Source organism: Acinetobacter lwoffii, assembly GCF_024129735.1.
GTDB lineage: Bacteria > Pseudomonadota > Gammaproteobacteria > Pseudomonadales > Moraxellaceae > Acinetobacter > Acinetobacter lwoffii_H.
Genome location: NZ_JAMXXK010000031.1, coordinates 1 through 43407 on the forward strand (window position 1 = coordinate 1; position 43407 = coordinate 43407).

General features: G+C 41.3%; 27 protein-coding genes and 7 pseudogenes. 20 read left to right on the plus strand and 14 right to left on the minus strand.

The window, feature by feature from the left end; translation table 11 throughout:
* Window positions 1-204: transposase (locus tag NI469_RS09920; protein WP_253175035.1), on the plus strand; the 204-nt coding region annotated here is incomplete at its 5' end.
* A gap of 93 nt (window positions 205-297) precedes the next feature.
* On the opposite strand, the gene NI469_RS09925 is transcribed toward NI469_RS09920, so the two are convergent.
* The 7 genes and pseudogenes from NI469_RS09925 to NI469_RS09955 all read right to left on the minus strand — a co-directional run.
* Complete coding sequence (locus tag NI469_RS09925) at window positions 298-570, minus strand: hypothetical protein (protein ID WP_180039001.1); 273 nt, start codon at window positions 568-570, stop codon at window positions 298-300.
* Complete coding sequence (locus NI469_RS09930; protein WP_180039002.1) at window positions 567-2126, minus strand: PepSY-associated TM helix domain-containing protein; 1560 nt, start codon at window positions 2124-2126, stop codon at window positions 567-569. The genes NI469_RS09925 and NI469_RS09930 overlap by 4 nt, the downstream gene beginning before the upstream one ends.
* A gap of 3 nt (window positions 2127-2129) precedes the next feature.
* On the minus strand, window positions 2130-2411 hold the full coding sequence (locus tag NI469_RS09935; RefSeq protein WP_004647796.1) for a hypothetical protein: 282 nt from the start codon (window positions 2409-2411) through the stop codon (window positions 2130-2132).
* A 42-nt stretch (window positions 2412-2453) separates the two neighbouring features.
* Window positions 2454-3065: a DUF4198 domain-containing protein gene (locus NI469_RS09940; protein ID WP_004647798.1), complete on the minus strand. Its 612-nt coding sequence runs from the start codon at window positions 3063-3065 to the stop codon at window positions 2454-2456.
* 71 nt (window positions 3066-3136) lie between these two features.
* Window positions 3137-5293, minus strand: a complete 2157-nt coding sequence (locus NI469_RS09945) for a TonB-dependent siderophore receptor (protein ID WP_180039003.1) — start codon at window positions 5291-5293, stop codon at window positions 3137-3139.
* Between the two features lie 306 nt (window positions 5294-5599).
* Window positions 5600-6010 (minus strand): annotated as a pseudogene (locus NI469_RS09950) (transposase); the annotation flags it as partial.
* Window positions 6000-6530 (minus strand): annotated as a pseudogene (locus NI469_RS09955) (TolC family protein); the annotation flags it as partial. The pseudogenes NI469_RS09950 and NI469_RS09955, both read right to left, overlap by 11 nt.
* Here NI469_RS09955 and NI469_RS09960 point away from each other — a divergent pair.
* From NI469_RS09960 to bioD, 7 genes and pseudogenes are all read left to right on the plus strand, one after another.
* Window positions 6519-7127: pseudogene (locus NI469_RS09960) on the plus strand (IS982 family transposase); the annotation flags it as partial. The pseudogenes NI469_RS09955 and NI469_RS09960 sit on opposite strands and share 12 nt — an antisense overlap.
* A gap of 148 nt (window positions 7128-7275) precedes the next feature.
* Window positions 7276-8265 carry a biotin synthase BioB gene (bioB, locus tag NI469_RS09965; RefSeq protein ID WP_180039004.1) on the plus strand — a complete coding sequence of 330 codons (990 nt, stop codon included), beginning with the start codon at window positions 7276-7278 and terminating at the stop codon, window positions 8263-8265.
* Window positions 8266-8331: 66 nt separating this feature from the next.
* The gene (locus NI469_RS09970; protein WP_180039005.1) at window positions 8332-9042 is read left to right on the plus strand and encodes an alpha/beta hydrolase family protein; all 711 of its coding nucleotides are present in this window, start codon (window positions 8332-8334) and stop codon (window positions 9040-9042) included.
* Between the two features lie 88 nt (window positions 9043-9130).
* Window positions 9131-10411: an adenosylmethionine--8-amino-7-oxononanoate transaminase gene (bioA, locus tag NI469_RS09975; protein WP_180039006.1), complete on the plus strand. Its 1281-nt coding sequence runs from the start codon at window positions 9131-9133 to the stop codon at window positions 10409-10411.
* Window positions 10408-11577 (plus strand): 8-amino-7-oxononanoate synthase, encoded by a 1170-nt coding sequence (locus NI469_RS09980; protein WP_180039007.1) that lies wholly within the window; start codon window positions 10408-10410, stop codon window positions 11575-11577. Before bioA ends, NI469_RS09980 begins: the two co-directional genes overlap by 4 nt.
* Window positions 11544-12329: a malonyl-ACP O-methyltransferase BioC gene (bioC, locus tag NI469_RS09985; protein WP_180039008.1), complete on the plus strand. Its 786-nt coding sequence runs from the start codon at window positions 11544-11546 to the stop codon at window positions 12327-12329. Before NI469_RS09980 ends, bioC begins: the two co-directional genes overlap by 34 nt.
* The gene (gene bioD / locus NI469_RS09990; protein WP_180039009.1) at window positions 12326-12991 is read left to right on the plus strand and encodes a dethiobiotin synthase; all 666 of its coding nucleotides are present in this window, start codon (window positions 12326-12328) and stop codon (window positions 12989-12991) included. Before bioC ends, bioD begins: the two co-directional genes overlap by 4 nt.
* Before the next feature lie 421 nt (window positions 12992-13412).
* On the opposite strand, the gene NI469_RS09995 is transcribed toward bioD, so the two are convergent.
* On the minus strand, window positions 13413-13754 hold the full coding sequence (locus tag NI469_RS09995) for a histidine kinase dimerization/phospho-acceptor domain-containing protein (protein WP_180039010.1): 342 nt from the start codon (window positions 13752-13754) through the stop codon (window positions 13413-13415).
* 45 nt (window positions 13755-13799) lie between these two features.
* A complete protein-coding gene (locus NI469_RS10000; RefSeq protein ID WP_228305215.1) occupies window positions 13800-14177 on the minus strand; it encodes a hypothetical protein in 378 nt (125 codons plus the stop codon).
* Window positions 14178-14498: 321 nt separating this feature from the next.
* On the opposite strand from NI469_RS10000, the pseudogene NI469_RS10010 reads away from it, so the two are divergent.
* From NI469_RS10010 to lldD, 4 genes and pseudogenes are all read left to right on the plus strand, one after another.
* Window positions 14499-14618: pseudogene (locus NI469_RS10010) on the plus strand (IS5/IS1182 family transposase); the annotation flags it as partial.
* Window positions 14619-14842: 224 nt separating this feature from the next.
* Window positions 14843-16507 (plus strand): L-lactate permease, encoded by a 1665-nt coding sequence (gene lldP / locus NI469_RS10015; protein WP_044112454.1) that lies wholly within the window; start codon window positions 14843-14845, stop codon window positions 16505-16507.
* Between the two features lie 17 nt (window positions 16508-16524).
* The gene (gene lldR, locus NI469_RS10020) at window positions 16525-17268 is read left to right on the plus strand and encodes a transcriptional regulator LldR (protein ID WP_180039011.1); all 744 of its coding nucleotides are present in this window, start codon (window positions 16525-16527) and stop codon (window positions 17266-17268) included.
* Window positions 17269-17271: 3 nt separating this feature from the next.
* Window positions 17272-18417, plus strand: coding sequence for an FMN-dependent L-lactate dehydrogenase LldD (gene lldD / locus NI469_RS10025; protein WP_114541435.1), 1146 nt, complete (start codon window positions 17272-17274; stop codon window positions 18415-18417).
* 359 nt (window positions 18418-18776) lie between these two features.
* Here the strand turns inward: lldD and NI469_RS10030 are convergent.
* The 3 genes and pseudogenes from NI469_RS10030 to NI469_RS10040 all read right to left on the minus strand — a co-directional run.
* Window positions 18777-18963, minus strand: a pseudogene (locus tag NI469_RS10030) (VF530 family DNA-binding protein); the annotation flags it as partial.
* A 179-nt stretch (window positions 18964-19142) separates the two neighbouring features.
* Window positions 19143-19871: an alpha-ketoglutarate-dependent dioxygenase AlkB family protein gene (locus tag NI469_RS10035; RefSeq protein WP_180039012.1), complete on the minus strand. Its 729-nt coding sequence runs from the start codon at window positions 19869-19871 to the stop codon at window positions 19143-19145.
* A gap of 15 nt (window positions 19872-19886) precedes the next feature.
* A complete protein-coding gene (locus NI469_RS10040; protein WP_180039013.1) occupies window positions 19887-20732 on the minus strand; it encodes a class I SAM-dependent methyltransferase in 846 nt (281 codons plus the stop codon).
* Between the two features lie 672 nt (window positions 20733-21404).
* Here NI469_RS10040 and NI469_RS10045 point away from each other — a divergent pair.
* From NI469_RS10045 to NI469_RS10080, 8 genes are all read left to right on the plus strand, one after another.
* The gene (locus tag NI469_RS10045) at window positions 21405-22169 is read left to right on the plus strand and encodes an IS5 family transposase (protein WP_253175041.1); all 765 of its coding nucleotides are present in this window, start codon (window positions 21405-21407) and stop codon (window positions 22167-22169) included.
* Window positions 22170-22514: 345 nt separating this feature from the next.
* Window positions 22515-25193: a hypothetical protein gene (locus NI469_RS10050; protein ID WP_253175047.1), complete on the plus strand. Its 2679-nt coding sequence runs from the start codon at window positions 22515-22517 to the stop codon at window positions 25191-25193.
* Between the two features lie 19 nt (window positions 25194-25212).
* Window positions 25213-27858, plus strand: coding sequence for an isopeptide-forming domain-containing fimbrial protein (locus NI469_RS10055; RefSeq protein ID WP_032070398.1), 2646 nt, complete (start codon window positions 25213-25215; stop codon window positions 27856-27858).
* Window positions 27845-31828, plus strand: coding sequence for a prealbumin-like fold domain-containing protein (locus NI469_RS10060; RefSeq protein WP_253175042.1), 3984 nt, complete (start codon window positions 27845-27847; stop codon window positions 31826-31828). The genes NI469_RS10055 and NI469_RS10060 overlap by 14 nt, the downstream gene beginning before the upstream one ends.
* A gap of 228 nt (window positions 31829-32056) precedes the next feature.
* Window positions 32057-32554 (plus strand): hypothetical protein, encoded by a 498-nt coding sequence (locus NI469_RS10065; RefSeq protein ID WP_151820571.1) that lies wholly within the window; start codon window positions 32057-32059, stop codon window positions 32552-32554.
* A 29-nt stretch (window positions 32555-32583) separates the two neighbouring features.
* On the plus strand, window positions 32584-35265 hold the full coding sequence (locus NI469_RS10070) for a beta strand repeat-containing protein (protein WP_253175044.1): 2682 nt from the start codon (window positions 32584-32586) through the stop codon (window positions 35263-35265).
* 111 nt (window positions 35266-35376) lie between these two features.
* Window positions 35377-41469 carry an SdrD B-like domain-containing protein gene (locus NI469_RS10075; RefSeq protein ID WP_180087461.1) on the plus strand — a complete coding sequence of 2031 codons (6093 nt, stop codon included), beginning with the start codon at window positions 35377-35379 and terminating at the stop codon, window positions 41467-41469.
* Window positions 41470-41471: 2 nt separating this feature from the next.
* Window positions 41472-42272 (plus strand): OmpA family protein, encoded by an 801-nt coding sequence (locus NI469_RS10080; protein WP_180087460.1) that lies wholly within the window; start codon window positions 41472-41474, stop codon window positions 42270-42272.
* Between the two features lie 208 nt (window positions 42273-42480).
* Here NI469_RS10080 and NI469_RS10085 read toward each other — a convergent pair.
* Window positions 42481-42630, minus strand: a pseudogene (locus NI469_RS10085) (VF530 family DNA-binding protein); the annotation flags it as partial.
* A gap of 41 nt (window positions 42631-42671) precedes the next feature.
* Window positions 42672-43407: pseudogene (locus tag NI469_RS10090) on the minus strand (IS3-like element ISAba19 family transposase); the annotation flags it as partial.

A 43407-nucleotide genomic window follows, 5' to 3' on the forward strand; every position in this document is an offset into this window, starting at 1 on the left:
GCCAAAAGACACTGTAAATTGGATCCTGAATTGAAAATCTATAATCAAGAAATCAATAAAAGAAGAATCGGAATTGAGCATGTATTTGGCAGCCTGAAAACCTTCAAAATCCTTGCTGAGCGTTATCGAAATAGAGGTAAAAGGCTTGGTTTGAGATTCAATTTAATCGCTGGAATCTACAACTTGGAACTGAGCAAAAAATGATTTATGAAAGAGGTCTACTGGGTAGATTGGTTTAATAAAGGGCGTGTGAATAGCACACTAGGCTGTTTGCTAATTTCTGATTTTAAATAAATACTAAAATGCTTTATTCATTTTTAAGATAAAGATAAACAGTACAGGGCTTAGAAATACCCATAGAGACACAAAGCTAATACTGGAGCTAAACTGGGTACGTAATAAAAACATCGCGACGAATAAGAAAATACCTGCAGCGAATTTAGTGTACGTAGGAAAATCCGCTAAAAAAGCGTAATTAGATTTTCGGGTTTTTAGGATCTGCTTTTCACTTACCACATAAAAACCAAAACAGCTCAGCCAAAGCAGACCGATCACTGCAATCCATATCATATTGATGATTCCTGTTGAGTGATTTTTAATTTAGCCTGAATTTTATTGACCGCTTTTTGCTGAATGGGCGTAATTTTTTGGTGTAAAAATAGGGCAAAAAGGGCCAAGGTCCATAACATTAGCTCAATACGCAAAAAAGGCCAATAAGTCGCAAAAGAAGCAATATATTGCTGGGAAACTAAATAATAAATATCAATCAGGGGAAGTATAAAGGCAGCACAAATCAGAAGTTTAAGCTGCATTCTCCATATATGCTGCTGTGGGGTTACACATGCCAGGATAAAACTGCCAAGCCAGATAGAGAAAAAACTATAAATTTCATAATTTGGTGCACCTACAGGAATACTGATAAAACGATTCGCATAGAGATATCCCAGCATGGCAAGCGGCAAGCCAATAATTATGGTGATATTCAAGCGGTTCACTAAATAGTGTCCGAGATGAAACCGCACTGATTTTTTCTGCATTTGGCGTTTCAGGCTCCACAGCAGCAATCCGGATGCAATCATTGCGCAGCCTAATATGCCGGAGAAAAATAACCCTAAACGTAAAACAGGTTCAGCAAAACGTGCCATATGTAAACCATACATGCTGGCATTTAGTGTGGCAATTGCACTTTCATTTCGTGTATTTTCAAGCAATTTTCCGGTAGCAGCATTTAAAATAAGCTGTGCCTGATTTCGTGTAATGGAATGATCTTTGAGCTGAGTTAAGGTTATGTGTGCCAGCTGGGTATTGGGCTGCTTGACCGTGATATTGTCAAATTCCGCATATCCCCAGTGTTGCTGTGCCGTGGTGATAAAATGTTGAATTGGCAGCATCTGGGTTTTCACAGGAACTGAGTGGGTGGCTGATGTATTGATTGTGCGAATTTCTTCAAAATATTGAAAGGGATTGTCTGGATAAAGTTTTTTCATACCGGAAGGCAGCACGATATAAAAGAAAATCGCCAACCCGGTAAATGTCATGGTCAAAAAGAACGGCAGGGCAATCACTGAACTGACATTATGAAAATCCAGATAAGAGCGCTGTCCTTTAAAGGCTCTTAGGGTAAAAAAGTCTGTCAGTATTTTTTTATGGGTAATAATTCCTGAAATCAGAGTCAGTAACATGATAAAGGCAGCGACCGTCACAATGAGGCGACCGATGGTGTAGGGCATACCATAGAGCTGAAAATGAAAATTATAGAAAAAATCTCCCCCTTGTGTGGCTGAAAGCTGTAATTCTTTTCCTGTCGAAGCATTCAGGGTTTTGACTTCATAGCCACCATCCGCTTTTTGCCAGTAGACTTTATTCACCGGTGAATCTTGATTGGCGACTCCGATATACCAGTTTTGGGCGTCCGGTGCATGCTGCTGTAAATAGCTGTAAGCAGATTTTAAGGCAGTTTCCTGATTGACTTGTATTGAGGCAAATTCAGGCTGCATCCATATACTGATTTCATGCCGGTAATAGGTGACCGCGCCTGTTAAAAAGATCGCGAAGAGCAGCCAGCCAAAACTTAAACCTAACCATGAATGTAGCCATGCCATGGATTGACGGACAGATTTATGCATGGTTTAACCTATGAAGCGGGAGATGGTAAATAAGCTAAGGAAAGGAAGCAGGCTATAGACCGAAAGCTTTTTTAAACTCTGGATACAGAAGATGCCAATCACAAAACAGACATAAAAAATCAGGGCAATAACGGCGGCCAAATAGACGGATTCTGCTTTGGGCAGAAAAGCCTGTAGAAAGTAAGCCAGATCGAGTGCGATCAAATAACTGCACAAGTAGCCCATCCCAAAGCTCATGCCTAAGCGATAGAAAATGGCGAGTGGCTGCACTACAACAGACATCATATTTGGCCTTGAATAGATCTATACTGATGAAAATCTAAAAACTTAATAAACAAAACTTAAAGTCGTTACCAGATACTGTTTTTTATAGGCCTGCTGATTCAATTTTCCGGCCTTGTCTGCTTCTTTGCCAACTTCAATGACATATTGACCTTTCCATGGCGTGGCGATCGTAATCTGGCCTTGGCCGTTGGTGGTGTATTTTTTTAGCCAAAATTGCGGGGAAAAGACTGTGACTTCAACATCCGCAGCAGCTTTACCCTGATACAGTACCGTAAATGTATTGCTGTTGATCTGGGTCGGGACAATATCCAGTTCGGACTCTGCTTTCAAGTTTTGTCTGCCGGATTTGGCATGATAGCTCAGCAATGATTCTCCATAGATCAATTCATGAGTGAGCTGGACATCGGTCTGGCCTTGGGTTGCATAGAGCAAATGATCCTGTTGCATTTGAGGACTAAATGTTTTTTTGGCCTGAACGGCCTTTGCCTGATTGAAAGACTTGAGGGCACCTTGCTGCGTTTCTTTGAGCTGTTCACTATATTCACCAAAGAACGCATGAGTCTGCTGATTTGTGCCACGTTCTAGCCAAAGCATATGCGCCTGAGCTGAAAGTGTCATAGACAGTCCAAGGGTCAAAGCGATCATTTTTTTCATTTGTTTTACCTATTTTTGTGTATGTAGTGATGATTTAGCCCTGAACATGTCGTCAAGGCTCAGCTTAAAAATTAATATTTAAATTTCACAGCAACGCTGTAATTCGCTGGTGCACCATAAAAACCTTGCTGATTGGGGAAATTGAATAGGTATTTTTCATTGGTCAGGTTATTACCATTGGCTTGAAAGGTCATATGCTTATTCAACTCATAGCTGGCCATTAAGTTCACGAGCGCATAGGCATCCTGTTCAATGACTCCAGCTTTCTGGGTAATCACTCCATTGGTGGTTGCTTCAGGCACATCCAGATAGGTTTGATCCTGCCACTGCACACCAAGGCCCAGTTTCAGTTTTGGAAGTTGTGGCACCTGATAGGTGGTTAAAAGATTAAAAGACTGGGTTGGATTGAAGGTACGCGCATCACCGCCATTGATCAGATCTTTCAGGCTAAACTGGGTATAACCAAAGCTTAAGTTAAAATGGTCGGTCAGTTGTCCCGCCAAGCCAAACTCGTAGCCTTGGGAACGCAGGTCACTGACCTGAGTTGTGCGTAAAGTCGGGATACCATCAGAATCACGAAGCGGATAATTACTTTGCTCCGTTCTGAACACAGCCATGGTGGCGGTAAGCTTGTCATCTAGCCAAGAACCTTTGACTCCGACTTCATAGCTTTCACCTTCGATCGGTTTGTTAATGCTGCCATCATCTGCTTTGGTGGTTTGCGGACGGAAAATCGAGGTATAACTCAGGTAACCTGTATATTCAGGGCTAAAGTTATAGGTCAGACCGGCATAGGGTAAAACTTTATCTTCATCATAAATGGTGTCGGTCCCATAACTGCTACCACTGCTTTCAGCCTGAACGTAGTTCGCACCTAAAAGCAGTTTCAGATCATCATTCAGATGCAGTCGGGTCGCAGCATAAAGGCTCTGGTTCTTCTGCCGGATATGCATTTCACCACTGGTTTTCGACATATCCCAGCTTGGTTCTTCGGGTGTAAAGCTGGCTAAATCTGTGGTCAGCGGATTGACAAAGCTGCCAGCATAACCCAATTCATCCAGACGATTTTTGGCCCAGACATAGCCCAATGAGGCTTCATGGCGTTGTCCCCAAAGCGGATAGGTGCCGCTAAAACTCAGGCTGGCTTGTTGTTCTTTATTGTCATCAATATACATGCCTGGGTAGAGGAAGATGCCTGAAGTGCCATTTGCGCCAGGTTTGCCGGACAGAAACAAGAGCTTTGAATCGCGTTGTGTACGTTTTTCATCATAGGTCAGTTTGGCTGTCCAGTCGCCACCCAGTTTTTGTTCAAGCTCGGCAAAGTAACTTTTAATATTGCTATCCCAGTGGGCCCAGCTTGGACTGTAATTATAATTCCGTGAGTAACTGAGCTGCTCGCCTTCAGTATTGATCAGTGGATTAGAACCCCAATTGACACCATTCGGCTTGTGATTGGTTTCGGTATAGCCAGCAGTCAATAGAGTTGTGTCAGTAATATCTGCCTCCACAACAGCACCTATGCCGTTTTTTTCCAGTTCATAACGATCCAGATAACTGTCGCCTGTTTGTTGATAGCCAAATACACGACCTCTGACTTTTCCATCTTGGGTGAGAGGAGAGGATACATCTACTTCATAGCGCTGCGTATTCCATGAGCCATAACTGGCATTAAAGGCTGTTTGAAGGTCGGATGTCGGGCGTTTGCGAATCATATTAATAGTTGCGCCGGGATCGCCAATTCCATTATTTAAGGCATTCGCGCCTTTCACCACTTCGATACGGTCAAACAAAAAACTGTCTGGATTATCATTATTATAATTATAGCCTTCGAGTGGAATACCAACGCCATCGACTAAAACATTTGAAATCTCGAAACCTCGGGCAAGGTAGGAGCTCCGTTCCGTTTCCTGATTGCTGACGATAATGCCAGGGGTATTGCGCAGTACGTCCCGGGTATTATCCAAGGCAAAGTCATCCAGTTGCTGGCGAGTGATGACATTGACTGTTTGCGGCGTTTCCTTGAGTGGAATATTCAGTTTTGAGGCGGTTGACGAATTTTGGATGATATAAGCCTTACTCTGTTCGGAGCTGAGCTCACTCTGTTCTGATTCCGCTGTAAATGTAATCGTCGGTAATTGCTGAGTATCATCGGCAAAACTTTGCTGGGACACTAAAATTGCAAGACTAAGAAGAGAAAGCTTAAATGATGGAGGAACGGTATAAAACATTTTAGTTAATGTAAATGATAATAATTATCAGTAATATTATTGTTTAATATCTCTTAAAGCAATCTCAATATAATAGGAAATCCAAATGAAAAATGAGTTAATGATAGGTAAATCTACAAATAAAAGTTTAATGTAAGGAGTAGGGAACAATAAAATATCACTGTTAAAAAAAGATGTTATTACCTTACTTTTGTGCTCCTGAACCAATTTGTTTATATACTGCACGATAAATTTTCAAATCCTCAATCTGGAGTGACTTTGTTGCATAAAGGCTTCAGAGATAGATCTTTTCTAAGTTACTCGAATTCAAGTGACAACTTGGGTATGAGGTCGACCTAATTCCGTTAATTTATCGCCTAATAATTTAATGCAATACATTTTGGTTTTGACCAAACTTCGCCGATGATAGCCTGACCATTTCTTCCATAGTGTCCTGCCTAAACATTTAACGGTTCGAAGTAATTCATTTCGCTCTTGCGAATGAACTTTTGTAATTTTCTAAGGCTTTGCATTTTTTCTGGAGGGAACTACCGCATATGCTTACCGGTCTGCAATGACTTGACGGCATTGCTTGGTGTTATAAGCCTCGTCTGTATAAACTGAATCAATCTGTTCATCCAACGGAATTTGATCAAGTAACTCCCCAAGGATTCGTGAATCACTCACATTATTCGTTGTGAGCTGAACTGCTCGTATTTGAAGAGTTTTAGCATCTATAGTGGGTATTGGTATGTTGAATGTAGTTCGGAAATTCTGTAATCGAGCCATGGCTTTGTAATAGGGTGGCCAGTGACATCACATATTTGTAGGCATTCAAGGCAGTTTCAGCTCGTAGTCCGCTCAGCATATTTTGTGCATCGATGACCTGTGTGGCGGTGCCCATATCTTCTTTAAAAGACAATTCTTGGATGCGTAAATTTTCCTGTGCGGCTTTCAAGTTTTGTGCCAGAAGTGCATCACTTTGCTGTACACTGAATGCTTTGCTATAAGATTTATAAATCAGATTTTCAATTTCTTGCTGGGTGCGTGCAGTGAGTAATTCTGTAGCAGAGCGTTTGAGTTCGGCAGCCTGAATATTCTTGTTTTTATCGATCCCGGAAAACAGGTTATAGCGTGCGGCAACTCCGACAATCCAGTTTTCATTTTGATCCAGACTATATTCGCCAAAAGCAAAAACATTCGGTTTTTTTGCCGCTTGCTGGGCTTTCACATTGGCTTGAGCCAATTGGGTATGCATGAATTAGCTCTACATGCTTTACATGTGGCACTGATGAAAGGCCAAGGTACACAATATTTATGGATTGATTCAACAACTCTGCCAATTTGTAAAAATCAACGTATTTAGCGTCATAAATCATTAATCCAAATTGCATCACATGGTAGAAGCTCAATAGGCTGGTTTTATGGCTGTAAATTACGTATTGCGATGAATCAATTTGGTGAAATTGCCTGTTCTGCTTTATCGAATGGACATGTTGCTAATATAAAAATGGTTGAGCAATTGGTTGCTGGTATAGAAGCAAAACTTTACGGGGATCGAGGTTACATCAGCCAAGAATTAAAAATTAGATTGAAAGATCAAGGTATTGATTTAATTACTTATCATCGGAAGAATATGCAGGCTATTCAACTCTGTGCATCAGATAAATATCACTTAAGACAACGCAATAAAATAGAAATATTATTCGGCTTATTGAAGGGGCAATACAATTTATTGACGAGTAAAGCACGTAGTCTTCATGGATTTCTGCGTGGAATTTACGCCTCACTATGTGGATATCAATTAACCCATCGAAATAAGCCAACAATTCAAATTAAGGACTCATCGGCTTAAGCAGGATTCGGGTTAAATAAGCTTTCAAAAATAGCTTGACACACTAAAGCTATTTTAAGCAGGCAATGAATATGAAAGAAAACGCTAAAGAAAAATAAAAAAAACAGCGTATGATTTACTCAATGGAATTTTAGATGATGCAGACAAGATGATCCGTAATGATTGGTCACGTGCCGAAATACAAGAAATTTATGACTTGCCTTTAATGGATTTACTGTTTCAGGCACAGCAAATTCATCGCCAAAACTTTGAACCGAATACTGTTCAGGTCAGTACTCTGCTTTCAATTAAAACGGGCCGTTGTCCGGAAGATTGTAAATACTGTTCGCAATCTGCACATTACGATACTGATCTGGAAATTGAAAAACGCGTAGAAGTACAAAAGGCGATTGCTGAAGCCAAACAGGCCAAAGCTTCCGGTTCGACCCGTTTCTGCATGGGCGCAGCATGGCGTAATCCGCATGAACGCGATATGCCGTATGTGCTGGAACTGGTGCAGGAAGTCAAGAAACTGGGCATGGAAACCTGTATGACTCTAGGAATGCTGAATGCCTCACAAGCGGAACGTCTGAAAGATGCAGGGCTAGATTATTATAACCACAACCTTGATACCTCACGTGAATATTATGCCAATGTCATCAGTACACGTAGCTTTGATGACCGCTTAAATACGCTTGATCATATACGTGATGCCGGAATTAATGTCTGTAGTGGCGGTATTGTCGGCTTGGGCGAAGGCGTACAAGACCGAGTCGGTTTGTTGTTTGAACTAGCGACTATGCCGATTCACCCGGGTTCGGTGCCCATAAATATGTTGGTTCCTATTGAAGGCACACCACTGGCCGATGTTGAAAAACTGGATGTGATTGACTGGATTCGTACTATTGCGGTAGCACGGATTATTATGCCGAAGAGTTATATCCGCTTGTCGGCAGGTCGTGAATCTCTCTCTGACTCTGATCAGGCACTGGCATTTATGGCTGGAGCTAACTCATTATTTTCAGGTGATAAATTGCTTACTGCCCCGAACAGTGGTGAAGGTAAAGACAAAGCCTTGTTTGCTAAATTAGGCTTAAAAGCTGAAGCTGCCAAGAAAACAGCTAAAGAATTGGCTGTAGATGCGATGCAACCTGCTTAATTAATCGTGTAACAAACAGGGATCATTTCAACTTGAATTGGTCCCTTTTTTATTGGAACAGACAAAATGAAGATACTGATGATTACGGGTTGGGGGCTAGGAACAGCGGTCTTAACCCCGTTTGTAGAACAGTTGCGGCAGCAGCATCAAGTTAAAGTATGGGATATTTTCGATCCTAACGTAGAAAGTCTTTTGGCCGAAAAAGTCAGGCAGGCGAGTTCGTTTGATGTCTTGATGGGGTGGTCTTTGGGTGGACAGTTGGCACTTTTGCTGGCTAATGAAATCCAGCAACAACTGAAAATTGCCAAGCCAGTGATTTGCTGTATGTCAAATCCCTGTTTCGTGGCCAATGAAGCATGGCCACAGGCGATGCCAGTTGAACAATATACACAATTTAAATCTTCCATACTGGCTGATCCAAAACGCGGGATGCAGCGCTTCTGTACCTTGGTCACTTTAGCTGGTGCAGCAGCGCGTGAACGTGCAAAATTATTGCACCAACAGTTAAATAGTATTGATTTAAACTATCAGATTAAGCATCTTTATCTCTTGCATCAATTAAATCTGGTAGATATCCTAAAAAATCATTCAGTCAAGATGCTATTTATATTTTCCGAGAACGACATGTTGGTTCCTTGCAAAGTTAGTCAAGAATCCGTGTTTTTAACAACCCAAAATCTGAATTTGGTAAAAATACAGGGCACGCACGATGCCATCCTTTTTGATACCAAGTTACTCGTTGAGCCAATTTTAAAATTTTTAGCCGATCTGGCTTAAGCAAAAAGAGATTGGTAGCTCTTGACGTTTCATTTTCAGATTTAACGCGCTAAGATCAGTTTTAGTTTTAATAATTGGGGTAAATTCTGTGCAGGACGCTTTTGATCAACAGCATATTTGGCATCCTTATACCTCCATGACACAACCCTTGCCATGTTACAAAGTTAAAGCTGCACATGGTGCAGTCATTGAACTTGAAGATGGTACCGAGCTGATTGATGGCATGTCGTCCTGGTGGTGCACAATTCACGGTTATAATCATTCTGAACTCAATCAGGCCGTAACAAAACAATTAGAGTCGATGTCACATATCATGTTCGGTGGTTTGACTCATCAGCCTGCGATTGATCTGGGTAAACTGCTGCTTGAGATCACAGCGCCTGAACTGGATAAAATCTTCTTTGCCGATTCCGGCTCGGTCGCGGTTGAAGTGGCGCTGAAAATGGCCGTGCAGTATTGGCATGCACGTCAGCAACCGCAAAAAACCAACTTTGTTACCACACGCTCTGGCTATCATGGCGATACCTGGAATGCCATGTCGGTTTGTGACCCTGTAACCGGTATGCATCAGATTTTTGGTTCCAGTTTACCGAACCGTTTATTTGTTCCGGCACCTCAAAGTCGTTTTGATGGGGCATGGCAACCCGAAGATATACAGCCACTTGAGCACATGCTGGCACAGCAGCATCAGCAGATTGCTGCCATGATCATCGAGCCGATTGTGCAAGGTGCAGGCGGGATGCGTCTCTATCATCCGGAATATTTAAAACAAGCCAAGTTGTTGTGTGAAAAATACGATGTACTGCTGATTTTGGATGAGATTGCCACCGGTTTCGGCCGCACCGGAAAACTGTTTGCCTATGAACATGCTGAGATCACACCAGACATTATGTGTATCGGTAAGGCATTAACTGGTGGTTATATGACCTTGTCAGCGACCTTAACCACTCGCCATGTAGCAGAAACGATTTCAAGTGGTGAAGCGGGTGTGTTCATGCATGGCCCAACTTTTATGGCTAATCCGTTGGCCTGTGCGGTCGCATTAAAAAGTACCCAGCTGTTACTGGCTCAAGACTGGCAGACGCGTATTCAACAGATTGAAAGTACACTAGAACAATATTTACTGGATTTAAAATCCTTGGCACAAGTCAAAGATGTGCGTGTCCTCGGCGCAATTGGCGTGGTTGAGCTACATCAAACTATTGATTTGGCGCGTTTTCAGGCTGAATGTGTATGCCGTGGCGTCTGGATTCGTCCTTTTGGCCGTCTGGTCTATGTCATGCCGCCATATGTAATTTCAACACAGCAACTTGAAACTTTATTAAAGCATATGCGGGAGATGATTCAGCAGATAGAGGCAGTAGCATGAACCATCTTGAGCATTTCCAGCAGCAGCTAGATGACTTGAAACAGCAAGGGCAATATCGCCAGTTTAAGTCCAATATTTCTAGCCAGCCACGATTGCAACTCAATGGCCAAGAGATGCTGAATCTGGCATCCAATGACTATTTAGGTCTGGCATCCAACTTAACGCTACGTGAGGAATTTTTTGACCTCACGCCGATGTCTGAGCGATATATGAGTTCAAGCTCTTCACGTTTACTGACAGGAAACTTTCCCAATTTTGAACAACTTGAAGCACAGATGTCACAGGCTTTTGGACGTTCAGTACTGCTGTTTAATAGTGGTTATCACATGAATATCGGGATTCTTCCTGCGCTCAGTAATGCTAAAACCATGATCATTGCTGACAAACTGGTACATGCCAGTATTATCGACGGGATTCGTTTATCTAAAGCTGGCTATGTGCGTTACCGCCATAATGACCTGCAGCATTTGACTCAGTTTTTAGAAAAATATCAGTCAGATGAATCTATCCAGCGCATCATTGTGGTAACTGAATCAATTTTCAGTATGGATGGGGATGAAACAGATTTAACTGCTTTGGTGGCATTAAAACAGCAGTTTGCAAAAGTCATGCTCTATGTCGATGAGGCACATGCAATTGGTGTGCGCGGTGAACGTGGATTGGGCTGCGCAGAACAGTATCAAGTATTGGATCAGATTGACTTCCTGGTCGGTACCTTTGGCAAGGCTTTGGCTTCAGTTGGTGGTTATCTGGTCTGTGCGCCAGTGATTCGTGACTATCTGATTAATAGCATGCGACCTTTAATTTTTAGTACCGCCCAGCCGCCACTATGTATGGCCTGGACTAGATTTATTTTTCAGAAGGTACAGCAGCTTCAGGCGGGACGAATACATTTGGCAGCATTGGCTGTACGCTGTCAGCAGGGCATTCAAGACTTGGGATATCACTGTCCGTCAACCTCGCAAATTGTGCCGGTACTGATTGGTGAGGCAAAACGCACCATTCAGGCGGCTGAAATTATGCAAAAGCAGGGATTTTATGTGCTACCAGTACGTCCGCCAACGGTTCCTGCCAACACCTCCAGACTCAGAATCTGCCTGAATCAGAACATTTCTGCGGATGAGCTGGACGCATGTCTGCAGGTGCTGAGGAATTTGCCGCGATGAACAGCAAACAGATTGCCCAGCGTTTTGCTCAGGCAAATCTCAGTTATGAGCAGCATGCGCTGGTACAAAGTGCCGTAGCGGCAGAGTTGATGCAGTTCATGCAGCAGCATGTAGCACAACCACATTTGCAACGGGTATTGGAAATTGGCTGCGGTTCAGGGTTTTTTACCCGGCTTTTTATGCAGTATTACAGCTTTGATCATTTATTTTTAAATGATCTATATGCCGAAGTGAAGCAGCATTTCCCGGAAGCTGATCGGCTTTTGTGGGGGATTGGTAATATTGAAACCTTGCCACTGCCGCAGTCTCTGGACATGGTGCTGTCGTGTTCTGCATTGCAATGGATCTCGGATTTAAAAGCATTGTTGCTCAACATTGCGCAGGCCTTAAATCCCTCTGGGCATCTGTGTTTTGCCAGTTATACGGACAATAATTTAAAGGAAATTAAGGCACTGACCGGACAAGGCTTGGATTATCTGCCTTTAGCGGAGGTTTGTGAACTGCTTGAATCCTTAGGCTTTGACATTCTGCTGCAGACAGAAGAACAGATGACCTTGCATTTTGAGCATCCGAAACAGGTGTTACAGCATATCAAAGCCACTGGTGTACAGGCGACGGCACAGGGGTTTCGGTGGACAAAATCGTCCTTACAGGATTTTTATACCGGCTATCAACAATTCCAAGACCCTGAAAGCAAACAGTATGCACTGACCTATCATCCGGTTTATGTCATTGCACGGAAGACAGTATGAGCGCACAGATTTATTTTGTCAGCGGCATTGATACCGCAATTGGTAAAACCTTTACTACTGGTTTTCTGGCCAAAAATTGGAATGAGCAGGGCATTCGTACCATAACCCAAAAGCTGATCCAGACCGGAAATGTCGATATATCAGAAGATATCGAACAGCATCGTGCAATTATGGGTTGTGGATTGTTACCGGAAGACCAGCAAAAACTGACCATGCCGGAAATTTTTACGTATCCGGCTTCACCGCATCTTGCTGCGCGGCTGGATGGGCGAGCCATTAACTTTGAACAGATTCATCAGGCTACCGAACAGCTGGCTGTGGCCTACGACTGTATTTTGCTGGAAGGTGCCGGTGGTCTGATGGTGCCCTTAACCGAAGAGTTCCTGACTATTGATTATATTCAGACACATAATTATCCGGTGATTCTCGTCACTTCAGGGCGTTTAGGCAGTATTAATCATACCTTGCTGAGTCTTGAGTTGTTAAAACTCCGCGGGGTTCAATTATATGCCATTGCTTTTAATCATGCAGATAACTCCAAAGATCCCTTGATCGCTGAAGATACCATTGCTTATTTAAAACAGTATTTGCAGCGTGATTTTGCTGATACGACATGGGTTGATATTCCAGCTTTAAATTTAGCCCCGTCTATCCATGAGTAAGTGATCAGCTTACAGGGGGGCTGATGTGAATGCTTAAATATTGAGGTTGCGCCACTGTAAATTGAATCTGATAGCCATATTTGTTTAACACCATTTTCATCAAATATAAGTCTAGCCCATGCCCATTTTGCTAGGGAGATTTATGCCAGAAACGCTGTCCCAAGTATGCATATCTTCAACCTTTGATTATCATTATGAATGATCAGCACACATGCAGCATAGCAATTGAAATGGTATTTGCCTATGCCTGCAATAGAGCATTGTTAAGTAGGTTTTTAAAGACGGTATCTAGTTCAAAATCGGGTAGGGCAACTCGGGTCAGGCTCGGTCAGTCAATTGTTAAACTGGGTTCAATTTCCGGATAAAGCGACTGTAAATCGGCAATCACCTGAGTCAGGAGCCGTGCAATTTCAATACTGTACTAGATATCGCTCAGTACTTGATCGGTAGAGGAAAGTGCTAGAAGCTGTTCCAGTAGCTGGGTACATCGGCGGATACCAATGTGTACCTGCTGCAAGCTTTGTTGCAATTTGGGCGAGCTTGCCTGTTGTTCTGCCATCAGTTGTGCAAGCTGGATATGAGTTTTGATCGCGGTTAAAGGACTACGCAATTCATGGGCGGCGTATGAACTAAATACTTTTTCATTTTCCGGATTTTGATGCAGTTTATGTATTAAGTGCTTAGAGTTTTGGGCAAAGGACTGTACCTTGGAAGGCATTACTTTGGCATCTAAGGTTTTTAAATAGTGAGTAGCATCATTCACTGATAAATTTGGCTGACTTAAAAGGTTGAAACTTCATCTAAGGCTTTAAGCTCTCGACGAATAATCAAAACGATTAAGCCTATACATAGCAATAAAAACAAAATTATTGGTATTAATACCGATTATAAAATCTTTTTGAGCAATTATCCACGTAGGAACATCCGCTCTGCTTCCACCACTTGAATATCCCCACGACGTAACACATAACTGAGCCTCACCTTGTTGCTTTGTACTAAAGCCAACTACTTGGTGGCTTAAATCTTTCGGTGCACCTCGGGTTTTTGCTACCACATGCTGAACGACACTGACGTCAGAGCCAAATAAAGACACTTTATAGGCAATCAACTGCTCTTGATTGGTGGAATGAAGTTGTTGGGCTAGTACATTTTCATCCAAGTTTTGCATCGGCAGTTGTTGAGTCAATCGAGCGACCATTGGATGGCTGAATCAAACCAAATTGATATATTTCCTTGACTGAGTAAGGCTTTATTGTAGGTAGATCAACTGGTTGTACGATAGATCTTGGGTGCAGACCTCTTCATTTAGAAATTATATTCCCCAAGAAGCTTTCAGTGGTAGGTTTGTGCAACAAAGCCTCTTGCAAATAAAGGCTATCAAGGGATTTATACATTGTATCCAAATAGTTTATGGCCATTAAAAGCAAAAAAGCACTAAAAACCAGATCTCGAGCTAAAATTTTATAACCAAGAAATCAATAAAAGAAGAATTGGAATTGAACAGTTATTTGGAACTTTGAAAACCTTCAAAATCCTTGCCGAGCGATATCGCAACCCTGGCAAAAGACTAGGATTAAGATTTAATTTAATTGTGGGAATCTATAATTTTGAGCTGAGTAAAAAGTGAATTATGAAAGAAATCTAATATATAAAATTTTAAGAGATTATGAAAATTGGTCATACCAAAAAATAAATTAAATCTTTTATATTGTGTTTTTGGGCTAATATTACTAATATCGCCAATACAAAATGCACATTTTATCTCTTAAACACTAAATTGGTCATACCAATTTAGTGTTTAAGTACAATAAACTGTTCAATCTAGTAGTTAAGCATTTCAAGGAGTAGACAATGCTTCAACAGTGGCAACAAATTTATGATCCTATAGGCAATATCTGGATTTCGAGTGCTATTGCGCTAGTTCCAATTATTTTCTTTTTTTTAGCGTTAGCTATTTTTCGCATGAAGGGTAGTGTAGCCGCTACAATTACCGTCTTTTTAGCCTTTCTGGTCTCATTATTTTTATACAAAATGCCAATTGGAATGGCATTAGCATCAATGGTCTATGGATTCTTCTACGGCCTGTGGCCAATTGCATGGATTATTATCGGTGCAGTTTTTATATATAAGATTTCAGTAAAAACAGGACAGTTTGATGTTATTCGTTCGTCTATTCTGTCAATTACAGAAGATCAACGTTTGCAAATGCTATTAGTTGGGTTTGCTTTTGGTACGTTTTTAGAAGGTGCGGCAGGTTTTGGTGCGCCCGTCGCAATTACTGCGGCACTGTTGGTGGGACTCGGCTTTAAGCCTTTATATGCGGCTGGGCTATGTCTGATAGTTAATACTGCACCTGTTGCTTTTGGTGCAATGGGAATTCCGATCATTGTCGCTGGGCAGGTTTCAGGTGTTGACACCATGGAAATCAGTCAAATGGTTGGTCGTCAGTTACCCTTTATGGTGCCAATTGTATTGATCTGGATCATGGCAATCATGGATGGTTGGCGTGGGGTTAAAGAAACTTGGCCTGCTATTTTAGTTGCCAGCTTATCTTTTTCTTTAGCGCAATATCTAACATCAAATTTTGTTGGGCCTGAGTTACCCGATATCACTGCTGCAATTGCATCATTAATCAGTTTAACTATCTTACTTAAGTATTGGAAACCAAAACATATTTTTCTTTTTGAGGATAAAAATATACAGGTAGATGAAACTATTATCAAGCAAGCTCGTAAACAATATAGTGTGGCACAGATAGCCAAAGCCTGGTCTCCATTTCTGATACTTACAGCAATGGTGACGATCTGGAGCATCAAACCTTTTAAAGATTTATTTGTTAAGGACGGCCCATTAAGTGATTTAGTAGTTTCAGTTAAAGTGCCGTATTTGCATCAATTGATTCAAAAGCTACCACCTGTCGTGCCTGAAATTAAAGATTATGATGCGATTTATAAGTTTGATTGGTTATCAGCAACGGGTACGGCGATTATATTGGCGGCATTGATCACGATTATTTATTTAAACATGAAACCTAAAGAGGCAGTTTCGACATTCTTTGAAACCGTGAATGAACTAAAAACCCCAATTTATTCGATTGGTATGGTACTGGCTTTTGCGTTCATTGCAAACTATTCAGGTCTGTCAGCAACGCTTGCTTTAGCACTGGCACATACGGGTCAGGCTTTCACCTTCTTCTCACCATTCTTGGGTTGGGTTGGAGTGTTTCTTACAGGTTCAGATACTTCAGCTAACGCATTGTTTTCAGCGTTACAAGCAACTACAGCACAGCAAATCGGTGTGCCTGAAGTCTTGTTAGTTGCTGCCAATACCAGTGGTGGAGTAACAGGTAAGATGATTTCTCCTCAATCAATTGCGATTGCTTGTGCGGCAGTGGGCTTAGTTGGTAAAGAATCTGATTTATTTAGATTTACAGTAAAACACAGCATTATCTTTACGGTGATGATTGGTATTATTGTGACCTTACAAGCTTATGTTTTCCCGTGGATGATTCCGTAAACGGGTCAAGGAAAAAAATGAAAGTCTCCGATAAAGTAGTACAGCGGTTACGTCTATTGATTGAAAAAAATAATGTGCAAGTCGGAGAGCGATTGCCTGCCGAACGCCAACTCTGTGAACAATTGGGTGTGTCTCGTAGCTCTTTACGTGAGGCGATTCAACAGCTAATTACCGCAGGGATTATTCAGAGCAAAGCGGGTGCAGGCAACTATTTAAAGCAGTTGCCTGCACATTGGTCACAGCATCAAATCGTTGAGCCATTATCCGGTTTGATGGATCAAGATCCTGAATATCGTTTTGATGTACAAGAAGCTCGTATGGTGCTTGAAGGTGGTACAGCGTGGTATGCCGCACAACGTGCCACACCCAGTGATTTGATCAATATTCGTCAGTGTTTTGAGCAGATTAGCCATTTTCAGGCCTTAGGTGATGATGCACACGCAGCAATAGCGGATGCGAAGTTTCATCTGGCGATTGCAGAAGCATCCCACAATCTAGTGCTGATCCAAATGATGCGTAGTTTGTTTGATTTATTGCAAGACAACGTGATGTTAGGGCGACGTAAAGTCTACACTACACCACAACATTTTGAACAATTGCATGACCAGCACTTTGAAGTGATGGATGCAATTGAACGTCAAGACTCAGAGACTGCACGTAAGGCAGCTTGTGGGCATATTGAATTTGTTGTTCAACGCGTACGTATGATCGATGAAGAAGAAGCTCGTCGTCAACGTTCGAGTCGATTAAATAGGACATAAGTTATGATTATTTCTTCTGCAAATGACTATCGTGAAGCTGCGAAACGTCGTTTACCGCCATTTTTATTTGAATACATCGATGGTGGTGCCTATGCGGAATATACTTTAAAGCGTAATGTAGACGATTTATCAAAAATCGCTTTACGTCAACGTGTGTTAAATGACATGTCTGAGCTGAGCTTAGAAACGCAATTGTTTGGTGAAAATTTGGCGTTGCCAGTGGCATTGTCACCTGTAGGTCTAACGGGTATGTATGCGCGTCGTGGTGAAGTTCAAGCCGCGGTTGCCGCAGATAAAAAGGGCATTCCATTTACCTTATCAACAGTTTCAGTTTGTCCAATTGAAGAAGTGGCACCTGCGATTCAACGTCCGATGTGGTTTCAACTGTATGTACTACGTGACCGTGGTTTTATGAAAAATGCCTTGGAACGTGCTAAAGCCGCAGGCTGTTCTACCTTAGTATTCACAGTCGATATGCCTGTTCCAGGTGCGCGTTATCGTGATGCACATTCAGGAATGAGTGGTAAAAATGCTGCAATACGTCGTTATATGCAATCGTGTATGCACCCACACTGGGCTTGGAATGTCGGTTTATTGGGTCGTCCGCATGATTTGGGTAACATTTCGAAATATTTAGGTAAGCCGACAGGTCTGGAAGATTATATCGGTTGGCTGGGAAGTAACTTTGACCCTTCAATTTCTTGGAAAGATCTTGAGTGGATTCGTGATTATTGGGAGGGTCCCATGGTTATTAAGGGGATTTTAGATCCTGAGGATGCCAAGGATGCGGTACGTTTCGGAGCAGATGGAATTGTGGTCTCCAATCACGGTGGTCGTCAGCTTGATGGTGTTTTGTCTTCTGCTCGTGCGCTTCCTTCAATTGCAAGTGCGGTCAAAGGTGACATCAAAATTTTAGCAGATTCAGGGATTCGTAACGGTCTTGATGTGGTACGTATGTTGGCTATGGGTGCAGATATTTGCATGCTTGGTCGTGCATTTGTATACGCACTTGGTGCTGCCGGCGGTTCTGGGGTAAGTAATTTACTAGATTTGATTGAGAAAGAAATGCGTGTGGCAATGACATTGACTGGTGCAAGAACCATTGCAGATATTACATCGGATTGCCTGGTCAAGCTAGAGAAAGAGTAAGCGATTTAATTACTCACATTACTAAGGCTTTGCCAACTTTCCTTTGAAAAAAGAGATTTTTATCTGAATAATTTGGGTAAACAAAGCTTCCTTTTGAAAAAAAAACCAACCTTGGTAAGAGTCACCGACATAAAATACACTAAATAACATAATTGGTGCGTTAATAAACTCTATATATATCAGCAATATAGAGTTTTTATTTTGTGTGACGTAATTTAAGGTGGGGTGGGGTACTTTTATTTTTGGTCACTAATTTATTGTGATAATCAACAATAATAACCAACATACATATGCTCAATCTAAGAGTATTTTACTGACTGGTATAATTTTATGATGAGAGGGGTGTTGCCTGAGGCTACGGTTTTCTGTTTGGCCTTTTGACGTAAGACGAACAAATATAAGCTTTCTACTTTTTCACGTGCCCATGGTGTGGTACGCAAGAATCGTAATGATGATTTAACACTTGGGTCTATGCAAAAATAGCTATTCAATTTTGTGACTTAAGCCTTCAAAGCCATCATCGTAGTCCAATAATTCATCCAAAATGTCAGCAAGTTTTTTGCCGTGGAGTGGCTCATTGGATCAATCGTATTTGGCAAAGGAAGCAATTATGACCTAGGTCAGGTAGGAAAAACTCGCTTTGAGTATTTGTGATAATCATAAAGGGAAAGCCTGAGTGATTGGTTGCTTACCCTGTACATTACTTTGAGAGAATTGAAAATTCGTTAGATTATTTCACGAAAAGTCATATTTAATCTTCCATGTTTAATCTTTGTCTGCTTAGGTACGCTATGTTGCCAAAAATGTTGTATTTCACCCTGCATAATTAAAAGGTCACCATGACCTAAATTAATTTCAATTTTATCAGCATGGTCATCATTACGTCTGAGTAAAAAGCGACGAGCTTCTCCGAAGTTTAATGAGGCGATAGTGGGGTTTTCACCTAACTCAGGTTCAGCATCTGTATGCCATGAAATATGATCTTGTCCACTTCGATACCAATTCAGTAAAACACTGTTAAAAGGAGTATCGTTGATTGTAGAAAGTTGCTCTCTCATCCAAAGCAATGCCGCATTCCAAGGATGAGGGTGAAGTAAGATCCCTGAATATTTATAGCTCTTCCCTGTATCACCATACCAAGCTGATACACGTGGTAATTCATGTTTTTTACCGTAGAGTTTTACAGTATCTTGTTGCCAAGCAATATTTGTCCATTTAAGTTCGTTAATATTATCAACATCATGCCAATTCGTATTTTCCCAATCGTAATGATCATTTTCAAAGAATACAGCCAAAGTGCGATCAGCTATTTTTTTCTCAATGAATTTGGGTATATAAATTAAGCTACCATAAGGGATTTTAATTTCAAAACCCCTACCACAAGCTGTAGGTTGACTTGCATATTGTTTGGTGCCAAAACAAGTTGTCTCTGATGCGAAAAGATCTTCTATCATGATTAGATTCCTATTTTATAGTTTCGCAGCATAGACACGAACAGGTGCTTTACGCATGGAAGTCTTTTGTGATGTATAGCGATATTCTTCAACTTCAATTGTGCCAGTTGTATTTAAATAAATCGTATTCGGGCGGGTCAATTCATGTAAAGCATCAAAGCCACGGTTGCCTGAAGAAAAATCAGGGCTGACGGCAAATATAAAATTTTCATTGGGCTGCATTTTAATGAGTTGTGTGAGCTTTGATAAGCTAAATATGCCAGCGCTATACATATCTAGAATGTTATTAAACAAATGAAAGCATGGATATTGTTTGATATTTGATGCTAGGTAGTCAGGCTCTAATTCATCAAATGTACAGGCTAAAGCGATCACTTCTATATTTATTTCTGCTGCTTTAGCTTTTTTTTCAATCCAATAAATAGCACGTTTTAAAGCATGAGCAGAGGGTTCAATCAGGACCAGTTTCAAACATTTAATTTGAAGTTTTGACTCAATTAGATGATCTATAAAAGCTAGAGAAGCAATGCCTTGTCCACAGCCATAGTCAATTACACAGGCTTCAATTGGCTGTGTAATTTTAAAATGTGGCATCACTTGGACATAGTCAATAATCGTTCGCATTCGTTGATAATGGGCTAAGCCATACAGTGCCATATATGAAGTGAGATCATCAAATTGCTGAAGTGGATTTTTAGCACGAGCAGTACGATTGCAAAAAGCTGAATAGTTAAAATTTGCTTGTAAATAATGTTTGAAAAACTCAATATTACCTTGGCAAATTTCTTTAAAGTCGGTTGAGTCAATAGAGCTTAAAAACTGCTCTTCTATTTTATCTTTGTATTGTAATAATGCGTTCATGAATCATCCAAATATATAAAACTTGGATGTACTTTATGATGGAATATTCTTTTATATATTTTTCATAAGCTTACGATAATTTTTGATATAAGTGCTTTATTCAGGCCTAAAATTTTGATTTGTATGTAAAAAAATTGCCATTATCAGCAGGAAAATCCTATCAGATATACGAGAAAGTAGAAATTCTACTTTTTCAAAACCTCTTAATCCCTTATTTTACGCCTTCTTCGAAACAGTGTTTCTCAGAAAGGCTCAGGAAGTCTGTTCAGACGATTCGCTCAATACTAGCTGAGGCAGGTCTAGTGTCTTAATCCCTTATCAGCAGGGAAGTCCAAAAATACGACCTAGAGTCAAATAGTCTTGCGCTTGGATTGAGCGTTGCTCAATTTATTCCAAGCTCACCCATTATCAGCAGGGAAGTCTGTTCAGACTTGCAGAGATCAGCGATACGGCTGATACGCTTAAGTCTTAATCCCTTATCAGCAGGGAAGTCTGTTCAGACATTCGCAAAATCAAACTTCAACAAAGATTGGAGTGTCTTAATCCCTTATCAGCAGGGAAGTCTGTTCAGACGAATTGTTCTTAATTTTAACTAGGGCCTGTTGACATTTTCTGTTCAAAAAAATAGCGAGAAAGTAAAATTTAATCGCCAAACCAAATTTACTTCTCGCTATGCCTCGTACAATGCTGAATGATCAACACTGGTCTAAGTTACTTTCTATTTTCCGAAATTTTGATATCTATTCCAAATCTAATTTGAGAAATTTTGTCGAAGCAATACTTTATAGAATAAGAACAGGCTGCCCATGGCGTGATTTGCTTAAAGAATTTGGTTCGTATAACTCAATCTTTAAAAAATATAATCGTTGGTGTAAAAATGATAAGTTAATGAAAATATTTAAATTAATTTCTTCAAATGCTGATATGGAATGGGTTTTTATTGATGCTAGTCATGTTCGGGCACACCAACATTCTGCTGGAATAAAAGATCAGGATATTTCTAAAAGCATTGGTGGAAGTAGTTCTAAAATACACTTAGCTGTTGATGCGGATGGTAATCCAATCGAAATTATTATCTCCGATGGAACGATACATGATGTCAAGATTGCTCCCAAAATGATTGAAAAACTTGATTTGAGTGAAACGGAAGTATGTTGTGCAGACAAAGGATATGACTCTGAATCATTAAGAGAACAAATATCTGTGAAAAAAACTAAAGCGAATATTCCAAGAAAATCAAATACTCAGTCAAATAATGATCATATGGATTGGTATTTATATAAAATCAGACACTTAGTTGAGAATGCATTTTGTAGGTTAAACCAGTTCAGAGGAATAGCAACACGATATGATAAGCTAAAGTGTAGCTATGAGGGGGCAGTTGCATTAGCTTGTATATTTATTTGGCTACCTTTATCGCGTAAATTCTATACTTGAAATGTCAACAGACCCTAATGATTGATATGACATTTTTATGCAGTGAATGTTTATTTATGCTTCAAACTGACAGTATTCGTCTAGGTCATTTTCTGTGTTGAAAGAGATAAAATATTTGCTTTTATTGTGATAGGATTCTTCTAAATTTTAACTTAAAATCGAAATTTAATAATAAATAGTGTGTTTTTGGTCTCTGATTTAAAATTAAGTGAGTGTTGGTTGGTTTTTTTGATAAAAACCAATAGACTTGCTACATTTTTGTATGAAAAGTTGGCTTTTTGTAGTATTTTGGTTAAAAAATCATCAACAAGAATTTATTTTTATGATTTTAGTGGGTTATTGGATATGGTAAGTCGATTCAAGGGAAGTGTTATTTCACGAGTTTCTTTTGCCTGCTGTCTTAGTTTATTTATTTTTACTTGTAGCCCTGTGGTTTTTGCTCAACCCAAGGCGGGAAGTAGCATTACTAACATAGCGAGTGGTGACTTTTATGATGAGCAAGGCAACTTGCAAGTCATCAACTCCAATCCCGTTATCCTCACAGTTCAGCCTATTTACTCATTGAGCCTGCAAAGCAATCAGCAGAATATCGGAACTATTGGCAGTAAACTCAATTTTCCTCATGTACTCACCAATACGGGAAATATTGCTGATAGCTATAAAATTACACTGAATCAACTTACAAATGACCAGTTTGATCTAGAAAATATCGCAGTTTATGCGGATCGGGATCAAAATGGTGAGCCTGATGACAATAATAATTTACTCAATAATGCAATTCTGAATTTAGAAGCAGGTGAGTCTGTGGCTGTGGTTGTGGTGGGAAGTATTCCAGTCAACAGCATTAGCGCAGGTCACGTTGCAAACTTTACTTTAACTTCAACCAGTCAACTTGATTCAGGTAATGTGTCTGCCACTGTCTCAGATGTTGCAAAAGTGGTTGATGATGCGGTTATTCAGGTCACAAAATCTCAAAATATCAGTACAGGTAAAACAGGCACAGAAGTTACCTATACATTTACCTATAACAATACGGGGACTGCACTAGGTCAACTATTTGTCCGTGATACTTTGCCGAGCAGTGTAAGTTACCAAGCTGGAACAGCTATTTGGAATAATGGCGCAAGTACATTAACAGATGTAGATAATGACAATGAAGCAGGCAGTACTGCTGAGTCAGTTATGAACTATAAATATGCGGGTGGTGAGGTGGAATTTAAACTCACAGGCATTACTGCGTTAAGCAAAGGTACATTTAGTTTTAAGGTAAAAGTTAATCCGAATGCAGCGGAAAAAATCAATAACACTGCTAACTATAAACAGTATAAAAATAATACAACTACCTTGTTAAAAGATACATCAACCAATACCGTTATTTTTACAGTTCAGCAAACCTTAGGGGTGATACTGAATAACTCTTCTGTTGGAAATACTGATGGAGTAACGAATGACTTGCTCACCAAATCAAACACATTTACTGGTGCAGCCAAAGAAATCCAGTTTGATAATTATGTTTGGAATACAGGACAGGCGACAGACAGCTATAATTTAAACATTACAAAAAGTGCAAATGTCCCAAGTTGTGCAGTCACACGCTTATACCAGTCCGATGGGCGTACTTTACTGACAGATAGTAATGCTGACGGTATTATTGATACAGGTTCGATGGCAGCAGGCGCATCGAAAAAAATTGTGCTTGGTGTTTATTTCCCTGCCAATTGTGTTACAGCGACTAATGAAATACTAGATTTTGATGTTAAGGCAACTTCAGTTACAGATACAGCAATTACCAATAGTACTCGTAATCGATTAAACAATACCAATACCGCAGGTTCTAGTGACTTGTACAATAATGATAGTTCAGGAACTGGTATAGGTGCTGTTACATCACCTGGTGGACAGGCATGGGTAAATAAATCAGCAGTTAGGGGTGGAACAGCCGTATTTCCTTTGGTTGTAGAGAATAAGAGTACGGTAACGAATAGCTATAATTTATATGCTTCGGTTGCTGAAATTGATGTCAATAATATCAGTACCAGTTTGCCTGCCCAGTGGATAGTGAAATTCTATGATACGAGTGATGATTGCCAAAGCCTAGGAAATGTAATCAGCAGTACTGGCAATGTAGCAGCGGGTGCAACCAAAAAATATTGTGCTGTTGTCACTGTTCCCACTAATACAGACTTGGCTAATCTTCCTATTTGGTTTGCGATAAAATCCCCAATGAATGCACAGGCGGATAGTATTAAGGACCAAGTTGATATTATCCAGAGACAAATGACACTGGCAAATGATCGGCAGGGTCGGGTCAATATTGGTGGCACAGTTGTCTATCTACATACCTTAAAGAATACAGGAACTGTGGTTGAGGGGAATGCAGTAGGCCAGATCACGTTTAGTGTTATTCCGCAAAACCCAAATGATACCTTTACTTATACTTTGTATCATGATGCCAATAATAATGGCGTGATTGATGCGACTGATCCAATGATTAATGATTTATCCATCATTACAGGTGGTTTAGCGCCGCAAGCTTCAATTCAACTTCTCTTAAAAGTCCAGGCACCAACAACGGCAACCAATGGTATGTCTAGTGTGGCGAATATTGTGGTGAAAGCAAACAATACCATTCAGGGGCTGACCTTGGATGATTTACAAAACACTGACTTGACCACGGTAGATCCAACCCAGTTACGTTTGACCAAAGAGCAGGCGAAAGATGAAAACTGTGCCTTAACTTTAGCTACGGTAAGCAGTGCAACCTACGGAAGCACACCACTTCAAGTAAAACCAAATCAATGTGTGAGCTATCGTTTAACCATTAAAAATGAGGGCGCCACCCCAGCTAGTAATATTGTGATTAATGATATTGTGCCTGCTTACAGCCAATTACGTAGTGGTTTACCACCATCTATTAGTCAAGGCACAATCGCTGTAAATAACGATCAAATTGCAGGCAGTGTGGGATCGCTTACACCACAAGGTCAGGCTTCCATGTACTTTTCTATTCGGGTAAGCCCATAAACAGAGCGGATATTAGAGCATGAAGATGATCAATACACTAAATAATAACCGCCCAAAACTGTTTAATTGGGTCTTGACCTTGCTGTGCGTGTTGATGGTCCAGCAATCGGCCTGGGCTGCAACCAACTCGATCATCAGTAACATGGCAGTTGGTGAATATAGCGAAGAGGGCTCAACGGTTGTACAGGTGGCGCGTTCAAATCTTGTCCAAACCACGATTTTGCCTGTGTACTCATTAAATTTGGTGGCAGCCAATAACAAAACAGTAGTGGCGGGACAGGCAGTTTATTTTAACCATATCTTAACCAACACCAGTAATGAGACAGATCAATATACTTTCACTGTAAGCAATAATCCCACTGGTGATGATTTTGATTTTGTGAATAGTAGCCTGATGGTTTATCTGGATGCCAATAATGATGGTATTCCCGATGGATCAGCGATTACAGGTTATACATTGGGTGCAGGTCAGTCAGTTGGACTAATTGTTGCAGCAAGCATACCGAATACGATTACCACAGGAAAAGTTGCAAATTTAACTTTGATGGTGACATCTGCGAATGGCGCGAGTGGAACAAATAGCAATGTTGACAAGGCAACTGTAACTGACCAGTCAACTCTGGTGGTGCGTAAAAAATTCTCTCAAATCACTGCTGCAAATGGTGATGTGGTCACCATACGTCTGGATTATCAAAATCCAACAAACACAATTGTACCAACGGCAACCTTGACTGACACGTTAGGAAGCAATTTAACCTATGAAGTAAATACTGGTAAATGGAATGGCGTAACTGTATATGATGCAGTGGGGGGAACAGCCGATCCAACAGGAATTAATTATAGTGTCACCTCGAATGTTGTTACCGCAACCCTAACCAATATTCCAGCGAATACGATTGGCTATATCGAATTTAATGTAAAAATTAATAAAAGCATTGCAGGGAAAATTGAGAACGTCATTAATGTAACAGGGCCAACGACAGACACAAGTAATACAGCAGTTGTAAATGTTGCTCCAGTCTATGCTGTCAAAATGAATGGTAGTGCAAGCAACGTCAGTGATAATACCAATACCATTACGGCCAGTGCGGTTCCCCAGGGTGGTGAACTTAAATTTACCAACTATGTCTGGAATATAGGGAATACCACAGATCGTTTTAACCTCACTTTAACTAACAGTACATTTCCAGCAGGTAGTCAAATTGAGTTGTATCGTGCGGATGGTGTGACACCATTATTAGACAGTAATGGTGATGGTATTCCTGATACGGGATTATTGGCAGCCAATACCAATATCCCTGTTGTGGTAAAAGTTCGTTTCCCAAGTAGTTATACGGTAACCACAAATACAGTTTTTGAAGTTACACCACAAGCACAGTCTGTGGGTGATGGTGGTAAAACCAGCACGATTAAGGATCAGGGCACTTTAACTCCTGTTTCACAATTGGTGGATTTAACCAATGCTGATAATACGGGGCTGGGTAATGGTGCGGTTGATAATAGTGGCGCTGCATGGAAAACCATAACAGTAAAATCCAGTGATAATGCTGTGACTGGCGGACAGGTAATTTTTCCATTAACAGTGAAACATACAGGTGTTGGAACAGAGTATTTGCTCAGTGCAAATGCCAGCAGTGATTTTTCTAGCCTGACTTTACCCGCAGGCGTAAACCGTGTGCGTTTTTATGCATCCACAAATGGTACAAACTGTAGTGGGTTGGGTAATGAAATTGGTAAGACGATTTATTTAAATAATGCGGAAACCCAACTGGTCTGTGCGGTTGTTGAAGTGGATAAAGTCAATAAAGACGTGACTGTACCAATTTATTTCCGTGTGATCTCAACCAGCTTTGTTGGTAAGGATAACCCTGCTCAGGACATGATTAAAAATGCTGTAACGATTCAAAGTGTCAATTCCGTACCCCAATTGGAATTTACACCAGATTTACATGCTCAGGTTGCACCATTGGGCACAGTGGTCTATCGTCATTTACTGACCAACCCTGCTGCTACAGACTTTACGGGGAGCTATGGTTTTATCATCAACAATAGTGAGTCTAGCTTTAACAGTGTACTATTTCTGGATGTCGATGGGGATGGCAAGTTCAGCAGTGGGGATTTAAATATTCGTACATTGGCGGACTTACCAGGTGGCAAGGTGTTAGCTCATGGGCAAATTCAACTGCTACTACAGGTCACGAATGTTGTAAATAACAATGTCAATCAGGCGAATACAACAGTTGTGAACTTAACAGATAGTAGCAATCAGGTTATTGCTTCTATTAAAGATGTGACCACAGTCAAGCAGTCACAATTAACCCTGACAAAATTGCAGGCACGAGATTTGGATTGTGATGGTACAGCTGATGAAACATACACAACAAATACTTTAACTATTGGTAAGCAAAGCAATGGTCAAGGCCAATGTGTCTTATACAAGGTTATTTTAAATAATTCAGGTGCTACTACTATGAGTACTGCATTTACCTTTAGAGACATGACGCCTGCCTATACAGTTTTATCTCAATCGCCTATCTGCACATCATGTAGTAGTATGACGGCTCCTACAGTTGGTAATGCTGGCGCGGTTTCAGGAACATTAAATAGTGTGGCTGCAAACCAAAGTTACGAATTTAATTTCGGGGTGCGCTATGTGGGTCAGTAAGCAAAAAATGAAAAAGAATACCTCTAATTACAGCATGATGAATCATAAAGTTAGTTATATATATACTTTGGTTTTGTTTATCTTAACTTGTTTGATGTGTAGTCAAGCTGTATTAGCTGCTCCACCAACCATTGAGATTTTTGGAAACTCAGGTTCAGGGCAAGGACCTGCACAAAATGTAACGCATACTTTTATGTTAAATACAAATAACCCAACTGATAATGTTGCAACAACTTATAGTCCAACGACAACAGTAACCTATACACTTACCTCACTTTATAAAAATGCTACTTACCCGACTACCCCGGAGCAAACGAATCAATATGACTTGACAATGGGGGCTGATACAGCCACTAGCGGTTTTAAGACAGATATTCTTCGACCTTTAAATAGTATTGGTAGTGGTCAAAGTAATATGTTCGCAGCTTCCTTGCAAAATGCCCCTACTAACTGTAGTAATGGTATGGACAAGGTCGCTTGTCTAAGTGTGAATGGTGGTATTGATGCCACTGCCAATCAAGGGGTTGCACTATCAGCAATGACAACAACATTGGCTACTATTTCAGGCGCTCGCAATAGTCGAATAAAAGTTGGTTCAATTAAGGTGAACTTCAACCGTCCTGTAAATAATCCTATTTTGCAAGCATCAGGAATGGGGGCAGGTGCCTCATCTGCTACGAGTTCAAATTTAGGTTTCGCTGCGGAATTTACTTTTACTGGTGGTAATGTTCCAGTAACATTGCAACGTATTGCAGGGAATAAAAACTTTGCAGTGAATGGTAATGATATTATAAATACTGCAACTCGAATTACAGCATTATCAACTGAAACGGCTTTGAATACAGGTGGATCAAGTGGCAGTGTTTATATTAAGGGAAAAGGAATTGTTGAATTAAATTTTGATATTTATGTCCGTGGGGATGGATATAGTAATTTTCAATATAGTTCATCTGGTGGAGATTCTTTCTTTTTCGGAATGTCTAGTATGGATGCTGATAGTGATATTGCTCTAGTTAAAGCTCAACGTGTAGGCAACACAGGTACATTTGTATCAACTCAGTTGAACAATGTGCCTCTCGGTTCATTAATGCAATATCAATTGAAAATTACCAACAATACACCATCAGGTGCAACATTGGGTGGGACAGTTGTAAATTTACCTTTTAATGACACACTCCCAATCAGTTTAAAAAATGTTTCTATTGTCGGAACACCAGCTACGACACAAGGTACAGGAGGTTCAAGCCCTGTTACTACCTCCTGTACTCCTACATTAACAGGCGATAATACCGCAGGCTGGAAAGTCTCTGGGCTATTTACGGGAGCAACAACTGCAACCTGTATAATCACGATTCAGGGTACAGCAACCGCAGCAGGTACGTTAACCAATACAGCAACGATTGAGTCGACCTCATCGAATACACCTGTCAGTAGTTCAGTCAATGCGATCATTGTAGCCCCGACACCTGATCCAGCGGTTAAGGAAGCTCGTTTTTCTGTAAGCCCAGATTTACCAACAATTACAAGGGGAAGAGTAGGCACACAGACTATCAATATTAAAAATGAAGGGCCAGATAGTGCAACCAATGCTAAAGCGGTCTATGTTGAGGCACCACAAACAGGAGTTAGCGTCAGTTCTGTAAGTGTTGTCGGCGGTTCCGCCTGTACATTAAGTGGAAGTAACTGGAATTGTAATCTGGGGAATATGCCAAATGGAGCAACCAAACAGCTATCTGTGACCTACAGTACAGCCAGTAACTCAGCCTTGGGAACTGCCCAACAAGCAACAGTGAAAGTATCTAGTGACGAATTTAACCCAGGTAGTGGCGCAGGCGAAACACTGTATAAAGTTTGGGGTAGCAACCAGGAAAATGAGTCAACAACCAATGGTGCCTTTTGGGTGGGTTATGAAGGAACTGGGGGAAGTACGCCTGTAGGCAGTAATGTAAATCAGGGAAGTTCACTTGCAGCAGCTTGGCCTTCAAGCCAAGCTAGCCCGACGGGTGCTTATCTTTCCTATGGTGGGCCAGCACTCGGCGACTCAGTTTATTTGGCATCCAGCAGCACCGCTGCACCCATGATCCAACGCATTATTGGCAATATGGGGGCAGCTGCTGAAAGAACGGTATCACTCCCTACAATGCAGACTGCCGATAACCGCCGTGCTTGGGAATTTACCACAGGGATTTATATTCCGAGTTCGCAAACATTAACAGTTTGTATTGGAAATACGAGTGTTGGCGTGGATGATGGCGCATATATTATGGTGGATGGTAATATCGTGGCTAGTACGAATGGATGGGCGGCGGGTGGTGTGACTGTAACCACAAACTCACCGTTAAGTGCTGGTTATCATCGAATCAGTTATCGTATCGTCAATCGTAATAGTTATAATCCGTCTGGTCTCGATGCGGAAAATTCGGCAGGTGGTTATGGACCGATTGGTTTATCGCTTAGTGGTAGTTGTTCAACTGCAAACTATGACAATGTAACTACGAGTGGGGTCCCTGCAAGTATCAATATTATTGATGGTGCAAAAATTAAGATTGCTAAAAACTCTGTGAATGGCACGGGTACATTTAACTATATTAATCTTAGCAATCTTGTAAATAGTACAACAGCAGTTACCACGGATTCTGTAACTACGGTGACAGCAGGAACCACAGCAACCTCTGCACAACAGCTTTGGGCGCAAACGTTGAATACAGATGTTTCTTTTACAGAAAGTGCTTTAGCTGGATATGTTTTATCAGGTGTTAGTTGTGTAGATGCAAATAGCGGTGTAACAGGTAATACAGGTACTTTTTGGACGCGTGTAAATAATATTGTGACGATTCCCGCTGTTCGCATAAAAGAAGGTGCCAATATTACCTGTACATTTACCAATACTAAGCTTATTTACGTTGATATTAGTGGACGAGTATTTGTTGATAATAGCGGAACAACGCTGGATGTGAGTAAAGCATATAATGGCATACAAGATGCAGGTGAAGTTGGGATTGCAAATAGTACAATTCGTTTGAATAACTGTAGTACTACACAATTAGCTTCAACAGTGACAAGTGCAAATGGTGATTATGCTTTCTCAATTGAACAAAGCTTATTACCATCATCATTTTGTATTGTTCAGCAGAATTTACCTGAATATATTTCTGTCAGTGCCGATAGTATAACGGTAGCAAACACAAGTGCGACCAGCTATCCAAACAATAACTTTGCCGATGTTAAACTCAATGTACTTCTAACAGAAGATGGACAACATACCATTACCGCAGGTGAAGTGACTGATTATCCACACCGTTTAAGTACCCAGGCCCCTGTTTGGGTAACAAAGTTGGAACAAACCCAATCAAACTCAAACAATGATCAACCTTGGCAGGCATTGGTTTACCAAGACACCAACTGTAACGGTACCGTTGATACAGGTGAAACAGTGTTTGATCCAACAGCCTCAGGTACTGTGTTGTTGCAACCAAACACTGATATCTGTCTTGTACAACGTGTATTTGCACCGACCAATATTTTTGCTGGTGCACAGCATATTGGAACGCTACAGGCAAGCTATGCTGTGAGTGCATTAAACCTCACAGACCAGAAAACCCAACAACGTCAGGATGTGACACTTATTGGTAGTGCAGGATTAACACTGACAAAAAAAGTACGTGCAGTGACCAGTTGTTCTTCAACTCCATCTGATTCTTCAGGCTTTTTAGTGAATAACGAAGCCACAAAACAGCAAAATCTGGAGTATGAGATCACTTATAAAAATAATAGTGTGAAGAACCTACAGAATGTCAAAGTAAAAGATAGTTTACCAACTGGTACTAATTTTGGCAGTCTAAGTTGCGGCCTAACACCAAGTGGAAATACTTGTAATGCAACACGTTCTGGAGAAGTTCTTGAATGGACTTTAACAGGTTTGCTAAAACCATCAGCCACAGGAACTTTAAGATTTTGTGTTAGTCAGTAAACAGAACCTATCACAGATCGGTAGGTTGAAAAACGTGCAAAGGGCTTTGGTGAGGAAAGATGGTATGGAATTTGCTTTGGCTGAAAGTAATACAATATTTTTTTAAAAGTGTGAAGTAAATCAAACAAATTTGTTGATTATTGATATACTTTTATAAAAAATGGTTAACGTTTTTTTGGATGGTAAATGTACTGTTCAAAAATAAAAGAGAAGACTAGGAATAATTGAATGGCGTATTTGAACAATATGTACAAGAAATGTTTGCTTGGTACTGCGGTTCTTGTTTTGGCTGGAAGTGTATTCGCTGAGCCTAAAACGACAAAAGAGCCCGTTTCAGTAGAACTCAAAACTTTCCTGATCAGTGCAGGCACTGATGGGAAACCAACCTCAAAGCTGGTGACCAAGGTAAAACCCAATGATGTGATTGAGTATCGGGCAACCTATACCAATAACACCACTGCGAAAATCAAGAATCTGGCTGCGACTTTACCGATACCTGTAGAAACACAATTTTTGGCAAAGTCTCAGCCAGAAAATGCTGAAGCAAGTACTGATGGTACACATTTTGCCCCAATGCCTTTAAAACGCAAAGAGAGTAATCAAATGGTGAATGTACCACTGAAAGATTATCGTGCATTGCGTTGGACCATTGCGGAACTTCCAGCTGGAAAGTCTGTGACGGTTTCTGCTCAAACACGCGTAAACAGTGAAAAAACAAGTAATTAATTGGCATTTTACGTATAAGGGGTAAAATAGTGTCAAATCGTCTACAACTCACACAGCTAGCGGCTTCCATTGCATTGGTTGCTGGTAGCGCTGCTTTTGTTTCATCTGCACATGCCGCTGCGCCAGCAGCAGGTACAAATATCAGTAACGTTGCATCTGCAACCTATACCGATAGTACGGGTAACTCTAAAACTGTATCTTCAAATATTGTTACCACCACAGTATTGCCAGTTGCAAGTTTTACGTTGGAGGCGAACCGTACCGCAACAGCGAACAACAATTCATTGGTCTCTTTATCGCATACCTTAACCAATACAGGTAACGCTACAGATACCTTCACCTTGTCACTAAATAATGTTGCTAATAAACCAGCAGCGGGTGGTGATGATTATGACTTTACAGGTCTTAAGATCTATCTTGATGCCAATGGTGATGGTGCGCCTGATAGTACCACACCAATTACCAGTATCACCTTGGACGCAGGTAAGTCAGTTAACCTGATTGTTCAGGGTACAACCGATGCAACGGCTGCTGTAGACAAATTAGGTCAATGGATTGTAGGTGCGACCAGTACCAATACAACGCTTGCGGGTGCAGCCCTGACTGTGACCAATACTGACACAGTAAAAATTACCAATGGGGCTGTCATTAAGGTCAATAAATCAGCCAGTGTCAGTAATATTGATGCAACCAAAGCTACAAAAGCTGATCGTATTGTCACCTATACCTTGGAGTATCAAAACATCGGGAATAGTATAGCAAATGGTTTGAAGCTTACCGACGTATTAGATGCCAAGTTAGAGTATGAGCCAGGTTCTGCCAAATTATTAGGTACAGCACAAACAGATGCTGCTGATGGAGATGGTTATGTATTTGATACTGCATCGAATACTTTAACTTTAACGATTTCATCTTTAGCCCCAAATAACAAAGGGACTTTAACGTTCCAAGCTGTTGTTAAACAAGGCACTGATGTTGGAGCGATTGATAACACCGCAAACTCTCAGATTGGTACAAATCCTTCAGAACCATCCAACACGAATTATGTAAACGTGATTGCAGTACCAAAAGGTACAATTAATGATAGTGCAAGTGATGCTTATTCTGATGCTGAAGCAGTCGCTGGCAATACAGCAAAAGATAACCAGATTATCATTAATGAAATTAACCAAGGAGAAGTCGCTGTCTTTGGTGGCGCGGTAACTGAAAAGATCATTATCCATAACACAGGTAATGTTGCGCAGGAGTTTAATGTTTCTGCGACCAACATCACTGTAAATTTACCAGGTGGGGGTACAGGTACTGGTATTGTGACTCTGTACAATGCAGATGGCGCTTCACCATTTGTTTCTACAGGCAGTATTGCAAAAGGTGGTAGTTATGAGTTGGTTGCAAAAATTACCTTGCCTGCAACCTATTCAGGGAATACGCCACTGACTGCAACCTTAATCACTTCACCAAAGTCTGATTCGACCAAAACCGATACCCTGAACTTGGTGATTAACAATGTTAAAGCTGCAACCGTCGATTTACATAACGGTGATGTTACGGACTCAACAGGTACAGTATCAGGCGCTACAGGTAAGGATACTGGGCAATTTATTGATACCAAGTCAGTATTACCAGGTCAACCCGCAACATTCCCATTACAAGTGGATAACAAGAGCACGGTCAATGCGGATAACTACAACTTAACTGCTAACATACCAGCAGGTTGGGATGTGAAGTTCTATATTGCTGACACAACAGATGCAGCTAATTGGAAACCAACAGGTTCACCAATCACCAATACAGGTAACATTAACCAAAATAGTAATGTGAAACTGGTTGCAGTGGTGACTCCATCAGCTGGGGCAACCGCAAAAGATGAAGAAGTACTCTTTACTGTCACATCGCCAGCAACCAGCTTAAGCGATACCATGTCGGATAAAGTGACTGTTCAATCAGACCGTAAGATGGTATTGAATCAAGACCGTATTGGTCAGGTTGCACCAGGTGGTACGGTTGTTTATAAGCACACTTTAACCAACAACAGTAACCTCGTTGAGGGTGAAACTGCGGCAGGTATACCATTTAGCTTGACCAGTAGCAATCCGAATTGGACAGCCAATTTATATATTGATAACAACAATGATGGTTTGATTGATTCGAATGATACTTTAGTTACAGGATCAGCTCTTACGATCTCTGGTGGTATTGCTAAAGGCAGTTCAGTCAACTTACTTGTAAAAGTTCAGGCTCCAATCGATGCAACTGTGAATACGCAAAACCCAGTGGTCTTAACCTTTAGTCCAGTTGATTACAATGGAATTAGCCATGTTCCATTGAAAAATACTGACCTAACGACAGTGACCGCAGGTCAGGTACGTTTGGTTAAGGATCAGGCTGTGGTTAATTGTACAACAGGTACAGGTGGAACGTATGCACAGACCACCGTGAGCGCAAAACCAGGTGAGTGTGTGAAATACCGTATTACTGCAATAAACGAGGGTAATGCAACCGTCACTAATGTCGTCATTAGCGATACTACACCGCAATATACGACTTTAGCAGCAATTGCTGGTGTGTCACCAAAAGCAACTGATGCAACATTGGGTGGTATTTCTAGTAATGGTAGTACAGGTACGATTACAGCAACTCAGCCATCTTTAGAAGCAACTAAAAAAGCTGAATTAGAGTTTGTGATTAAAGTGAATCCACTTACCCCATAAGCTTGTTCAAGCCGATGTAATCAAAATAAATAATTAAAGAGGCGGACATCTGCTGCGGTAGGTGTTCGTCCCCAATAAATTTTTTAGACTATTTAGTTAAGGGTAAGCGCTGTGCTACAACAGAAGCAATCTCGGGCATTCCATAACATGACATTTATGTTATCAACGTTGACAGTATCAATATTGTCAGCGCAGTACGGTTATGCAGCGAATATGCCTGAAGTGGGTAGCTCTATCCAAAATATCGCCTATGCAACTTATGTTGCACCCGATGGTAAATCCCAACAATCAGTTTCAAATACCGTCGAAATCAATGTTTCTGCTCTTTACGCAATTGCTTTAACTACTCCACCAGTTCAGGAAATTGAACCAAGTACCCGTGTTATTTGGGCAAATACCTTAGTCAACAATAGTAATGCGCCTGTCAATGTACAACTAGAAGCGTTAACAATAAATGAACTAAGCAACGTTAAAATTTATGTAGATACCAATAAAAACGGTCAATTCGACACCGATGATCAACAACTGACAACCAATGTTGCCTTGGCGGTAGGCCAGAGCGTTCATTTGTGGGTCGTTGCAACAGCAAGTGCGACATTGACTGAAAGTCAGCAGTTAAATTTACCGTTAAAAGCAACACTTGTTGAAGATAATAGTGTAATAGCAACGGCTACAGATAGTGCCATCAACTATGGACCACAACTGGTTGCAACCAAAGAGGTTGTCCAGAAAACTTTTGAGCCATCAGCCAATGCCAGCTATGACCTTAACTATACTTTGGCCATAACCAATCAAGGTAAAAAAGCGGCAAGACCAGTGGATGTGATGATCGATGGTCAGGCACAGAAAATGGTGCTTTTAGTTGATGATCTGCCTGCCAATACAACATTTAAGTCTGCACAGTTAAAAAATACGCAGGCCAAGGTTTTGTATAAGCAAACAGGCAATAACTATACAACGACCTTGCCAAGTGATTTCAGCAAGGTTGATCAATTGGTGGTTGGCTTTCCACAAATTGAGGCTAATATAACTGAACAAGTCGATCTTACGGTTACAATGAATCGTAACATTGCCAAAACAACGGTTAAAAATACCTATAAAGTTTCGTATGCAACCACAAATAGCCAAAAAGAGGTATTGTCTAATCCTGCTTTAACCGTGGTAGGTGGTCTTGCAGTGATTAATAATAAATCTGGTGATTTCCAAAATGTCTTGACCACAGGCAGCGTGAATAAACCACTTTATCTTGAAGCGCAAAATGCCAGCTGTAATGCGGACCGTTATACTGCCGACAAGGTGAAAATTAAGCTTAAATCAGCCAAAACAGGTGATCTTGAAGAAGTCATTGGGGTAGAAACTGGCCCGAATACAGGCGTATTCCATTACACGCTACCAACCGCATTTGCGGAAGTTGGGGTTTCTTATGATGCGTTATTGCAGACCATCAAACGTGATCAGGTACAGGTTAGCCTGACGGACTGTCTGGATGCACAGGGTAATTCAACCCAGACATTTACCGATATTAGTACTCAGGTGCTTATTGACCCATATGGCACAGTGTTTGATGCCAAGACAGGTTTACCTGTGGCGGGAGCAACGGTCACTTTATTAGACCAGAATGGCCAGCCAATTGCGGACAATATTGCATACAAACTTGATGAGCAGACTGGAGAGCTGGTTACAATTCCAGCCAAGCAGGTCACCAATAGCGAGGGTGAATTTATTTATCCCCTTGTTAAAGCAGGAACCTACAGTTTTGTTGTGGATACAACCACAATTCCTGGAAATACACGTTATAGTTTTGTCAGTGATAAATCTGTTTATCCAAGTTTCCCTGCGGATAAGGCTGTTGATCTGGAATGGTCTTATGCTGGCAAATTCACCTTAAATAATGCTGATCCAGCACTCAATATTGATATTCCAATTGATCCTGATTTGACTGTACCAACCTCGCCGTTATTTGTACAAAAGGTTGCGACCAATAAAAACTCGGAAATCGGTGAGTTTGAAGAATATACCGTGACGGTTGCCAATCGTGGCACGGTGGATTCCAAAGATGTTTCGATTACTGATACCTTGCCTAGAGGCTTTATCTATGTTCAGGGTTCTATGCGTATCGATGGCACCAAGGTTGCTGACCCATTAGGTGGAAAAGGTCCTTATTTGAAACTTGGTTTAGGTACACTGACTCCAAGTAAGGAAGTTAAGGTTCAGTATCGCGTCTATATTGGTCCAAATGCCTTGAATGGTGATGGCATTAACCGTGTTCGGGCAAAAGATGGTCAGGGAATCGAATCAAACGAAGCATCTGCAAAAGTAGAAGTAACTCCTGGCGCAATGATCTCTGATGGCTTTATTGTTGGTAAGATTTTTACTGACTGTAACCGTAATGGGGTACAGGATGCAGGTGAAGTCGGTGTGCCAGGTGTGCGTATTTACCTTGAAGATGGTAGCTATGTGGTGACTGACAGTGAAGGTAAATATGATTTTTATGGGATCAGTGCCAAAACCCACGTTCTAAAGGTTGACCGTACCAGTTTGCCAGTTGATTCTGAGTTGGTGTTAATTGGCAATCGTCAGGCAGGTGATCCAAATAGCCGTTTTGTGGATTTAAAACGTGGTGAACTACATCGTGCCGATTTTGCAATTGCCAATGGTACAGGACAATGTTCGCAAGCCTTATTGCAACAAATCGCAGAACGTAAAAAACGCATTGAACAGGACAACACCAATTTAGAACAGGTGTTACGTTCAGACCTTACCATTGATCCAGTTTTTTCCAAGATTACCGATGTTAAAGGTCAGCCAGCAAGTGGTTGTATCTCGGCACAGGGAATCAGGGCCAATTGTAACCTTGATTTTTCCAAGGAACAGGCTAAGGAACTGAAAGAGGTTACTTTTGAACCAGAAAAATCTGGCGTTGCTTCTTCAGTTGCCTTGCCACTGACTGAAACATTGGCAGCAACTGAGAGTGTGCCAGCCGAATCCACTCAAGCTGCGAAAATGCTTAGTCTGGAAACAGTGCTGGAAAATGCTGCCAATAATCAGCTAGAAATTATCAACTTAAAAGATGGGCAGCTTCTTGGTTATGCCCAAACAGCGGTTCAGGTTAAGGGTGCTGCTGGCACACAACTACAACTGTGGGTAAATGGCACACAGGTTTCTGAGAAACGCATTGGTAAACGTGCAATATTGCCTGACTTACAGGTTGCAGGTCTGGATTTTATCGGTGTCGATCTTGCTGTGGGTAAAAACAGTATTGAAGTTCGTCAAGTCGACATGATGGGTAATGTTCGGGATAGCAAACAGGTCAATGTGATTGTCCCTGACCAAATGGATAAGCTGTTACTTGAGTCAGCCAAAGTACAACCGCAAGCCAACGGTCGTGATTATTTCAATGTAACCATGAAAATTGTTGACCGTAATGGCACATTGGTTTCTACCAGAACTCCAGTTACGCTCGACAGCTCGATTGGTAAAATTGAGTTGACTGACCTGGACCCGAAACAACCTGGTATTCAGGTGTTTGTTGAGGGCGGTACACTTGTTGTGCCAATAAAGGCGCCAATTGAGGCGGGTGAAGGAACGCTGTCGGTTGAAAGTGGTATTTTTCATAGCAGTACACCAATACGTTTCTTACCTGATTTACGTCCGATCATTGCAGTTGGTTTGGTAGAAGGATCAATTAACTTTAAGAAATTTGACCCGAAACAGTTAAGCAATGTCGGTTCGCAGGATGGGTTTGAGGAAGAACTGCAAGAGATTTCATCATCGGACAATGGCAAAAGCAATGTGACAGGGCGTGCAGCCATGTTCCTGAAAGGGAAAGTCAGGGGTGAATATCTACTAACCCTTGCCTATGATTCTGACAAGGATAAAAACCAGCGCTTGTTCCGTGATATTCGTCCAGATGAATATTATCCAGTTTATGGTGACTCGGCGGCGAAAGGTTTTGATGCACAAACAACAAGTAAGCTCTACGTGCGTGTGGATAAAGGCCGTTCTTATGCCATGTATGGTGATTATGTTACCCGTACTGAAAATGATGAGGGCCTGGCTTTAGGTCAATATAGCCGTTCATTAACAGGTGTTCGTGGGGCTGTCGAAACAGACCGCTATAAAGTCACGGCCTTTGCTGCGCAGACCAATACGCAACAGGTGACCAATGAACAACGTGCTATGGGGATTTCAGGTCCGTATAGCATGGGCAATGTCAATACCGATGATGTGCTTGCCAATAGTGAAAAAGTTGAGGTGGTGACCCGTGACCGCGATAATCCAGGCCTGATCATTTCGCGTAGCACTTTGGCACGTTTTACCGATTATGAAGTAGATACCTTTAGCAACAGCATTTACTTAAAAGATCCTGTACCAAGTGTCGATGCTGACCTGAATCCAGTCTATCTGCGTATTACAGTGGAATCTGAGCAGGGTGGGGATGAATACACGGTTGGTGGTGTTACAGGCTCGGTGAAGCTGCTGGATCAGGTGAAAGTGGGCGGGGCTTATGTAAAAAGCAATAATCCACTAACGCAGGACCAGTTGGCCAGTGTCAATACCGTGGTGAAATTTGCCGACAAGGGTAAATTGATTGCTGAGTTTGCCCGTTCTGAAAATATCAATGACGGTTTAAACTCTTTAACACAGATTAACACCACGGCAGATGCAACAGGTAAATTATCGGGGAATGCGGCTCGTGTTGAACTGAACTATGCCTATAAGAATATGGAGCTGAAAACCTACCATAATCAGGCAGATACAGGGTTCTATAACACTGCGGCACCAATCACCGCTGGACGTAAGGAAAGTGGTATAAAAGGGCGTACGCAACTGGGTAAGATCGGTTTGGCAAAACTGGAGGCCATCCGTACTGAAGATTTGCAAAGTGGTGTCAATCAGGGTGTTTCTGCCAGTATCGAACGTGCGATCAGCCGTATTGTCGCGGTTGAGCTGGGTCTCAAGTATTACGATGAGTCTAAGAATCCAGCATTGTTGGGGGCTTCACAAACAGCGCCGTATCATGGTTTAACCGCACGTACAAAAATCACCACACAGCTTCCTTGGCAGGGTTCAAATGTTTTTGCTGAATATGAGCAGGATGTTTCCGAAGCTGAGCGTCGTAATTTTGCCTTGGGTGCGAATTACCAGATTAATTCAAAACTACGTGCCTATGGTCGCCATGAGTTGGTGTCCAGTATTCAGGGACTGTATGACCTAAATAACAATCAGCGTCGTAATGTCACAGTGTTTGGTCTGGACAGTAAATATAACAATAACGGTACGGCATTTAGTGAATATCGTGTTCGCGATGGCATCAGTGCGCGCGAAGCTGAAGCTGCAATCGGTTTACGTAACCGTTGGGAACTGGAAAAAGGCTTCTATGCAACCACCAGTTTTGAACAGGTGAAGTCATTGTCAAAAGCAGATACCGATAACCAAAATTCCGATAACACTGCTGCATCTTTAGGTGTGGAATATCTGGCCAATCCAAACTGGAAAGCTGTTGCGAGAATTGAAGCACGTTGGGCTGACCAGTCTGACACCATCCTGAATAATCTGGGGATTGCCTACAAATATTCCAATGACGTGACTTTATTGGCGAAAAATGTAGTTAGCCTGACTGATAGTAAGAATGAAAACAGTGGTGATCGCCTGGTTGATCGTTTCCAGGTGGGGGCTGCCTACCGTGACACTGAGCACAATCGTTTTGATGCGCTGACCAAGGTGGAATACCGCTATGACAGTAACAAGTCAGATTTAAATAATCCATACTTAAAGCATGTCTATATTTTTTCAAATCACTTGAATTATCATCCAAGTCGCGATATTACCCTTTCAGGCCAATATGCAGTTAAAAATGTGGACACAACGTTCTCTGGTTTGGAGTCAAGTGGTATGACACATATGCTCAGTGGTCGGGCAATGTATGACATCAATGAACGTTGGGATGCGGGTATTCATACAGGCGTGTTATGGTCGAACATGAGTTCGGGCCGCCGTGTTTTGGTTGGGGGGGAAGTGGGCTATTTGCTGGCTGCAAACCTCTGGTTATCAGGTGGTTATAACTTCTCTGGCTATAAAGATGATGATCTGGTGGATAGTGACACAACTCTTCAGGGCGCATATGTACGCTTTAGATTCAAGTTTGATGAGAACCTGTTTTCTCGCAACAATTCTACCGTGAACGCTTCAAGAGAACCATAAAGATGAAATATGTCACACCTGCCTTGCGTCAATTTTATCGTGGTGCTGCAACTGTTGTAGTTTGCTGGAGCGTGATGGTTTGGGCAAAAAATCCTGATCATTTGGCTGCACCTGTTATGGCGCAAGATTCTCCAGATACTACAGCCCAGTCAGGTATTTATAATCCAAAAGATCAACAGGTTGCTGCCTTGCAAACACGTCTCGTTCCTTTTTTGAATGAACAGGGAATTGAACGTTATCATGCTGTCAAAGCAGCCGCATGGTTGACTTATGCAGCCCATGAGGGAAGTGAAAAAAGTGCAACGGTTGCGCGAAAAGAGGCCCTTGCCCAGGCGGAAATGATTATAGTGGCATTAGAGCAAGGTCAGGCTAAGCAGTTAAGTTTAACCACACCGATTCTGTCTACCTCAAGTGTAATGCGTCGGGATTTATGGGCAAATACTGAATTATTGAAACAGCATGCAGGTTTTTCCTGTGCCCAGTCTCAGATTGCACAGGCAGAGGTGATGCTGGTCTGGGCAGCCGCTGAACATTGTGAGTTGGGCTGGCGACATTCACGGGAGCTGTTTTTATCAGCACAGCGCTTAATTGATCAGGCAAATAGTCGGGCGTTTAGTTGCAGTGCAGATGTTCCTCAACAGCTTCCGAAAATTAGTTATCCATCTTTACAGGAACTGAATGGCAGTGAGCAGGGATGTCATGGTGTGGTCGGAACATGGCCGATTTGGTCGCCACAACAAAAAACAGTCATCTCTGAAACCTCAACCTTGGCAAGAGTCACCAACATAAGATACACTAAATAACATAATTGGTATGTTAGTAAACTCTATATATAACAGTTATATAGAGTTTTTATTTTGTGTGGTGTAATTTAATGTAGGGTGGGGTAATTTGATTTTTGGTCACTAATTTATTGTGATAATCAACAATAATAACCAACATACACATGCTTAATCTAAAGGTATTTTACTGACTGGTATAATTTTATGATGAGAGGGGGGTTGCCTGGGGCTACGGTTTCTGTTTTGCTTTTTGACGTAACACGTACAAATATAAGCTTTCTACTTTTTCACGTGCCTAGGGTGTGGTACGCAAGAATCGCAATGATGATTTAACACTTGGATCTATGCAAAAACATCTAACTTCAATTTTACGACTTAAACTGAACCGTACCGGGTTTGTCGGAGACTTTTTTATTTAAGTTAGGCCACCTGACCTAACGGGTTAATCTTGTCATAGTACATTGCTTCAAACTCAAAAGGTGATACAACCCAGTGCACTGTGTACACGCTTTTTATTGAACCAATCTACCCAGTTTAGTGTCGCAAGTTGTACATCTGCTAAACCTTGCCAATCTGCTTTTAGATATTCAATCACCTCTGTTTTGTATAAGCCATTCACCGTTTCAGCCAGAGCATTATCGTATGAATCACCAGTTGTACCGACTGATGCTCGTAAATTTGCAGCTTCTAAACGATTGGTATAGCGAATAGAAAGATATTGAACACCTCTATCGGAATGATGAATCACATTCTTTGGCATGCCTCGATCGTGCAATGCATTGCTCCAATGCATCGAGCACCATATCTGTATTCATTCGTGTAGATACTTTCCATCCAACTATTGCTCGTGAGAACACATCAATAACAAATGCGGTATATACCCAGCCTGAATGAGTTTGAATATAGGTAAAGTCACCCACCCATAGTTGGTTTGGATGATCAGCATTAAAATTACGTTTCACTAAATCATCTGCCCGTTTTTGGTCATCTCGGCTACGGGTGGTTTGTTTGTTCTTACCTCGCCAAACACCTTGTATACCTAGCTTTTGCATTAATCGAGCAACAGTACAGCGTGCAATAATATAGCCTTCACGTTTCAGTTTTTGCCAGACTTTACGTACACCATACCGACCTGAACTTTCCTTCCAAATTCGTT

What these genes read in the sequence shown, in the direction of transcription:
- NI469_RS09925 (WP_180039001.1), bottom strand. Translation starts at nt 570, where the DNA reads ATGATATGGATTGCAGTGATCGGTCTGCTTTGGCTGAGCTGTTTTGGT.
- NI469_RS09930 (WP_180039002.1), bottom strand. Translation starts at nt 2,126, where the DNA reads ATGCATAAATCTGTCCGTCAATCCATGGCATGGCTACATTCATGGTTA.
- NI469_RS09935 (WP_004647796.1), bottom strand. Translation starts at nt 2,411, where the DNA reads ATGATGTCTGTTGTAGTGCAGCCACTCGCCATTTTCTATCGCTTAGGC.
- NI469_RS09940 (WP_004647798.1), bottom strand. Translation starts at nt 3,065, where the DNA reads ATGAAAAAAATGATCGCTTTGACCCTTGGACTGTCTATGACACTTTCA.
- NI469_RS09945 (WP_180039003.1), bottom strand. Translation starts at nt 5,293, where the DNA reads ATGTTTTATACCGTTCCTCCATCATTTAAGCTTTCTCTTCTTAGTCTT.
- bioB (WP_180039004.1), top strand. Translation starts at nt 7,276, where the DNA reads ATGATCCGTAATGATTGGTCACGTGCCGAAATACAAGAAATTTATGAC.
- NI469_RS09970 (WP_180039005.1), top strand. Translation starts at nt 8,332, where the DNA reads ATGAAGATACTGATGATTACGGGTTGGGGGCTAGGAACAGCGGTCTTA.
- NI469_RS09980 (WP_180039007.1), top strand. Translation starts at nt 10,408, where the DNA reads ATGAACCATCTTGAGCATTTCCAGCAGCAGCTAGATGACTTGAAACAG.
- bioC (WP_180039008.1), top strand. Translation starts at nt 11,544, where the DNA reads ATGTCTGCAGGTGCTGAGGAATTTGCCGCGATGAACAGCAAACAGATT.
- bioD (WP_180039009.1), top strand. Translation starts at nt 12,326, where the DNA reads ATGAGCGCACAGATTTATTTTGTCAGCGGCATTGATACCGCAATTGGT.
- lldP (WP_044112454.1), top strand. Translation starts at nt 14,843, where the DNA reads ATGCTTCAACAGTGGCAACAAATTTATGATCCTATAGGCAATATCTGG.
- lldR (WP_180039011.1), top strand. Translation starts at nt 16,525, where the DNA reads ATGAAAGTCTCCGATAAAGTAGTACAGCGGTTACGTCTATTGATTGAA.
- lldD (WP_114541435.1), top strand. Translation starts at nt 17,272, where the DNA reads ATGATTATTTCTTCTGCAAATGACTATCGTGAAGCTGCGAAACGTCGT.
- NI469_RS10035 (WP_180039012.1), bottom strand. Translation starts at nt 19,871, where the DNA reads ATGATAGAAGATCTTTTCGCATCAGAGACAACTTGTTTTGGCACCAAA.
- NI469_RS10040 (WP_180039013.1), bottom strand. Translation starts at nt 20,732, where the DNA reads ATGAACGCATTATTACAATACAAAGATAAAATAGAAGAGCAGTTTTTA.
- NI469_RS10045 (WP_253175041.1), top strand. Translation starts at nt 21,405, where the DNA reads ATGCCTCGTACAATGCTGAATGATCAACACTGGTCTAAGTTACTTTCT.
- NI469_RS10050 (WP_253175047.1), top strand. Translation starts at nt 22,515, where the DNA reads ATGGTAAGTCGATTCAAGGGAAGTGTTATTTCACGAGTTTCTTTTGCC.
- NI469_RS10055 (WP_032070398.1), top strand. Translation starts at nt 25,213, where the DNA reads ATGAAGATGATCAATACACTAAATAATAACCGCCCAAAACTGTTTAAT.
- NI469_RS10060 (WP_253175042.1), top strand. Translation starts at nt 27,845, where the DNA reads ATGTGGGTCAGTAAGCAAAAAATGAAAAAGAATACCTCTAATTACAGC.
- NI469_RS10065 (WP_151820571.1), top strand. Translation starts at nt 32,057, where the DNA reads ATGGCGTATTTGAACAATATGTACAAGAAATGTTTGCTTGGTACTGCG.
- NI469_RS10080 (WP_180087460.1), top strand. Translation starts at nt 41,472, where the DNA reads ATGAAATATGTCACACCTGCCTTGCGTCAATTTTATCGTGGTGCTGCA.